At 61.4% G+C, this 51,991-nt stretch carries 41 protein-coding genes; 26 read left to right on the forward strand and 15 right to left on the reverse strand.

Annotation, left to right across the window (positions count from 1 at the left end; translation table 11 throughout):
• On the forward strand, window positions 1-3,638 hold a 3,638-nt coding region (locus tag KUV41_RS11840), incomplete at its 5' end, for an Ig-like domain-containing protein (protein WP_222486301.1).
• Between the two features lie 247 nt (window positions 3,639-3,885).
• Here the strand turns inward: KUV41_RS11840 and cobO are convergent.
• Together cobO and KUV41_RS11850 are read right to left on the reverse strand one after the other, a co-directional pair.
• On the reverse strand, window positions 3,886-4,491 hold the full coding sequence (cobO, locus tag KUV41_RS11845) for a cob(I)yrinic acid a,c-diamide adenosyltransferase (protein WP_222486303.1): 606 nt from the start codon (window positions 4,489-4,491) through the stop codon (window positions 3,886-3,888).
• A gap of 104 nt (window positions 4,492-4,595) precedes the next feature.
• Window positions 4,596-6,080, reverse strand: coding sequence for a RimK family protein (locus KUV41_RS11850; protein ID WP_308126724.1), 1,485 nt, complete (start codon window positions 6,078-6,080; stop codon window positions 4,596-4,598).
• Window positions 6,081-6,324: 244 nt separating this feature from the next.
• Between KUV41_RS11850 and KUV41_RS11855 the strand changes: the two genes are divergently transcribed.
• The 4 genes from KUV41_RS11855 (at window position 6,325) to pepN (ending at window position 10,857) form a co-directional block, all read left to right on the forward strand.
• Complete coding sequence (locus KUV41_RS11855; protein ID WP_222486305.1) at window positions 6,325-7,008, forward strand: GNAT family N-acetyltransferase; 684 nt, start codon at window positions 6,325-6,327, stop codon at window positions 7,006-7,008.
• Window positions 7,009-7,031: 23 nt separating this feature from the next.
• Window positions 7,032-7,517, forward strand: coding sequence for a YajQ family cyclic di-GMP-binding protein (locus KUV41_RS11860; RefSeq protein ID WP_206944859.1), 486 nt, complete (start codon window positions 7,032-7,034; stop codon window positions 7,515-7,517).
• Window positions 7,518-7,757: 240 nt separating this feature from the next.
• The gene (locus tag KUV41_RS11865) at window positions 7,758-8,138 is read left to right on the forward strand and encodes a YbaN family protein (RefSeq protein WP_224852175.1); all 381 of its coding nucleotides are present in this window, start codon (window positions 7,758-7,760) and stop codon (window positions 8,136-8,138) included.
• Window positions 8,139-8,223: 85 nt separating this feature from the next.
• The gene (gene pepN / locus KUV41_RS11870; protein WP_222486307.1) at window positions 8,224-10,857 is read left to right on the forward strand and encodes an aminopeptidase N; all 2,634 of its coding nucleotides are present in this window, start codon (window positions 8,224-8,226) and stop codon (window positions 10,855-10,857) included.
• Between the two features lie 82 nt (window positions 10,858-10,939).
• Here pepN and KUV41_RS11875 read toward each other — a convergent pair whose 3' ends face one another.
• Complete coding sequence (locus KUV41_RS11875) at window positions 10,940-11,227, reverse strand: hypothetical protein (RefSeq protein ID WP_224852176.1); 288 nt, start codon at window positions 11,225-11,227, stop codon at window positions 10,940-10,942.
• 136 nt (window positions 11,228-11,363) lie between these two features.
• Window positions 11,364-12,986 (reverse strand): cation:proton antiporter family protein, encoded by a 1,623-nt coding sequence (locus tag KUV41_RS11880; RefSeq protein WP_222164331.1) that lies wholly within the window; start codon window positions 12,984-12,986, stop codon window positions 11,364-11,366.
• Between the two features lie 243 nt (window positions 12,987-13,229).
• On the opposite strand from KUV41_RS11880, the gene yegS reads away from it, so the two are divergent.
• On the forward strand, window positions 13,230-14,159 hold the full coding sequence (gene yegS / locus KUV41_RS11885; RefSeq protein WP_206944855.1) for a lipid kinase YegS: 930 nt from the start codon (window positions 13,230-13,232) through the stop codon (window positions 14,157-14,159).
• A gap of 226 nt (window positions 14,160-14,385) precedes the next feature.
• Window positions 14,386-15,195 (forward strand): hypothetical protein, encoded by an 810-nt coding sequence (locus KUV41_RS11890; RefSeq protein WP_222486309.1) that lies wholly within the window; start codon window positions 14,386-14,388, stop codon window positions 15,193-15,195.
• 172 nt (window positions 15,196-15,367) lie between these two features.
• Here the strand turns inward: KUV41_RS11890 and KUV41_RS11895 are convergent, their stop codons facing one another.
• Entirely contained in the window at window positions 15,368-15,574 is a 207-nt protein-coding gene (locus KUV41_RS11895; protein ID WP_206944852.1) for a cold-shock protein, read from the reverse strand.
• Window positions 15,575-15,942: 368 nt separating this feature from the next.
• Between KUV41_RS11895 and KUV41_RS11900 the strand changes: the two genes are divergently transcribed.
• Together KUV41_RS11900 and KUV41_RS11905 are read left to right on the forward strand one after the other, a co-directional pair.
• Window positions 15,943-16,365: an NINE protein gene (locus tag KUV41_RS11900; protein WP_224852177.1), complete on the forward strand. Its 423-nt coding sequence runs from the start codon at window positions 15,943-15,945 to the stop codon at window positions 16,363-16,365.
• Window positions 16,362-17,021 (forward strand): LysE family translocator, encoded by a 660-nt coding sequence (locus KUV41_RS11905; protein ID WP_409995802.1) that lies wholly within the window; start codon window positions 16,362-16,364, stop codon window positions 17,019-17,021. The genes KUV41_RS11900 and KUV41_RS11905 overlap by 4 nt, the downstream gene beginning before the upstream one ends.
• A gap of 173 nt (window positions 17,022-17,194) precedes the next feature.
• Here the strand turns inward: KUV41_RS11905 and KUV41_RS11910 are convergent, their stop codons facing one another.
• A complete protein-coding gene (locus KUV41_RS11910; protein ID WP_222486313.1) occupies window positions 17,195-19,138 on the reverse strand; it encodes a transglycosylase SLT domain-containing protein in 1,944 nt (647 codons plus the stop codon).
• A gap of 68 nt (window positions 19,139-19,206) precedes the next feature.
• On the opposite strand from KUV41_RS11910, the gene KUV41_RS11915 reads away from it, so the two are divergent.
• The 5 genes from KUV41_RS11915 (at window position 19,207) to pflA (ending at window position 26,604) form a co-directional block, all read left to right on the forward strand.
• The gene (locus KUV41_RS11915) at window positions 19,207-19,743 is read left to right on the forward strand and encodes a YkvA family protein (RefSeq protein WP_315900582.1); all 537 of its coding nucleotides are present in this window, start codon (window positions 19,207-19,209) and stop codon (window positions 19,741-19,743) included.
• 212 nt (window positions 19,744-19,955) lie between these two features.
• Entirely contained in the window at window positions 19,956-20,954 is a 999-nt protein-coding gene (locus KUV41_RS19530) for a PaaI family thioesterase (RefSeq protein WP_261396025.1), read from the forward strand.
• A gap of 231 nt (window positions 20,955-21,185) precedes the next feature.
• Complete coding sequence (gene htpG / locus KUV41_RS11930; protein ID WP_222164335.1) at window positions 21,186-23,090, forward strand: molecular chaperone HtpG; 1,905 nt, start codon at window positions 21,186-21,188, stop codon at window positions 23,088-23,090.
• Window positions 23,091-23,488: 398 nt separating this feature from the next.
• Window positions 23,489-25,765, forward strand: coding sequence for a formate C-acetyltransferase (pflB, locus tag KUV41_RS11935; RefSeq protein ID WP_222486315.1), 2,277 nt, complete (start codon window positions 23,489-23,491; stop codon window positions 25,763-25,765).
• Window positions 25,766-25,860: 95 nt separating this feature from the next.
• Entirely contained in the window at window positions 25,861-26,604 is a 744-nt protein-coding gene (pflA, locus tag KUV41_RS11940) for a pyruvate formate-lyase-activating protein (protein WP_222486317.1), read from the forward strand.
• 133 nt (window positions 26,605-26,737) lie between these two features.
• Here pflA and sstT read toward each other — a convergent pair whose 3' ends face one another.
• From sstT to trpB, 3 genes are all read right to left on the reverse strand, one after another.
• Window positions 26,738-27,967 (reverse strand): serine/threonine transporter SstT, encoded by a 1,230-nt coding sequence (sstT, locus tag KUV41_RS11945; RefSeq protein WP_222486345.1) that lies wholly within the window; start codon window positions 27,965-27,967, stop codon window positions 26,738-26,740.
• A 298-nt stretch (window positions 27,968-28,265) separates the two neighbouring features.
• Window positions 28,266-29,111: a tryptophan synthase subunit alpha gene (gene trpA, locus KUV41_RS11950; RefSeq protein WP_261396026.1), complete on the reverse strand. Its 846-nt coding sequence runs from the start codon at window positions 29,109-29,111 to the stop codon at window positions 28,266-28,268.
• Window positions 29,112-29,138: 27 nt separating this feature from the next.
• The gene (trpB, locus tag KUV41_RS11955; protein WP_222486319.1) at window positions 29,139-30,386 is read right to left on the reverse strand and encodes a tryptophan synthase subunit beta; all 1,248 of its coding nucleotides are present in this window, start codon (window positions 30,384-30,386) and stop codon (window positions 29,139-29,141) included.
• Window positions 30,387-30,530: 144 nt separating this feature from the next.
• Between trpB and KUV41_RS11960 the strand changes: the two genes are divergently transcribed.
• The 5 genes from KUV41_RS11960 to KUV41_RS11980 all read left to right on the forward strand — a co-directional run bounded on the left by KUV41_RS11960 (window position 30,531) and on the right by KUV41_RS11980 (window position 37,541).
• Complete coding sequence (locus tag KUV41_RS11960; protein ID WP_261396027.1) at window positions 30,531-31,478, forward strand: LysR family transcriptional regulator; 948 nt, start codon at window positions 30,531-30,533, stop codon at window positions 31,476-31,478.
• Window positions 31,479-31,690: 212 nt separating this feature from the next.
• The gene (locus KUV41_RS11965; protein WP_222486321.1) at window positions 31,691-32,188 is read left to right on the forward strand and encodes a hypothetical protein; all 498 of its coding nucleotides are present in this window, start codon (window positions 31,691-31,693) and stop codon (window positions 32,186-32,188) included.
• A gap of 24 nt (window positions 32,189-32,212) precedes the next feature.
• Window positions 32,213-34,567, forward strand: a complete 2,355-nt coding sequence (locus KUV41_RS11970; protein WP_222486323.1) for an ATP-binding protein — start codon at window positions 32,213-32,215, stop codon at window positions 34,565-34,567.
• A gap of 199 nt (window positions 34,568-34,766) precedes the next feature.
• On the forward strand, window positions 34,767-35,297 hold the full coding sequence (locus KUV41_RS11975) for a molybdopterin-dependent oxidoreductase (protein ID WP_261396028.1): 531 nt from the start codon (window positions 34,767-34,769) through the stop codon (window positions 35,295-35,297).
• A 6-nt stretch (window positions 35,298-35,303) separates the two neighbouring features.
• Window positions 35,304-37,541 (forward strand): ATP-binding protein, encoded by a 2,238-nt coding sequence (locus KUV41_RS11980; RefSeq protein ID WP_222486325.1) that lies wholly within the window; start codon window positions 35,304-35,306, stop codon window positions 37,539-37,541.
• 120 nt (window positions 37,542-37,661) lie between these two features.
• Here KUV41_RS11980 and KUV41_RS11985 read toward each other — a convergent pair whose 3' ends face one another.
• Both KUV41_RS11985 and KUV41_RS11990 read right to left on the reverse strand, forming a co-directional pair.
• On the reverse strand, window positions 37,662-38,930 hold the full coding sequence (locus KUV41_RS11985) for a threonine ammonia-lyase (protein ID WP_222486327.1): 1,269 nt from the start codon (window positions 38,928-38,930) through the stop codon (window positions 37,662-37,664).
• Between the two features lie 279 nt (window positions 38,931-39,209).
• The gene (locus KUV41_RS11990) at window positions 39,210-39,896 is read right to left on the reverse strand and encodes a gamma-glutamylcyclotransferase (RefSeq protein WP_224908941.1); all 687 of its coding nucleotides are present in this window, start codon (window positions 39,894-39,896) and stop codon (window positions 39,210-39,212) included.
• 268 nt (window positions 39,897-40,164) lie between these two features.
• Between KUV41_RS11990 and KUV41_RS11995 the strand changes: the two genes are divergently transcribed.
• Window positions 40,165-40,605 carry a YtoQ family protein gene (locus KUV41_RS11995; RefSeq protein WP_222486329.1) on the forward strand — a complete coding sequence of 147 codons (441 nt, stop codon included), beginning with the start codon at window positions 40,165-40,167 and terminating at the stop codon, window positions 40,603-40,605.
• Between the two features lie 146 nt (window positions 40,606-40,751).
• Here KUV41_RS11995 and trxA read toward each other — a convergent pair whose 3' ends face one another.
• Complete coding sequence (gene trxA, locus KUV41_RS12000) at window positions 40,752-41,075, reverse strand: thioredoxin (RefSeq protein ID WP_206944838.1); 324 nt, start codon at window positions 41,073-41,075, stop codon at window positions 40,752-40,754.
• A 365-nt stretch (window positions 41,076-41,440) separates the two neighbouring features.
• Here trxA and cysB point away from each other — a divergent pair, with 365 nt between their 5' ends.
• Window positions 41,441-42,412, forward strand: a complete 972-nt coding sequence (cysB, locus tag KUV41_RS12005) for an HTH-type transcriptional regulator CysB (RefSeq protein WP_206944837.1) — start codon at window positions 41,441-41,443, stop codon at window positions 42,410-42,412.
• 91 nt (window positions 42,413-42,503) lie between these two features.
• Here the strand turns inward: cysB and KUV41_RS12010 are convergent, their stop codons facing one another.
• Both KUV41_RS12010 and pabB read right to left on the reverse strand, forming a co-directional pair.
• Window positions 42,504-43,247 carry a phosphoadenylyl-sulfate reductase gene (locus tag KUV41_RS12010; protein WP_206944836.1) on the reverse strand — a complete coding sequence of 248 codons (744 nt, stop codon included), beginning with the start codon at window positions 43,245-43,247 and terminating at the stop codon, window positions 42,504-42,506.
• Between the two features lie 134 nt (window positions 43,248-43,381).
• Window positions 43,382-44,752 carry an aminodeoxychorismate synthase component I gene (pabB, locus tag KUV41_RS12015; RefSeq protein ID WP_222486331.1) on the reverse strand — a complete coding sequence of 457 codons (1,371 nt, stop codon included), beginning with the start codon at window positions 44,750-44,752 and terminating at the stop codon, window positions 43,382-43,384.
• A 220-nt stretch (window positions 44,753-44,972) separates the two neighbouring features.
• Here pabB and KUV41_RS12020 point away from each other — a divergent pair, with 220 nt between their 5' ends.
• The 5 genes from KUV41_RS12020 to prpF all read left to right on the forward strand — a co-directional run bounded on the left by KUV41_RS12020 (window position 44,973) and on the right by prpF (window position 51,775).
• Window positions 44,973-45,710, forward strand: a complete 738-nt coding sequence (locus KUV41_RS12020; RefSeq protein WP_222486333.1) for a GntR family transcriptional regulator — start codon at window positions 44,973-44,975, stop codon at window positions 45,708-45,710.
• Window positions 45,711-45,748: 38 nt separating this feature from the next.
• Entirely contained in the window at window positions 45,749-46,642 is an 894-nt protein-coding gene (prpB, locus tag KUV41_RS12025) for a methylisocitrate lyase (protein WP_206944833.1), read from the forward strand.
• Window positions 46,643-46,745: 103 nt separating this feature from the next.
• Entirely contained in the window at window positions 46,746-47,873 is a 1,128-nt protein-coding gene (gene prpC, locus KUV41_RS12030) for a 2-methylcitrate synthase (RefSeq protein ID WP_222486335.1), read from the forward strand.
• Between the two features lie 111 nt (window positions 47,874-47,984).
• On the forward strand, window positions 47,985-50,576 hold the full coding sequence (gene acnD, locus KUV41_RS12035) for a Fe/S-dependent 2-methylisocitrate dehydratase AcnD (RefSeq protein ID WP_222486337.1): 2,592 nt from the start codon (window positions 47,985-47,987) through the stop codon (window positions 50,574-50,576).
• A 2-nt stretch (window positions 50,577-50,578) separates the two neighbouring features.
• Window positions 50,579-51,775, forward strand: coding sequence for a 2-methylaconitate cis-trans isomerase PrpF (prpF, locus tag KUV41_RS12040; protein WP_222486339.1), 1,197 nt, complete (start codon window positions 50,579-50,581; stop codon window positions 51,773-51,775).
• Window positions 51,776-51,802: 27 nt separating this feature from the next.
• On the opposite strand, the gene KUV41_RS12045 is transcribed toward prpF, so the two are convergent.
• Window positions 51,803-51,991 (reverse strand): hypothetical protein (locus KUV41_RS12045; protein ID WP_222486341.1); only part of this gene is annotated, 189 nt, incomplete at its 5' end.

Raw genomic sequence — 51,991 nt, forward strand, 5'->3', positions numbered from 1 at the left:
TGGAGACCACCAGCGGTACCATCGCCATCGATACCGGCTCCGACAGCGTGGGCTCGGTGGTGATCAGCGGCGTGGACGTGACCAACGGCGGCACCGTGCAGGGCACCTACGGCACCCTGTTCGTCAGCGTGGTGAATGGGGACTACAGCTACAGCTACACCCTGGACGACAACACCACCGACCATAGCAGCCAGGGCACCGGCAGCGACGGTATCCAGGACGTGTTCAGCCTGGTGGTGACCGACTCCGACGGCGACGTCAGCGATCCGGCCAATCTGACCATCGACATCAAGGATGACGTGCCCGAGGCCACCGACGACGCGGCCGAGACCGACGAGAACGTGGCGATCACCGTCAACGTGCTGGACGGCAGTGCGGGCGGGGCCGATGTGGCCGGCGCCGATGGTCCGGTGACCCTGACCAACGCCGCGCTGCAGGACCCGAGCCAGGGCAGCGTGACCTTCAATGGTGACGGCAGCGTGACCTTTACCCCGGCGACGGGTTTTGAAGGCGACGTGCTGATCGACTACACCATCACCGATGCGGATGGGGATACCGCTAACGCGACCCTGACCATCACCGTGGACGCTACCCCGGTGGTGGAGGTGAACCCCGAGTCGCCCAATGCGTCTGGCAATAACGAGGTGGACGAAGCCGGTCTGGACGACGGCGGCAGCCAGGCTGCCACCGACCTGGAGACCACCAGCGGCACCATCGCCATCGATACCGGCTCCGACAGCGTGGGCTCGGTGGTGATCAGCGGCGTGGACGTGACCAATGGCGGCACCGTGCAGGGGACTTACGGCACCCTGGTCGTCAGCGTGGTGAATGGGGGCTACAGCTACACCTACACCCTGGACGACAACACCACCGACCATAGCAGCCAGGGCACCGACAGCGACGGTATCCAGGACGTGTTTAGCCTGGTGGTGACCGACTCCGACGGCGACGTCAGCGATCCCGCGGCCCTGACCATCGATATCAAGGATGACGTGCCACAACAGTTCTCGCCGGCGGAGCACGCGCTGGAGGACGGAAGCGGCATCCTGGACTTCGGACCCAATGCAGGGGCAGACGGGGTCAAGGAGATGGTGTTCGACGCCAGTCTGGACGGCCAGCCGGCGACGGATAGCGCAGGCAACGCTCTGAGAGTCGACGGCAAGCCGCTGACCTATCGACTCAGTGCCGATGGCACCACACTTTATGCCGAGTCTGCGAATGGGGCTGAAGATGGCTTTAGCGTGACCCTGGCGCAGACCGGAGACGGCTATACCATCGATGTGGTCGGTGACGTCAGTAATGGCGTCGATGTCGCTGCCGAACTCGAGGACGGCGAGAGCGTGACAGGTGGCTATCTCGCACTGAATCACCTGGATAATGCCAGTGATAACGACCTGCTGGTGTCCAGCAGCAGCGGAGCCGTGGTCGTCGACGATGGCAAGATCGCCGTCGCCACGGGTGCCAGCGTGCGCTTCGATGCCCTGAAGGACCTTGACGCGGGAACTGGCGGCCCGAGCTGGACCGACCATCAAGGCATGGTCAGCTTCTCCCAGCGGGTGCAGGTGGCAGGCGGCGAAGGTGCCACCACGGCACTGGTCATTGCGGCATTGCTCTACTCGCCCGATGGCAGCGCCGGCAGTGGCGATCCCAGCACCGGATCCAGCGGCTATCTTGCCGTGACGCCCGCCGACATCAAGGTCTTCAACGCCATTGGGGTGGATGTGACCAGCCAGGTCAGCGTGACCGCTGACGGCAACGGCCTGCGCGTAACCGGGTTGAAGGACGGCTGGCAGGTGACGCTGGAAACCGCGAGCGACCGGCCCTTTGAAGCGGTGGAAATCACCGCGGCGGATAGCGGCAGCACCAGCAACGATGACCTGCTGCTTGAGGATGCGTCCTATCGTCTGGGCGGCCCTAGCGACGACTTCGATGTCCAGCTTGGACTGATTGGTCGCGATGGTGATGACGACGAGCTATCCGCTAGCCTGACCTTGCACGGAGATGCCAAGGACAAGCTGCTGGTGGGCGGCAACGGAGAGCAGACCCTGACGGGCGGTGGTGGTGACGACGTGATCATCGGCGATGCAGGTGGCACGCTCGATGAGCCCGCTGGCAACTACAACATCACCCTGATCGTCGACAGCTCTGGCAGTATGGGCAACAGCTCTGGGGTCAACGGCAAGTCGCGCATGCAGCTGGCCAAGGAGGCCCTGCAGAACCTGGTGACCCAGCTCAGCGGCCACGAGGGCACCATCAACCTTCAGATTGTCGACTTCGATAGCGCGGTGGGCAACGGCGACACCATCACCTTCACCAATTTCAGCGCGGCAGACCTGCCAGCAGCGATCGCCTTTATCAATGCCATGATCGCGTCTGGGGGAACCAACTATGAGGATGGCTTCGATGCGGCACGGGACTGGTTTGCCAGTCAAGGCAACGGTTTCACCAATATCGGCTTCTTCCTGACCGATGGTGTGCCGACCTACTACCGCGAACCCAATGGAGATCGCGGCGGCAACGGCAGCACCTTTGATCAGACGGTGATGAACGAGTCGGTCAATGCGTTTGGCGAGCTGGCCTCAGTGGCCCAGGTGGCCGCCATTGGGATCGGCGAGGGCATCAATTCCAATGTGCTGCGCTTCTTTGATAACACCAATACGGTGGGTACGGCGTCTACCAACCTAAGCGGCGGTGCGAATGATGCCTTTGATGCGCCGGTGGGGCAGCCCCAGGTCGTCTTGAGCGGTGGCGATCTTGATGCGGCGCTGCAGGAAGCCGCCGCCAGCCTGCTGCCGGTCGGTGCCGATACCCTCAGTGGTGGCGGTGGGGACGACATTCTGGTCGCCGACACCTTGAACAGTGATCATCTCGAATGGGTCAACGCGGCCACCGGCGAAACCTTCACCGCGGGCGACCACGACGGCCTGGGTTATGCAGGCCTGTACGCCTACCTGACCTGGACACAGGAGAACCCAGGCGGCAGCGGTGTGGCGGATCGCATTGCCGATGCGACTGGGTCGGCCCCCAGCGATGAGGAGATTCGTGCCTACATTCGTGCCGAGATCGACAACCTTGGGGATGGTCGCGACGACGGTGCGGCCAACACCCTGGACGGTGGAGAAGGTGATGATCTGCTGATCGGAGGTGCGGGAGCCGATACGCTGATTGGCGGTGTCGGCAACGATACGCTGATCGGTGGCAAGGGCAACGACACCTTGCAGGGCGGTGACGGTGATGACGTGTTGGCTGGCGGCAAGGGCAACGACATCATTGATCTGGGAAGCGGCGCCGATATCCTGGCCTGGAGCCAGGGGGATGCCGGCACCAACGGCGCCCCGGCCGTCGACACCGTCACTGGTTTCACCGTGGGTGGCTACGGGGTGGACCCAGAAGCGGATCGTCTGGAAGTGGCGGACCTGCTGGATGGTGCCACTGACGCCAGCGTCAACGACTATCTCTTTGCTCAGGAAGATGGCAACGGGAATACGGTGCTGCACGTCAAGAGCAGTGGAGGCATTGCCGCTAATGGCAACGATGCCGATCAGACCATCGTGCTCAATGGCGTCACTATGGGAGGGCAGGACTCCGCCACCTTCCTGCAGCAGATGATCGCCAACGACCAGCTGCAGGTAGAGTGATGCGAGCCGAGGGAGGCGTGGCGACAAGACGTCGCCGAGCCGTCAGTCCTCGTCGTTGCAGCGGCGCTTGGTTTCAGCGACGCATAGGTTTCAGCGGCGCATAGGTTTCAGCGGCACGTCGTTTTAGAGGTAGGTAGTAGCTTGAGACAACCGGCCCGGGAGTATGCTCCCGGGCCGGTTATTCTTGCTGCGTGACAGGGAATGCGGTCGGTCTGTCGGCAACAGGGCTACACGATCGGCAGCAGGATCAGAAGTCGATCCCGCGGCGTGCCTTGAGCCCTGCCGCAAAGCCGTGCTTGACTTCCTGCATCTCGGTGACGGTATCGGCCATGGCCACCAGCTCCCGATGGGCGTTGCGCCCGGTGATGATCACGGTCTGTTCTGGCGGGCGGTTGGCAATCGCGGTGCGCACCGTGTCGATATCCAGGTAGCCAAACTTGAGCATATAGGTGATCTCGTCGAGCACGACCAGATAGACCTCAGGGTCCGCCAGCATGCGACTGGCCTGTTGCCATACCTCCTGACAGGCCTGGCTGTCCGACTCGCGGTTCTGGGTGTCCCAGGTAAAGCCGGTCGCCATGATAGCCACTTCGAGATTGGCATCCTGCTCAAGCCGTTCGCGTTCGCCACACTCCCAAAGACCCTTGATGAACTGGACGACGCCCACCCGATAGCCGTAGCCCAGCGCGCGAGTCACCGTACCCCAGGCAGCCGTCGTCTTGCCTTTGCCATTGCCCGTGAAAACCAGCATCAGTCCGCGCTCTTCCTCTGCCGCGGCGACCTTGGCATCGACGTGGCTCTTGAGCTTTTCCATGGCCTTCTTGTGGCGCTCGTTGCGTTGCTGATCGCTCATGCTGGCTCCGATTTTCTGGTCGTGAATGCGCAGGGTAGCCGAGTCGCTCGCTGGCGTCAGCCCGAAGGCCGTCACGCTGGGCCATCACGGCGCCATCGTGACGGTCACGGATCCTGCTTGCCAGCTTCCATACGCCGGGCAAACACGTCCAGCAGGCGATCGTAGAGGGCGTCCCCCAGCACGTTGTCCTCGATACCCGCATCAATATTGGGATTGTCGTTGACCTCGATGACCAGAACTCGCTCGCCGACTTGCTTGAGGTCAACGCCGTAGAGGCCGTTGCCGATCAGTCGGCATGCCTTGAGGGCAGTGCGCAGTACCGCCGCAGGCACATCACTGATCGGATGGCTGGTGAAGCCGCCGCTGCGAGTCCGCGGGCCGGAATGGTCGTAGATCTGCCAATGTCCACGGGCCATGTAGTAGCGACTGGCAAACAGTGGCTGACCATCGAGCACGCCGATGCGCCAGTCGTAGTCGGTGGGAAGCCATTCCTGCAGCAGCAACAGGTCCGAGCTTTCGAACAGAATGCTGGCCTCCCGGGCCAGGGCCTCCGCCGACGCCACCTTCACCACGCCCTTGGAGAACGCGCCATCGGGAACCTTCAGCACCCTTGGAAAACTGAGCTCGCGAGCCTGTTCGATCAGCCGCTCAGCACTGGAGCGGCGCAGCAGAAGCCCTTCGGGCGCTGGCACATTGCGAGTGCGCAGCAGCTCATGCAGGTAGACCTTGTTGGTGCAACGCAGAATATCCTGAGGTGCGTCGATCACCACCAGCCCTTCATGTTCTGCACGCCGGGCCATGCGCCAGGTCGGGTGGTCAAGCGACGTGGTTTCGCGCAGGAACAGCCCGTCGAATTCCGCCAGGCGTGCGCTGTCGCGATGGGTGATCAGCGACACATTGATTCCCTGGCGGCGCCCGGCGCGAATGAAACGCTTGAGCGCACCCTTGTTGCTGGGTGGCAGTCGCTCTTCCGGGTTGACCAGCATGGCCAGGTCAAAACGATAGCGACGCCTGGCCCGTGGGGTGCGCCAGACCTTCAGTGAGTGACGATTCAGGGCGCGGGCAAAGGTGTCCTGCTCGTGCTCCTTGAGTCGCGATAGCGCCAGGGGGCGAAGGCGTGCCAGCCGGTAGCTGTGGCCCTGACGTGTCAGGCGCGCTTCCAGCAGCGGGCAGGGCAGGCGCTCGAAAAGTCGCCTGGCGATCTTTGCCAGCGGGGCGGCATCACACTCGCCAAAAAAGATGGTGACGTCGATCGTGTCGCCAAGCTGCTGGCTGGCTGCCACCTTGCCCAGATCCTCCAGCAGCGGCGCCAGGCCTTCAAGCTGCATGTCGGTGGTAGACTTGCGACGCAGCGTGTTGAGGGTATCCACCGTGGGGATCACCCTCGCTCCACGCGCCTGAGCAAGCAACGAGACATAGTAGCCAGTCCCCAGGTAGCCGAGATCCGCGCACAGGTTGATGACCTGTTCGCTGCCGGACGTTGCCGCCGATGCGAGATAGGTCTCGGCATCGATCACATCGTCGCTGGGGTGATAGGGCTGCCAGTCGCGCTGGCGGTCAACCACGATACGCAGTGCGCACATCGTCATGGGTCCTCGGGCAGGGGGGAAGGGGCGGGGCTCGATCGTTCTGGCAGCCGGCGAGGGAGCAGGAGGAGTGTCTGGTCGAGTGGCGCAAGAATGCACCTGAGCCAGCCGCAAAGCAATATGCTATCTGGGTGAAAAAAATTCATTCATTGACGGCTGACAGCGGGCCTCGGGAGCGACAGAATCGAGCGATATACTCCGTCGTCGCCGACACGGAATTCGTGGCCTTGCATGGAAGTCTTTCTCGATGTCTGTTGTCCTGCGCCCGGCGGTCCCAGCCGATCTCGATGCTCTCGAGTCGCTGGAACGTCGTGGCTTCAGCGGTGATCGTTTCAATCGTCGTCAGCTCAGGTACCTGCTGACCCGCGCCAGGGCAATCACCCTGCTTGCTGTCCCGGCGGAGGCCGGCGACGCTGATGGGGCGGTTCCGCCCGAGGGGAGGTTGCTCGGATACGGCACCCTGTTGCTGCGAAAGGGCAGTCAGACAGCGCGGCTTTACTCGCTTTGCGTGGCACCAGAGGCCCGCGGTGATGGCGTAGGTCGGGCGTTGCTGCTGGCCTTGCAGCAGCAGGCTCGGGCGTCAGGCTGCTCGCGCATGAACCTTGAGGTGCGTGCCGATAACCGCGTGGCTCTCGGGTTGTATCGACGTGCCGGGTTCCGCCTGGATGCCTGGCTGGACGAGTACTACGAGGATGGCTGCGCCGCCTGGAAAATGATCCTGACGCTGGGCGAACCGACAGACGCCCCCACTCAGGCGGGGGGAGCAGAAGGGGGACAGGTGGTGAGACAAAGGACGCCTCGAGCCTCGGCGACGGACTCGGCGAGCGTCTCTTCACAAGAGCAGACGCAGGATCCGACGGACCCTCAGCACGACGCTGAAGAGGTTGGTCCGCGAGGTGCCTCGCAGGCACCGCTTCCAGTGGTAGACTAGCGCTTTTACCCCTTGGAGTGAGCATGCCCTCTTTCGATATTGTTTCCGAATTTGATCGCCACGAGGCACAGAACGCCGTGGATCAGGCCAACCGAGAGGTCCAGGGGCGATTCGATTTCCGTGGCGTCGACGCTGGGTTCGAGCTGTCCGACGAGACCGTTGCACTGCATGCCGAGGTGGACTTCCAGCTCCAGCAGATGCTCGACGTTCTGCGCAACAAGCTGATTGCTCGTAGCATCGATCCGCGCACCATGGACGTGCAGGATGCCGAGCTGTCCGGGGTGAAGGCTCGCCAGAACGTCTTGCTCAAGCAAGGCCTGGAGCAGAAGGAAGCCAAGGATATCGTCAAGCGGATCAAGGACTCCAAGCTCAAGGTGCAGGCGCAGATTCAGGGCGACAAGGTACGCGTCACTGGCAAGAAACGGGATGACCTGCAGAGCGTCATGGCGCTGCTGCGTGGTGATGATGGGCCTGATCTCGCCCTGCAGTTCGATAACTTCCGAGATTGAGCGCAACGCCATGGCGAGCAGGGGCGACGGCCTGAGGTCGGCATCCAGGGCATCGGTAGCCTGTCGGGTGTCGATAGCCGCTAAGGTGCCGAGAGGCTCTAAGGTGTCGATAGCCTCGTGCAATTGGCCCCTGCTCGACCGTTGCGGTTCAATGGGAGTCTCAGCGATCAACGGCCGTGTGTGCAGGGTGGTCAACCGCTTTTTCCACCGCACCCTCTGCCGCACCATCGGAGCTTACCCTTGATAACCACCACACGCCGTGTGGCGTGGCAAATGCTTGCCTGGATCAGCTTCGCCCTTGGCGTCATCGGGGCCTTCGTCCCCCTTATGCCCAGCACCTGCTTCTTGCTGGTGGCGGTGTGGGCGGCATCCAAGGGGTCGCCACGCTTCGCCCGTTGGATACGGGAACACCCGCGCTTCGGCCCCGCGGTGGTGGCGTGGGAAGAATCGGGTGCGATCCCTCGTCATGCCAAGTGGATGGCCCTGGTGATGCTGTCGCTGTCGGTGATCGTGCTGCTGTTCACGGTATCCCTCTGGTGGTTGAAGCTGGGCCTGGTGACGATGCTGGCCGGTATCGCCATCTGGATCTTCACGCGACCCGAGCCCGCGTCCTCGTCCTGAACCGCTCAATGCGCTGCCGGCGCTTTGAGCCTGGCCCCTCCATGCCCGTACAATGGCGACGACTTTTCTGATTGGAGCATCCCCGATGTCCGACCCCCAGCCGATTCATCTCAGCGACTATCTTCCCCCGGCTTACCGTGTCACGCGCACCGAGTTGTCCTTTGATCTGGCGCCTGGCGCGACCCGCGTCAAGGCCAGGCTGCATCTTGAGCGCCATCCTGAGCGCGAGGCCGGCGAAGCGCTGTGGCTGGATGGGGAGCAGCTGTCACTGGTGTCCATCGCTATCGATGGGCGGCCGCTGTCCAATGACGAGTACGAGCTGAGCGACAAGGGGCTGTCCATCGCCAAGGTGCCTGCCTCCTTCGTGCTGGAGACTGACGTCGAGATTGCTCCTGAGGACAACACGGCACTGTCAGGCCTCTATCGCTCCGGGGGCATGTTCTGCACCCAGTGTGAGGCGGAGGGCTTTCGCCGGATCACCTTCTATCCCGATCGCCCAGATGTGATGGCCACCTTCTCCACCACCGTGGTGGGGGATATCACGCGTGAGCCGGTGCTGTTGTCCAACGGCAACCCCGTTGAGCGTGGCGAACTGCCGGATGGGCGTCATTTTGTCACCTGGGAAGACCCGCATCCCAAGCCTGCCTACCTGTTTGCCCTGGTCGCCGGCGACCTCAAGAAGGTGGAAGATCACTTCACCACCATGAGCGGGCGTGACGTCACCCTGCAGATCTGGGTGGAAGAAGAAAACCTCGACAAGACCGAGCACGCCATGGCGTCGTTGAAGCGCTCTATGGCGTGGGACGAGCAGGCCTACGGTCGCGAATATGACCTGGACCTGTTCATGATTGTCGCGGTCAATGATTTCAACATGGGCGCCATGGAGAACAAGGGCCTTAACATCTTCAACTCCGCGGCGGTGCTGACCCATCCGAAGACCGCTACCGACGCCGCTTTCCAGCGCGTCGAGGGTATCGTGGCCCACGAGTACTTCCATAACTGGTCGGGCAACAGGGTGACCTGCCGCGACTGGTTTCAGCTGTCGCTGAAAGAGGGCTTTACCGTCTTCCGTGACCAGTGTTTCTCGGCTGACGCGAACTCTGCGCCGGTCAAGCGTATCGAAGAAGTGTCCTTCTTTCGTACCGCTCAGTTTGCGGAAGATGCGGGTCCCACCGCTCACCCGGTGCGTCCTGAGTCCTATATCGAGATCGGCAACTTCTATACCCTGACCATCTACGAGAAAGGGGCAGAGATTGTGCGGATGCTGTCCAACCTGGTCGGGCCGGAGACCTTCCGCGAGGGATCAGACCTGTACTTCTCCCGGTTTGATGGTCAGGCAGTGACGATCGAAGACTTTGTCGACTGCATGGCGGAAGTGTCCGGTCTGGATCTGGGGCAGTTTATGCGCTGGTACTCCCAGGCGGGCACTCCGGAAATCGATGCCTTTGGCGAGTACGATTACGCCAACTCCCGCTATCGCTTGATCCTGCGTCAGCGTACCCCGTCAACCCCGGGGCAGCCCGACAAGCAGGCGCTGCATATTCCGGTGCGCCTGGGTCTTGTCGGTACCAAGAGCGGCAGAGACCTGAGCATGACGCTTGACGGCGAAACCCTGGGCCGTGACGCCGTCATCCATCTGCGTGAAGACGAACAGGAGTTCATCTTCACCGACATCGAGGAAGCGCCGGTGCCCTCCCTGCTGCGTGGGTTCTCAGCGCCGGTGAAGCTGTCGTTCCCTTACTCGCGGGAGGACCTGGCGTTCCTGATGGCTCATGACAGCGATGGCTTTAATCGCTGGGACGCTGGCCAGCGTCTGACCCTGCTGGCCCTTGACGATCTGATTGCGGCTCATCGCAATGGCGTCGAGAAGGTCATGGACGGGCGCTTGGTCGACGCCTTCCGCGCGCTGATCGAAGAAGGCAACGATGACAAGGCGGTATTGGCGGAGATGCTGCAGCTGCCGAGCGAGGCCTACATTGCGGAGCAGCAGCCGCTGGTGGATGTGGATGCCATCCATGCCGCTCGGATGTTCGTGCAGCAGTCATTGGCTCGGGAGCTTCGCGACGAGCTGATGGCGCTCTACCACGCCAACCAGAGTGATGCTCCCTATGCCCCGACGCCAGAGCAGATCGGGCAGCGGGCGCTCAAGAACGTGGCGTTGTCCTACCTGATGAGCATCGAGGACGAGGCCGCGATCGAGCTTGCCCAGGCACAGTTCGATGCCGACCACAACATGACCGACGTGCGCCACGCACTGACCCTGCTGGTGCACAGCAGTCGTTCGGACATTGCCGACCCGGCCCTCAAGGCCTTTGGCCGTAAGTGGTCCCATGATCCGCTGGTGATGGATCAGTGGTTCAGCCTGCAGGTGACCCGCCCCCAGGCAGACGCTCTGGATCGGGTGCGTTACCTGATGGAGCATCCGGCCTTTTCGCTCAAGAACCCGAACAAGGTGCGAGCGTTGATCGGCGCCTTTGCCGGGCAGAACCGGGTCAACTTCCATCGGCTGGACGGGGAAGGATACCGTCTGCTGGCGGAAGTGGTGATCGAGTTGAATCGCCTGAATCCGGAAATCGCGGCACGCATCATCACGCCGCTGACGCGCTGGCAGCGCTTCGACGAGGCGCGCCAGGAGCTGATGCGCGCTGAACTCGAGCGGATTCGTCAGGAAACATTGTCGCCCAATGTCTACGAGATCGTGGAGAAGGCGCTGGCCTGACCCCGGACTCGGAAAGATGCCGAGAAAGACGCCGCCCTGTGGGCGGCGTCTTGCGTTGGCGACATCTAAACCGTGTCAGCGGTTACGGCAGCAGCATGCCCAGGGTCAACAGGCCAAGCAGGGCCCACAGCAACGCCGCGACAGCTGAGCGTGCGAGAATCGCCCGCAGGGCTCGCCACAGGAAGAACAGACCCAGCACCAGCAAGGCCAGACTGAAGAACGAGGGAGCGATACCGAGGGAGCGAGACAAGCCATCGATGAAGCCTGCTGCCGCATCATCAAGGCCGGTAAAAAAGCCTCCCAGGGTATCGACGACCACCCGTATCAGGGTGCCCAGTGCTTCGCCCAGCCAGGTAAAGAGATCTTCCACCGCCATGCATCCTTGTCATCGATCGTGTACCGCTCCGCAACGCCGGTCGAGGAGGTAAGAGACACGAGTATCCTTGCCATGGGGAGGCGGGGCAACTACCGCCGCAGTGCACCCGCTCCACGCCACCTCGGCTCGGCTAGCCCAGCTGCTGGGTACGCGAGATGATACCGGCTTCCTCGGCGGCACTGTCCGCCAGGGCACGGCCCGCCTCGTCGTAGACATGGTAGACCGCATGGGCGCCAAGCTCGCGGATGGTATCGATCTCTTCCAGGTATTCCACCACCGCAGTGATCTTGCCGGGAAAGTGGCGGCTTCTCAGCTGCTTCAGGGCGAACAGGTTACCCGCATGATGGGGCATGGCCAGCACGACCAGCTCGACCTGCGAAGACATCAGCATCTTGTCCCAGAAATCGGAGTCTACCGCGTCGCCTTCGACGATATTGAAGCCCTTTTCGGCCAGGGTCTTCACGCTTTTCGGGTTGGAGTCCACCCCGAGTACCTTCAGCCCGTATTCCTTTGTCAGACGCCGGTACACGCTGCGACCGATGCGACCCATCCCCAACACCACCGCCTCGGCATCTCCGACTTCGATGGGCCTGTCACTGGGTGACAGCGCCGATTCATCGACCTTGGGCAGGCGCGGTTCGAGCCATTGGTAGAGGCGTTCGCTGAAGGCATTGAGGATGGCTGAAGCGACGAAGCTCAGTGCTACCGCCAGGGACACCACCACCAGCCATTCTGGCGCAAGCCAGCCACTGGACACTGCGATGGCGCCCACGATCAAGCCAAACTCCGAATAGTTGCTGAGGCTCAGCGTCGCCAGTACGGATGTGCGGTGGCGCATGCCAAAGCGCATCAGTATGAGTTGATAGAGCAGACTCTTGAGCGGCAGCAGTACCACCAGCAGCATCGCCAGCCCCAGCAGAGACCAGCTAGGCAGGGCGGTAAGACCGATGCTCAGGAAGAACCCGACCAGCAGCAGTTCCTTGATGTTGAACATGGACCGCGACAACGTCTGAGCGGCGGGGTGGGGCGCCAGCAGCATGCCGATGATCAGCGCGCCCAGATCGCCCTTGACGCCTACCGCCTCGAACAGGCCGTAACCCAGTACCAGCGCCATGACGACGCCGCACAGCATCTGCATCTCGCCGTGACCCATACGATCCAGCAATTTACGCAGCAGCGGCGCAAGGGGAATCAGAGCGAACAGTCCAAGCGCCCAGGGACTGGGCAACTTGCCGGTAGACGCAGTGAGAAAAATCACCGCAAACAGGTCCTGCATGATCAGGATGCCGATGGCCAGGCGGCCGTAAGCCGCCTGGGTTTCACTGCGTTTCTCCAGCACCTTGACGACGAACACCGTACTGGAGAATGACATGGCGAAGGCCAGCACCAGCAGTGTCGTCAGATCCAGGCCCGCCAGCAACCCGTTGGGAGATGCCAGCCAGCCCAGGGTGACAATGCCCTTCAGGAGCCCCAAGATGACAACAAAAAGTACCACTGAGGCCAGCATATGCAGGCTGGCGCCGCCCCAGACGTCTGGGCGCAGCAGGGTCCTGACGTTGAGTTTCAGCCCGATGGTGAACAGCATCAAGGTTACCCCTAGGTGCGCCACCAGCGTGAGCACAGGCGTTTCATCGTAGCCGAGCACGTTGAGAAGAAAGCCGCCGGCGAGAAAACCGACCAAGGGTGGTAGTCTGAGGGCCATGGCGGCCAGGCCGGACAAGAAGGCGGTCAGCACAAAAATAGGTTCAATCATGCAGGCACTCGGTCAGAAGGGGCTGATAGTGATGACAATTGTAAGGGATGCGTTGTCAGCATGGTGGCGGATATGTGCGTGTTGATGCCACATTGATGCATGTCCCCCTCTGCGAGCTAAAATGCGACTGCGGTGCCAAGTCAAGATAAACGGTGGCAGAGGCGTTGCCCTGTCCACGTGGAGAGCAAACCGCACCAGGATGTGCGATTTACATGAACCCCTTGTGAAGAAGGAACTGTCAGGATGACCCAGCCGCCGGGCACCAATCGGCTGATCCTTAATGGACAATCATCGCAGCTGCCGGAGGTCCGCAGTGCGGTGTTTGCGTGCCGGCGCGGGGGGCTCGATGTGGATGTTCGCGTCACTTGGGAGAAAGGAGACGGCGAGCGTCAGGCCACCCAGGCTGGTCGCGATGGCGTCAAGCGAGTGATCGCAGGGGGCGGCGATGGCACCGTACATGAAGTCGTCAATGGTCTGATGCAGCTGCCCCGCAAGGACCGTCCGGAGTTGGCCATCATGCCCTTAGGTAGCGCCAACGATCTGGCCAAGTCATTGGGCTTGCCTTTGGGTCAGGCCGCGTCACTGGATGCGGCATGCCGCTTGCCCAGCCGCTGGATCGATATACCGCGTCTCAACGACCGTTACTTTATCAACATGGCCACCGGCGGGTTCGGCGCGGAAATTACCACGTCCACCCCCCGGCCGCTGAAAAGGCTGATGGGTGGCGGCGCCTACTCGGTGTTTGGTGCCTTCAAGGCCTGGCGCTATCAGCTCTATCAGGGGCACCTGGCCTGGGACGGAGGCGAGAGTCGTGCGGGCATCTTTCTGCTGGGAATTGGCAATGGCATCCAGGCTGGTGGAGGCCAGCAGCTGACCCCGGCAGCGCGGCTGGACGACGGACTGTTCGATGTGCTGCTGGTGCGGGACTTTCGCTCTCTGCGACAGCTTAAGGCCATGATGAGCGAGCTACGTGCGCGGCCCTACCACGGTCAGTATGTCGATGCCTTTCGCAGTGCCTGGCTGCGCTTCGAGGCGGATGGGGAGGCACGTTTGCCTCTGACGCTGGACGGCGAGGCCTGCTACCAGCAGGCCTTTGAAGCCCAGGTCATGCCATTGGCGCTGCGGCTGACCATGCCGGACAGCTGTCGCATGGCATCACCACGTGGCGAGTAGCCTTGGTGTAGTTAGTCTTGATGTAGCTGGTATTGATGTAGAGAGCCCTGATGTGACCAGCATTCAGTGAGCCGTCCCGCGGCGAGGGGCGGCGGTTGGTCGGTCAGCGTTGCACCTCATCAGCGCCTTTGCTGCAATATTTGTGAACGTTTGCGGTCCAAGGTGACATCGATGGATGTTGCCCGCAGTCGTATCAACAGGAGCCCCATGACATGGAGAGAAGACAATGGCAGTGACCCCGCGAGTGGCGGTGGCCGTGGTGGCCCTCAGCATCCCGCTGTGGTTGAGCGGGTGTGAGGGTGAAGACCCAGAGGCCACGACTCAGACCAGCAGTGCGGAAACTGTGGCTGGTGAGGACTCCTCGTCAGCGCCTGAGGCGGCAACAGATGAAGCGCCAGGCGACACGCTGGCGTCTCAAGGGGACAGTGCCGTGGATACGGCGTCTGAGGGTGATGCATCGCAACGCCCTGAATCGGCAGAAGACGATGCGTCCAGCAATGCTGCTGCAGGCTCCGATATGCCTGAGGGTGCCAGCGTGGAGCTGGGCAGCAGCGCAACCGATACCCTGCAGTCCGAGCAGGCCGTGCCTGGTGAGGCCAGCCGTTCCGACGTTGACGCGATCCTCGAGGAAACCGAGCGCCGGTTTGAAGAGGCCAGCCGCAAAATCGATGAAGCGTATCAGCAAGCGGAGGCGTCGGCCCCGGACAGCTCCGGTGCGCAAGCGGCAAGCGTCGATGCTTCGGCGCCTGAGCCGACCAGTGCCGTCGATGACAGCGGCGATGGGGCGGCCAGCGCTTCACCGCTGGCAGATGGTGATGGGCAAGGCGGCGCCAGCAGTGCGCCTGGCAATGACTCCAGCGAGGTCGATGCCATCCTGCAAGAGACCGAGCGGCGTTTCGAAGAGGCCAGCCGCAAGATCGATGAGACGTTTGAAGAGGCCGAACGACAGGTGCCGGAGACGACCCCTGTCGAGACCAGCGGGAGCGGCCCCACCTACAAGGTGGACGTCAACGCTGAAGGCGAGATCGAGCAGTAGCCGCCCGTACCTTAGTCTCTGGGCTCATACGCTCATAAGAAAGGCCCACCTCGCGGTGGGCCTTTCCGTTACGACGCCGGGTCCAATCCATCATGCTGACAGGTTGTTCCGATGTCGCGGTACTGCATCGCGGGAACAGTATTCCCGCGTCAAGATGTGACTTGCACGAAGCTTAGTCAGCGATCTTGATGTTGGAGGCCTGAAGGCCTTTCTTGCCCTGGGTCACTTCGAAGGAGACCTTCTGGCCGTCCTGCAGGGACTTGAAGCCTTCAGCCTGAATCTCGGAGAAGTGGGCGAACAGGTCGTCACCGCCGTCGTCCGGAGAGATGAAGCCGTAGCCCTTAGTGTCGTTGAACCACTTGACAGTGCCAGTTGCCATTGTCGATTTCCTTAACTCGCTAAATGATGGTGCTGGTGCAGCCACAGGGGAGCTTTTCTCCCATCATGTGGTCTGAACCCTAGTGCGTGGGCATGACAAGAAAGAAGGGCGCATTGCGTGTTTCGACAATAGATTGTTCGAACTACCACTGACGACGTTTCCACTTGCTGTCCTACGCTGCGACTCAATCAGCACATTCTCGACGTGTTTGAGAGACACCGCTGGAACGGTTTCTTCAGACAAGCGAGAATGGCCTACCTCGACCCGCCAAGTTACTGTAGATCGAAAGGTCTGCAGCGTCCAGCGGCACGCGTGTTATGGCGTGTCGACGGACCTGACGACAGGGATTCAACGTAAAAGGAATCTGCATGACTGCTCCTGCGATGTACAACGACGACACCCATTCCAAGGTAGTGGGCTACCTGCTGTGGTTGTTCGGTTTTCTCGGTGCGCACCGGTTCTATTACGGCAAGCCGGTGACGGGAACCATCTGGTTCTTGACGCTTGGCCTATTCTTCATTGGGTGGATCATTGATCTGTTCTTGATTCCGAGCATGGATCGGGAGGCGGATCTGCGCTTTCGCGGTGGACCGACCAACTACACGGTGGCCTGGGTGCTGCTGACCTTCCTTGGCGTGTTTGGTCTTCACCGCTTCTACATGGGCAAATGGGTGACCGGAATCATCTATCTGCTGACCGGCGGCCTGTTTCTGGTTGGCATTCTGTATGACTTCTGGACCCTGAACGACCAGATTTCTCTCAAGCACGCCGAGAACCCCGGAGCGCAATGACCATGGCGGAGTGGATGGACGGGCAATTGCTGGCGTTTGTCGTGGCGATCACGCTGCTGAGCGTGACGCCCGGCATCGATACGCTGTTGGTGATTCGAAATACGGCGCGGGGCGGCCTGCGTGATGGTGTGGTTACCAGCATGGGGATCTGCTCTGGTCTGTTTGTCCACGCCACGGTTTCGGCCCTGGGTGTGTCACTGATTCTGCTGCAGTCGGCGTGGGCCTTCTCTGCGCTGAAGCTGGTGGGCGCTGCCTATCTGGCGTGGCTCGGAGTGGCTAGCTTGCGTCAAGCCTGGAAGGGCGGCGGCCTGGAAGTGGCGGCGGTCAGCGGCACCTCGCGGCAAGCGGTTCCGATGTGGCGCCCCCTGCGGGAAGGGCTTCTGTCCAATGTGTTGAACCCCAAGACCGTCGTGTTCTACATGGCCTTTCTGCCGCAGTTCATCGCGCCCACGGATCCCGCCTTGCTCAAGTCGCTGTGGCTGGCGGGCATCCACTTCATCATCGCGAACGTCTGGCAGATTTTGGTCGCGGTGCTGGTGGGAAGCGCCAGCCACTGGCTGGCACGGCCCGCGTTCTCCCGGGTGCTCAATGGCTTGACCGGGGGCGTGCTGGTGGCGTTTGGTATCAAGTTGGCGCTGACCAGGGCGCCGGCGTAAGGCCGGGCCGAATAGGCGGCCGCCCGGTCGATTCCTGCGCTGAAGGCGTTCGGCTTGCGCTAGCGCAAGGTGGCAGCGTAGAGAGACATGGCAAACAAACAGGGTAACGAAAAGCCCCGGTCCAATTGGACCGGGGCTTTTCTGTGGGGAGGTAACGGTACGCCTATGCTGGTTCAGCGCCTGACCATGCCAGCATCGTAGCGTGCCGTCTTCTCTGCGGGCGTCAGCACCTGCACGCCCTGGGTCGACCCCTTGGCAAGGCTCTCGAACACCACGCGGTATTCGAGCACGGCGCGCACATAGCGACGCGTTTCCTTGAACGGGATCTCTTCGACGAACAGATCAAACTCGCCAGGCGACCGCGCCAGCCAGTTGTCGACCCGGTGGGGCCCCGCGTTGTAGGCAGCCGCCGCCGCAATGCGGTTGCCCGAGTAGCGAGCGATCATATCCCGGATATAGGTGCTGCCGAGGCGAATATTGGTGGCGGGATCCAGCACCCCATAGGGCCCAGGGTCGCCGATCCCCACCTGCCGTCCGACCAGTGCGGCGGTACCCGGCATCAGCTGCATCAGACCACGGGCGCCTGCCGGCGACAGCGCCTCGGGGTTGTAGGCACTCTCGCGTCGGGCAATGCCCATCAATAGGTAGGGATCCACCGCATTGGCCTGGCCCCAGCGCTGGAAGTCAGCGCGATAGGCTTCCGGAAAACGCCAGGGCAGGGCGTCCAGCATCTTGCCGACGATGGTAGTCTGCACCAGGCGCACGTGCCAGCCCCTGGAGGCGGCATAGTCAGCCAGGCGCCGCGCATCGGCGGGGCTGGCCTTGCGCACCGCGTGGTACCACTCCAGGTTCGCCAGTCCCTCCTGCCCGACGCGCAGCAGGGCTTCCGTGCGGCGCACCGTGGGCCAGTTCGCGACCTGAGAGCGTTCCGCATCGCTGGAGTGATGGCTTTCCATATTGAGGTTGTAGGGCTGCCCCAGGCGGTCTGCTGCGACGAAACCGAAGAAGTCTCGCTGCCCGGCTGCGCGAGTAAAGGCTGCCTGTGCGGCGGTCTGCTGGCCGCGCAGAGTCAGCGCACGTCCAAGCCAGTATTGCCAGCGGGCCTTGCCTTGCACCTCCGCGGGCATGGCGGCGACCGTGCGTTCCAGCGCCCCCCAGTCGCGGTCGCGGATGGCCAGGCGCGCCCTGAGTTCAAAGACTTCGGCATCCTGCTGCGCCGGCAAGGCGCCATCGATCCAGCCAAGCAGTTCGCGCTGGTCACGCCGTAGGGCGTGATACATGATCTCGCGCTCGAGGGACTGGCGCGCTTGCGCGGACAGGTTCACCCGTGTCGATACCTGTTGCCAGCCGTTGAGCGCAGAGGCCGCCGACGTTTCCGCACCAGCGATGACGGCGGCACGCACAAAGTCCTCTGTGCCGGCGCAGTTCGGCCCGACACAGCTGCCTACGCTGGCCAGACGGGAGGGGCTGATCTCCACGCTTTGTTGTGCAGCTACTGCACTGCTCCAGGCCGGCCCGAGCTGGCGGCCGAGATAGCTGACCAACCCGTCTTCGCCGTTTTCCCAAGCCAGCATCATGCGCTGGAAGATCTCCAGGTCGCCGATGTCGCCCCTGGCCCGTAGCGTCGAGAATAGCGTGTCGCAGGCATCTGGCTGGGAGCTGCCGACGTTCCACAGCTCGCGTCCCCCTTGTGCGGCCTGGGAGGGATTCTGGCCGAGTTGAGCGGTGTAGTAGTAACACTGCTCTGCCGTGGTCGCCGGAACGCCGTTGGCCACGGCGAGCAGGTCGCCGTAGCGACCGGCACGGCCATAGCGCAGGATGGCCTGTTCGCGCATCCAGTCACCGAGGGGAGCGTCGGCATTGGCGGAGATGTAGCCCAGCACCTCCTGGGGGGAGGCGTTGGGCAGACGGTCGCGCAGGCGATAGTACGCCACGTAGCCCTCGAGTTCGTGACCACGTATGGCAGCGTCGTTGATCTGCTGGAAGTTACCGCTGCGAGCAGCTTCCAGGGCACTGCGCATGGCGCCATCGCTGGCCTGGGCAGAGGCCAGCGACGGTGTACAAAGGGCCGTCGCGGCCAGCAGTGGCGCTAGGCGGCGAAACAGGGCGAATGGCATTGAGACCCTCCTGGTCCTGAGGTGATGACACGATTGCCTGGGCGCGCCTGAGTGCGCCTGGAGGCTCCATGGTGACCGAACATGGGAAGCTTGAACAGTCATGTTATCTGACGCTGAAGCTTGACCCAGAACAGGTCCGCCTCCATGTTGACAGTGTCGAGGCCGAAGCCCAGGACATCGTCCACAAAGGCCGGCTGCTGTCACCGCTGCAGGCGTTTGACGAGACCTGCATCCAGGAGGTTGTTGAGATGTCCCTGTTTGACCGTGTCCCTGTGATAGGACGTCTTTCCCAGCGTTCGAGAGCCTTCAAGCACATCTTGAGGGCCTTGAAGCTGTTCATTCCGATGCTCCAGGATGTGCTCGGCGGACGTTATCGCCCAGTGCCTTGGTCCGCCTTTGGCTGGATGGCGGCGGCCTTGGCCTACCTGGTGTCTCCGTTGGATCTTGTTCCGGACGTGCTGCTGCTGTTTGGTCTCGTCGATGACGTGGTCATTGTCGGGTGGTTGCTGACCAAGGTGGACGCGAGTCTGGCAGATTACCGGGCCTGGCGTGGCGACGTCGAAGAGGACGCGCAGCGGGAAGAGCGGGATATCAGTGATCTGTAGTCTGCCCGGTTGACCCGTCGGCAGCGCTGAGCGGTGGTGGAATGCCCTGCCGCCGCCAGGCCCACTGTTCTTGGGTAAGTCTTCATAGATACGTCTTCATGGATACGTCGTCATGGGTAGCTAGACCCATCGTTCATAGGTAAAAAGGCGAATGGTGGACCTGAAGGGTTCTGACTAGGCTGTCAGTCAAACGTTTGACTATGGCGCTCGTCATGTCCGCACAAGAAGATGCTTTCGCTTCACCTTCCTTTTCGCTGTGGCGCCAGGCTCTTCAGCGATTTATCGATGTCATTCCGCACACCCACATGCTGGAGATGCAGGTCACCTCGGTGGACGAGGAGGGCGTTACGCTGTATCTGCCCTGGCATCCGCTGTTGTCGGGAGATCGCCAACGAGGACTGGTGCACACGGGGGTCCTCAGCATGCTGCTTGACACCGCCTGTGGCGCGTCCGTGCTGACCGCGTTGCCCCAGCCCGAGGTATGCCCGACCCTGGACCTGCATATCAGCCACCGCCGCCCCGGTATCGAGGAATGGCCGCTGTGGGTCAAGGCCAGAGCCGATGCGGTATCGTCCAGTGTCGTGTTCACCGAGGCTCAGGCATGGCAGCAGGATGGACAGCCACTGGCCCGAGCGAGCGGGCATTTCGCCAGGTTAGGACCCCGCAACACGCCTCCTGGATTTGCCGATGCCATGTTTGCCGGTCTCGCGGAGTCGGATGAATCGCCGGCTGTACCACCGACCCCGGTGATGGCGGCCCGTGGCAGCAGCGATGCCCTGGATCCACTGCTGTTAGAGGCGGGCATCAACGATGATAACCTCGCCCCCTGGATAGCGCAGATACCTTACGCAGGGCAGCTCGGGGTGTCGGCCTGTCGCGACGATGAGGGGCTCTGTTTTGCGCTGGAGGCGCGGTCTTCCAATATCGGTAACCCCATGCTGCCTGCGCTTCACGGTGGTGTCGTGGCGGCATTCATGGAAACGGCTGCGGCCCTGCATACGCTCAGCCAGTCCCGCCAGCCACGCCTCCCTCGGTTGGTCAATGTGACCGTGGACTACCTGGCACCCGCTGCGGTGAAACCGACCCGTGCCCGCTGTCGCCTGGTACGCGAGGGGCGTCGTATGGTCAATGTGGACACATGGGCGTGGCAGGATGACGAAGCGACCCCGATCGCCCGCGCGCGCATGAGCTATGTGTTAGATCCCGCCTAGCGTGTGCTGAATCCTGAAGCGTATGTGCCGGAACCAGCGCCAAGGGGTGCGCTGCGGGCTTGAAAAGACAGCGTCTAGCCCCATATCGATGATCAATTGAAGATCGTACGGCGTTGAGCGAGCGCCGACAGGGGATGCCCTGACGCCTCGCTACCCGCGTCGCACACTCTGGAACGCCAGTGTCCCGGCACTGGTCCGGAAAACGCTATGTCGAAAGGGGTTCGACCTACCATGACCACCGCTACTCACGAAGAAACTCTGGGCTTTCAGACCGAGGTCAAGCAGCTTCTCAACTTGATGATCCACTCGCTGTATTCCAACCGCGAGATCTTTCTTCGGGAGCTGATTTCCAACGCAGCGGATGCCTGCGACAAGCTCCGTTACGCCGCTCTGGACAACGACGCCCTGTATGAAGGCGACAGCGAACTGCGTGTCGAGATCGAGCACGACAGTGACGCCAAGACGGTGACGATTCGTGACAACGGTATCGGCATGAATCGCGACGATGTGATCGCCAACCTCGGCACGATCGCCAAGAGCGGCACCGCGGAGTTCCTGAATCAGCTATCTGGCGAGCAGCAGAAGGACGCCAAGCTGATCGGTCAGTTCGGTGTCGGGTTCTACTCGGGCTTTATCGTCGCCGACGAGATCACGGTGCGCACGCGCAAGGCGGGAGACGCAGCGGATGCGGGCGTCGAGTGGCGTTCGAAGGGCGAAGGTGAGTTTGTGGTGGCCGAGCTTGAGCGCGAGAAGCACGGTACCGAGATCATCCTGCACCTGAAGGATGATGCCAGCGAGTTCGCCGATGACTATCGCCTGCAAAGTCTGGTGCGCAAGTACTCCGACCACATCGAAGTGCCGGTGAAAATGCCGCGCACGGAAAAGGCGACCGACGACGAAGGCAATGAGGTCGACGGTAGTGAAGTCACCACCTGGGAGACCATCAACGAGGCGACAGCGCTGTGGGTTCGTCCCAAGGGCGAGGTGTCGGATGATGAGTACAAGGCCTTCTACAAGCATGTGGCTCATGACTTCTCCGACCCGCTGGCCTGGAGCCATAACAAGGTCGAAGGCAACCTGGAGTACACCAGCCTGCTGTACGTGCCGGGCCGTGCTCCCTTCGACCTGTACGAGCGTGATGGCGCCCGTGGGGTGAAACTGTATGTGCAGCGTGTGTTCATCATGGACGACGCTGAGCAGTTCCTGCCGCTCTACCTGCGCTTCATCAAGGGCGTGCTGGATACCCGCGACCTGTCGCTGAACGTGTCCCGCGAACTGCTGCAGCAGGATCCCAAGGTCGACAAGATCAAGTCCGCGCTGACCAAGCGTGCGCTGGACATGCTGAAGAAGCTGTCGAAGGACAAGGAGGCCTATCAGAGCTTCTGGAACACCTTTGGCGCCGTGTTGAAGGAAGGCCCGGCGGAAGACTTCGCCAACCGCGACAAGATCAGTGGCCTGCTGCGCTTCTCCAGTACTCACACCGACAGCGCCACCCAGGACCAGTCACTGGCCGACTATGTCGAGCGGATGAAAGAGGGACAGGACAAGATCTATTACATCGTCGCCGACGGCTTCAATGCGACCAAGAATAGCCCCCATCTTGAGATCTTCCGCAAGAAGGGTATCGAGGTACTGCTGCTGCACGACCGGATCGATGAGTGGCTGATGAGCCACCTTACCGAGTTCGATGGCAAGAAGCTGGTCGATGTGGCCAAGGGCGACCTCGATCTTGGTGATGTCGAGAACGAGGAAGAGAAGAAGGCCCAGGAGGAGACCGCCAAGGCCAAGGAAGACCTGGTCAAGCGGGTGAAAGAGGCACTGGGAGACGAGGTTCAGGAGGTCAAGGTCACCCATCGCCTGACGGATTCTCCTGCCTGTGTGGTCCTGCCTGAGCACGAGATGGGCTTCCAGATGCGCCGCATCATGGAAGCAGCGGGCCAGAGCCTGCCGGAGGTCAAGCCGATCCTCGAACTCAACCCGGAGCATGCGCTCGTCGCGCGTCTCGAAGCGGCCGGCGACGAGGGTTTTGCCGATCTCGCCAGGATTCTGCTTGATCAGGCGATTATCGCCGAGGGCGGCCATCTCGATGATCCCGCTGCCTACGTCAAGCGTCTGAATGCCTTGCTCAGCGCCTGACAACAGGCCGGCAGATTGATCGGCGTACCTCTGGGTACATAGCGCCATCGTTGCGCCAGGGCGGCGCCACCTTCGGGTGGCGTCGCCTTTTTATGGCGCGCTCTGCTCGCTGACACATCCGCTTGTTTATCCTCCCTGATGCGCTAAATCACCAGTTGCGCCGCGACCTTATTGGACGCTGATACGGGTCAAGTCCGGGCTGTCCATCTACTGCTAAAGTCGAATGGTCCCGCTGGGGCAGAGGCTGTCTCGCCCAGCAAGAGCGCTGCATCCACGTCACCATCGAAGTGACGACCGCGCTGCCACCGATCTTCAAGCTTTGCTGCCCCCTCCGATGGATAGAGGGGCGCAGTGAATCTGCACTAGTTTCGTATTTCCTTTTGTTAAGGGGCAAGTCGATGAAAGAGCAATTCGCACAGGCGTGGGAAGGGTTTGCGGGCACCGCGTGGAAAGAGGGGGTCAACGTACGCGACTTCCTGCTGGCCAACGTGACGCCCTATGAAGGCGACGAGCATTTTCTGGTGGCAGAGCCCGCCACGAGCACCCGCGCACTGTGGGACCGGGTCATGGAGGGCATCAAGCAGGAGAATGCCACCCACGCGCCGCTGGACTTCGACACCTCGCTGGTGTCCTCCATCACCGCCCATGACGCCGGCTACATCGATGCGTCTCTCGAGACCATTGTCGGTCTGCAGATCGAGGCACCCTTGAAGCGGGCCATCATGCCCAATGGTGGGATCAAGATGGTGGAAGGGTCCTGTCAGGCCTACGGCCGCGAGCTGGATCCGCAGGTGAAGAAGATCTTCACCGAGTTTCGCAAGACCCATAACCAGGGCGTGTTCGATGTCTACACTCCGGACATCCTCAAGTGTCGCAAGTCCGGCGTGCTGACAGGACTCCCTGATGCCTACGGACGCGGCCGCATCATCGGTGACTATCGCCGGGTCGCGCTTTACGGTGTCGACTTCCTGATGGCCGACAAACAGGCCCAGTTTGCTTCTCTGCAGTCACGCTTTGAACAGGGCGATGATCTGGAGGCGGTCATTCAGCTGCGCGAAGAGGTCGCCGAGCAGTATCGTGCGCTGGACCAGCTGAAAGAGATGGCGGCCAAGTACGGCTTCGATATCTCGGTGCCGGCCACCACGGCTCAGGAAGCCATTCAGTGGACCTACTTCGGCTACCTGGCTGCGGTGAAGTCCCAGAATGGCGCGGCCATGTCGCTGGGGCGTACCTCCAGCTTCCTCGACATCTACCTGGAGCGCGATCTGAGCCAGGGAGTGATCGATGAAGTGGGGGCCCAGGAGCTGGTCGACCACTTCATCATGAAGCTGCGCATGGTGCGCTTCCTGCGCACGCCTGAGTACGACGAACTGTTTTCCGGCGACCCCATCTGGGCGACCGAGTGCCTGGGGGGCATGGCCCAGGACGGACGCACGCTGGTCACCCGTACCAGCTTCCGTTTCCTCAACAGTCTGTACACCATGGGGCCAAGTCCTGAGCCCAACCTGACCGTGCTGTGGTCAGAGCAGCTGCCAGAGGGGTTCAAGCGCTACTGCGCCAAGGTGTCTATCGACACCTCGTCGATCCAGTACGAGAACGACGATCTGATGCGCCAGGACTTTGCCTCCGATGACTACGCGATAGCCTGCTGCGTGTCCCCCATGGTGATCGGCAAGCAGATGCAGTTCTTCGGCGCTCGTGCCAACCTGGCCAAGACGCTGCTGTACACGATCAACGGTGGCGTCGATGAGAAGCTCAAGATTCAGGTGGGGCCAAAGAGCGAGCCGATCCGTGATGATGTGCTGGACTTCGATGACGTCTGGCAGCGCATGGATGGTCTGATGGACTGGCTGGCACGGCAATACGTCACCGCGCTGAATGCCATCCACTACATGCACGACAAGTACAGTTACGAAGCGGCCCTGATGGCGCTGCATGATCTTGACGTCAAGCGCACCATGGCCTGCGGTATCGCCGGGCTATCGGTGGCGGCGGATTCACTGTCCGCGATCAAGTATGCCACCGTGCGCCCAGTGCGCGACGAAGACGGTGTGGCGGTGGATTTCGAGATCGACGGTGACTACCCGTGTTTTGGCAACAACGATGCACGGGTTGATGATATCGCCTGTCAGCTGGTGGAAGTCTTCATGAACAAGATTCGCCAGCTCAAGACCTACCGTGGCGCCGAGCCTACCCAGTCTGTGCTGACCATCACCTCCAATGTGGTCTACGGCAAGAAAACCGGTACTACGCCGGACGGGCGTCGCGCCGGCGAGCCTTTTGCGCCGGGAGCAAACCCGATGCATGGACGTGACACCAAGGGGGCAGTGGCATCGCTGACGTCGGTGGGCAAGCTGCCCTATGCCCATGCCAAGGATGGTATCTCGTACACCTTCTCGATCGTGCCCAAGGCGCTGGGCAAGGACGAAGGCACGCAGCGTGGCAATCTGGCCGGCTTGATGGACGGCTATTTCCACCACAGCGATCGCCAGGAAGGTGGCCAGCACCTGAACGTCAACGTGCTCAACCGCGAGATGCTGGAAGACGCCGTGGTCCATCCCGACAAGTACCCGCAGCTGACGATTCGGGTGTCCGGCTACGCGGTGCGCTTCAACTCGCTCACCGCAGAACAGCAGCGGGACGTGATCAGCCGTACCTTCACCGAGACGCTCTAGGGCGTACTGCCCAAGACTCGCCCTGAGGCCGCGACAGCGGCCTCCCTCTGGCTCCGGGAATTTTCCCCGGAGCCCTTTTCTTGCGAGGCCACGCCATGTCCCGTATCGGCCGTCTTCATCATCTCGAGAGTTGCGGTGCCGTCGATGGCCCCGGTATCCGCTTTCTGGTCTTTCTTCAGGGTTGCGTGATGCGCTGTCAGTACTGCCAAAACCGGGATAGCTGGGATCTGAAAGGAGGACGCGAGGTCAGCGTGGAAGAGGTCATGGCGGAAGCGCGAACCTATCTACCGTTCATGCGCGCCTCCGGAGGGGGCATCACCTGCAGCGGGGGGGAGGCGCTGCTGCAGCCAGCCTTCGTGCGGGATCTGTTCGTGGCCGCCAAGGCAGAGGGGATGCACACCTGTCTCGATACCAACGGCTACGCCTGCCATTACGACGATGTGCTCGATGCACTGCTTGATGCCACCGACCTGGTGTTATTGGACATCAAGCATGTCGAGGAAGGGGCCCATCGCGTGCTGACGGGGATTTCCCCCCGTCGACCCTTCGCCTTCGCACACCATCTGGCGGCGATCGGCAAGCCGACCTGGATTCGACAGGTGATTGTGCCGGGCCATACCGATAGCGACGAGATGATGCACCGACTCGGCCAGTTTATTCAGACCCTGGATAACGTCGAGCGGGTCGAGCTGCTGCCTTACCATGGTCTGGGCGAGTACAAGTGGGAGGAGCTGGGACAGCACTATCCGCTGGCCGGACTTGAACCTCCGAGTCGCGAGACCATGGAGCGCCTGGTGGCGATTGCCGCTCGCTATCATCCGCAGGTGGTGGCGGGCTGAGTGACGGCGTCATGTGTTTAAACAAGCCTGTCCAGCAAGCCCGCTAAGCAACGCCCATTCAGCAAGCCTACCAAGCAAAGCCCCCGTCACCGCAGGGTGACGGGGGCTTGGTTCGTGCAGCCGCAGGACGGGGTCAGTCGACGGCTGTGCTGCGCTCGGCTCTGCGGCTGGCGGCGGCGGTGAACAGCACATCGGTGGACGAGTTAAGCGCGGTCTCCGTGGAATCCTGCACCACGCTGATGACAAAGCCGATCGCGACGACCTGCATGGCCACATCGGCGGATATGCCGAACAGGCTGGCCGCCATGGGAATCAGCAGTAGCGAGCCACCTGCGACACCCGAGACTCCGCAAGCGGCAAGCGCCGAGACGATGCACAGCAGCAGTGCGGTGGCAAAATCGACGCTGATGCCGAGGGTGTGGGCGGCCGCCAGTGTGATCACCGTGATCGTGATGGCCGCACCGGACATGTTGATGGTGGCACCCAAGGGGATCGAGATGGAATAGGTGTCCTCGTCCAGCTCCAGGCGCTTGCACAACTCCATGTTGACCGGAATGTTGGCGGCGCTTGAGCGTGTGAAGAAGGCGGTGATGGCACTACCGCGAAGGCAGCTGAATACCAGAGGGTAGGGGTTCTTGCGGGTGGTCAGGAAGACGATCAAGGGGTTCGTGACCAGCGCCACGAATACCATGCAGCCGACGATGACGGACAACAGGCGGCCATATTCCATCAGTGCGCCGATGCCGGCTTCGGCCAGGGTGCCGGCGACCAGGCCAAAGATGCCGAGCGGTGCCAGGCGGATCACCCAGCGGACGAGGGTAGAGACCGCGTCGGACAGGTCATTGATCATTCCCTTGGTGGCGGACTGAGCGTTTCTCAGCACCAGGCCGAGGCTGATGGCCCAGACCAGAATAGCCACGAAGTTGGCTTCCATCAGCGCGGCAACCGGGTTGGCGACGGCACTGAGCAACAGGTTGCGTAGGATTTCGATCACGCCGCCGGGAGGGTTGCCGCTGGCCTGGGCGGTATCCAGCGTCAATTCTGTGGGAAACAGGAAGCTTGCGGTGACGGCCACCAGAGCGGCCACCAGGGTGCCGGCAAGATACAGCATGAGCACGCTGTGGATCTGGGTCTGACGACCTCGCTGGTGGTTGGCGATGGCGGCCATCACCAGCACAAACACCAGCACAGGCGCAACGGCCTTCAGGGCAGAGATAAAGACCTGCCCGAGCAGCGAGACCGATGCCGCAAGGTCTGGGGACAGGGTGGCGACAACAATACCCAGCAAGATGCCGATCACAATCTGGGGTATCAGCCCCAACCGGTTCAGTGCCTTGAAGGGGACGCTCAGGGTGTTGGACATGACTCTGATCTCGAAGCGTGGTGTGTGCATCGACCGTCTCGCGCAGACGGATGGGGTGGCTTGTGGCCGGAAGGGGCGGGATTCTACCATCGCTGACCCGTATTACGGGTTCGACTTAAGCATGAGAATGGCAGAAAGAATATCGCGGGAGCAGACGTCAGGCAGAGGACTGGACGTCGATATCGCGGGTTTCTGGCAGGAATCGCCGTGATTGTTGCTCTGGACCCATCATGGTAGAGGGCATAAAGACTCGACCACTCCGCGGGAGTGGTCGAGTGATACATGACAAGTGCCCGTGTTAGCGGGAGGGAGCGTGACCTGCCTGGGCCAGCGCGTTGGCAAGCTCGCGCGTCAGCTCCAGCACCGCCTGGGTGCCTGCCTGGGGTGTCTCTCCGCTGGCCTGGGCATCTATCAGAGCGGAGCCGACCACCACGCCATCGGCAAAGGCGCCAATCTCCTTGGCCTGGGCGGCGGTGCGAATGCCAAACCCGACGGCGACGGGAATGTCGCTGTGAGTACGGAGGCGATCCAGCTCCTGCTTGACCCGCTCCGCACTAGGCGCTGCACCACCCGTCACGCCATTGCTGGAGACGTAGTAGAGAAAGCCTGACGTGTTGGCGAGCACGCTGGGTAAACGTTCGGCGTCGGTCGTCGGGGTGGCCAGACGAATAAAGTTCAGACCAGCCTTGGCGGCGGGCAGGCACAGCTCGTCATCGTGCTCCGGCGGCAGGTCCACCACGATAAGGCCATCGACCCCGGCGGCCTTGGCCTGATCGAGGAAGCGCTCAACGCCGCGAGCGTAGATGGGGTTGTAGTAGCCCATCAGTACCACCGGCGTGAGAGTGTCGACTCGGCGGAGTTCGCGCACCATCTCCAGGGTGCGGTCCATGGTCTGACCGCCCTCCAGCGCACGCCGAGTAGCGTGCTGAATGGCGGGGCCATCTGCCATGGGGTCGGTGAACGGCATGCCAAGTTCGATCACATCGGCCCCGGCCTCGCCCAGGCCCTTGAGGGTCGCGAGGCTGGTAGCGTAGTCGGGATCACCGGCGGCGATATAGGTCACCAGGGCGGCGCGGCCTTGCTGGCGGGTAGCGGCAAAGCGCTGAGCCAGGCGTCCTTGTGAAGTGGCTGGGGATGTCATCATGTCTCTCCTGAGGATAAGGGGCGCAGGTCAGACCGGGCCATTGGCGGTGTCGAGCCCTAATTCTTCAGCCAAGCATTGCGTCGCGGTGGTCATGTCCTTGTCGCCGCGACCGCTGAGGTTCACCACCATCAGATGATCCTGGGGGAGGCCGGGCGCACGTTTGATCACTTCTGCCAGGGCATGGGACGACTCCAGCGCAGGAATGATGCCTTCCTTACGGCACAGCAAGGTGAACGCGTCCAGCGCCTCGCGGTCACTGGCGGCCACGTACTCGGCACGCTCAATGGCATGCAGCCATGCATGCTCGGGACCAATGCCGGGGTAGTCGAGGCCGGCGGAAATCGAGTGTGCATCGCTGATCTGTCCCTCCGCATCCTGCAGCAGGAAGGTGCGATTGCCATGCAGCACGCCTGAACGTCCGCCTTTCAGGCTGGCGGCGTGACGAGGAGTGTCGAGCCCCTCGCCAGCAGCCTCTACGCCAATCAATGCCACGTCCGGATCATCCAGGAAGGGATGAAACAGTCCCATGGCGTTGGAGCCGCCGCCGATGCAGGCCACCAGGGAGTCGGGCAAGCGTTGTTCCTTGTCGAACAGCTGCTCGCGAACCTCCTGGCCGATGACCGACTGAAAGTCACGCACCATGGCAGGATAGGGATGAGGGCCGGCCACCGTGCCGATGATATAGAAGGTGGTATCGACGTGGGTGACCCAGTCTCGCAGGGCCTCGTTCATGGCATCCTTCAGGGTCCCATCGCCGGCGGTCACGGGAATCACCTTGGCGCCAAGCAGCTGCATGCGCTGTACATTGGGTTGCTGGCGGTGGATGTCGGTGCTGCCCATGTAGATGATGCACTCCATGCCGAAGCGTGCCGCCACGGTGGCGGTCGCTACACCGTGCATGCCTGCCCCGGTTTCGGCGATGATGCGACGCTTGCCCATGCGGCGTGCCAGTAGAATCTGGCCAAGGGCGTTGTTGATCTTGTGGGCACCGGTATGCATCAAGTCCTCGCGCTTGAGGTAGATGCGTGCGCCACCCAGATGCTCGGTCAGACGTTCGGCAAAGTACAACGGACTCTTGCGGCCCACGTAGTCTTCAGAAAGCCGTGCCAGCTCGTCGGCGAACAGCGGGTCCTGACGAGCTGCGTCATATTCCCGCTGCAGGTCAAGAATCAACGGCATCAGTGTCTCGGCAACAAAGCGTCCCCCGAAGTCACCAAAGAACCCTCTTGAGTCGGGCCCCTGGCGGAGGCTCTGTGTCGTGTCGTGTTGGCTCATCGGAAGCTCCAAAGCTGTCGCGGCGCGACCAGCGCCATGGGTGTCGAGGCCAAGAATAACCGCTGACGGGCACCTGAAAAATCGATATCGTTGCACTAATCTGTGAGAAAAAGTCACATATTTGGCCGTGGGCGGAGGGGCATCATGACAGATCAGGCACGCCGGGGAGCGCCCGTCACCTTGGCAGGGGACAGGCTGCCGTCAATGCGAGCGCTGAGGGCTCTGGAGGCGGTAGCGGAACTGGGCAGCGTGTCCCGGGCCGCGACCGCGTTGCACCTTACCCACGGGGCCGTGAGCCGTCAGATCAAGGGGCTTGAGCAGCAGCTGGGTGTGCACCTGCTGGAAAGAGAGGGCAGAGGAGTGCGCCTGACCGACGCAGGTCAGGAGCTGGCCGATGCCATCGGCTTTCATCTAGGAGCGCTAGCCAGAGTGTGCAGTGACGTGTCGCAGCGGGGACAGGGGCGCCCCTTTGTGCTGAACTGTCCCGGCTCATTTCTGGCGCGCTGGTTTATCCCGCGCCTGGCGGCGCTGAAGACGGCGCTTCCGACGTTGGAACTGCACCTGAGTGCTAGTGAAGAAGGGGAGGGTGTACCGCCAGGAGCGGACGGTGTGCTGCGGTTCCAGCGCCTGCCCGACAGCCCCGACGAGCGTGCGCTTATTCGAGTGCTGGGGAAGGAGCGTATCGGCCCCGTCCACAGCCCGCACTATCAGATTGCGTCCACTCAAGGGGCGGGCCGGCGGCAGCCGCAGGAGCTCCTGGGGCACCCTTTGCTGCATACTCGCTCGCGGCCGTCAGCCTGGAGTGACTGGTGTTCTCAGCAAGGGATGAGCGTTGAAGGCCTCTCCATGGGACAAGGCTTCGAGCATCTTACCTACATGCTCGAGGCGACACTGGTGGGGCTGGGCGTTGGCATCTCCCCGGACTATCTGGTGGAAGACGACGTGCGTGCTGGGCGTTTGCTTGCGCCCTGGGGGTTCGTGACCACGGAAGCCTGTCTGACCCTGCATTTGGCCTCCGGGGCGCACGGCCCGCGTCATCCTCATGCCAATGATCTGGCGGACTGGTTGGCGGCTGAACTTGGCCGATCATAAGGCGCCGCTGGTGCCATGGCAGAGGGCAAGGGGGGGCATGTCGTCGGGCCATAGCGCACTGGTGGGAGGCATGGGAGACCTTGAGTTTCATCACGTGACGAATTGTGTCCTATGATTTACTATTTTAACATTCGGTACGGCTGAATCAGCATACAAGCGAAGACGATAAGCCGGAAACGCCTCCGAGTATCAAACTCGGCAAAGGGGGAAATGTGCGATATCGCTGGCATCTTGCGGTTCTTGGGCTGACCCTGGTGTCTTCCCTGGCGATGGCGCTTGAGCCGCCTGCTGGCAAACCCTTGCTGAAGGTATCCGGCGATATTGGTATCACCAACGTGGGTGATCAGGCATGGTTTGATCGCGATATGCTGCTTGCGCTGGATCAAGGGCAAATCAGCACCCACCTTCCCTGGTACGACGGAGCATCGGTCTACGACGGTCCACTGCTGATGGCCTTGTTGCAGGCAGTAGACGCTCGCGGCATGGAACTGCGGGTCGCGGCACTGAATGATTTTGCGGCGACTATTCCCGTGGAAGACGCGAGGGATTTCGGCATTATTTTGGCGATGTCTCGCGATGGCAATGCGCTCGAGGTCCGCCATCAAGGCCCTCTGTTCGTCATCTATCCCTTTGATGAGCGGCCCCATCTCTATAACGCGGTATACCTGACGCGCTCGGTCTGGCAAGTGGAGTCCATCGATGTGCGTTGACGTCTGGCGGCCAAGGGCCGAGTCATGCTGAGCTTGCCCTATCGCTCGCGGGTAGCCGCGGCGGCCACCGTGATGTTCTTCGTGGCCGCGTTGGTCGCGGGCGGTTTGACCTTTGATCGCCAGCAGGAACTTCAGCACCGAATCCTGGATACCGTCACCTGGAATCTCTATCAATTCGACCGCATGGTGCGAGAGATGCGCATCCTGGTGGCCGAAGCGCCGGCTGATGCCATAGATGAGCTGGCGCTGGATTTCGAGATTCTGCAAGGGCGTAATGACCTGTTACGACAAGGGCAAACCCGCGCCTTCCTGCGTCAGACCCAGGCCTCCCAAGCGCTTTATCTGCAGAGTGAACAGCTGATTGACGAGCTGGCTGTGCGGGTGGGTGATCTCGTGGCCGGGGCGCCGCTGGATAAAGCGGCAAGAGCGTCACTGCGTCAGACGCTGACGCAGCTGCAGTCTTCAAGTCTCGACATGTTGCTGCAGCATAAGGCTAGTGTGGCTGAGATCCGCACCCGTGACACGCAGTCGTTACTGCGCCTCTATGGCGTGGTGCTGGCCTGTATCGTGTTGATCATGGGGGCTGGCACCGTACTGGTTCTGGCTCTGATGCGTGAAGGACGTGCGCATACGCTCAAGGCCGAGCTGCTCCAGGCGCAGTCTCGCGCATTGAAGGATGCGGTGGAGAGAGCCGAGAGCGCAAGCCGCGCCAAGACCGACTTCATGGCGATCATGAGTCACGAGATGCGCACGCCGTTGAGCGGCGTCATGGGTATGGCTGACCTGCTGCGGGACGAAACTCTGAGTGAACAGGGCAAGCGCCATATCGAGGGCCTCGAGGCCAGTGCGACCGGGCTGAAAAGCGTCATTAACGATGTGCTTGATTTCACTCGTCTGGAAAGCGGGCGCATCGATGTGGAGCAGGAACCCTTTGCCCTGCGGGGAATGCTCGAGCAGGCGACGCTTGGGTATCGTTCACGCCATCAGAGCGACGTACAGTTCTTGATGCGACTGGCCCCTGACCTGCCGGATTGGGTACTTGGCGATCTGCATCGGCTGCGCCAGGTCCTGCAGAACCTGCTCAACAATGCGTTCAAGTTCACGCGCCAGGGCTTCGTGATGCTGCGCGTCAGCCGCGCTCAGGATGAGAGAATTTCGTTTGTGGTCTATGACACGGGATGCGGTATCTCGAAGCAGGATGTGGATCGCGTCTTCGAGCCCTTCGAGCAGTCTGACTCGGTCATGGCCCGACGCCACGATGGTGCCGGCCTGGGGCTTCCCATCGCCCGTAATCTGGTCCGCGCCATGGGCGGAGACCTCAAACTGGACAGCCAGTTGGGCAGTGGCTCCCGCTTCTGGTTCGAGCTGCCATTACCTGCCTGCGACGAAGCGGCGCTGGAGGAGACCTCTGATAGCGCTGCGCTAGAGGCGTTGGCACCGCATCATGTCCTGGTGGTGGATGACAATCCGCTGAATAGCGAGCTGGTGGCCAGTATGCTGGCCCGGCTGGGGCAGTCCTGCGAGCGGGTCGCCAATGGCGAGGAAGCCCTGCAAGTCTTGGCAAAACGCGAGTTTGATCTGGTCTTGATGGACTTGCAGATGCCGGTAATGGACGGATGGGAGACGACCCGGCGGTGGCGTGACAAGGAACGCTCTGGGCGTGGTGTTGATGGCGATGAGGATTACCGCCTGCCGATCATTGCGGTGACGGCCAATGTGCTACCTGAGCATCGCAGGGCGAGCCTGGAGGCGGGCATGGACGACTTGATCGGCAAACCCTTCACGCGCCACGACCTTGCCTGCGTGCTGGAGCGCTATCCTTCACGGGTCTACCCCTCCCTGGACGGCAAGGGCGTTGTCCAACAGGGTGTTGTTCACAAGCCCGCTGATGGCTCTTTCAATAACCCCGCTGATGGCTCTCTCCACAGCCCCGCTGGTGGCTCTTTCCCAAAAGCCGCTGATGGCTCTTTCCACAAACCCGCTGAGGGCTCTTTCCACAAACCCGCTGAGGGCTCTGTCGACCGCCCAGCAGTGATCGCCTCCACCACCCTTCAGGAGTTGCGTTCGATGGTCTCCGCGGATGCTTTGGAGCGCATGGTGCGTGGCTATCTCGCGCGCTTTCCGGCCCGCATCGCGCGTATGTCTCAAGCCCGTGAGGAAGGTGACCTGACGGTGCTGGTGTCCGAGGCCAGCGAGTTACAGCATGCATCCCGTACCCTGGGGTGTCTCGCCGTGGCCGAGGTTGCGCAGCGACTTCTGGACTGCGTTGGGGAGCAGCGGCTGGAGGCGGTCGCGTCCTTGATCCGCGAGCTAGAAGAGATGGGCACCCAGACAGGCCTGGCCTGGCGACACGCTGGAGTGTTCGACAGCTTGCGCTAAACCCGTTTTGCCGCGTGCTTGACTGACTGACCCCAAGGGTTCTGCTCTCACCGTTGTTGCACCGTTGTTGCTCCGTCCGTGGCCGGTTGTGCTGCGCTCAGGGTTGACCCAGAGTTTCCCTTGAGGCAGCACTGGCAGTAGCATATCGCTGATACGGCAAAGTTTCGTAGGGAAACCCGGTGTTCAGCGGAGACATACTATGCAGCGGCAGCAGGGATGGTGCAGCAAAGCAGTACTGACATGGCGACTCATACCTCTGGTGATGTTGCTGCTGGCGACAGTCCCTGCGCTGGCTCTGGAGTCTCCACAGGAACGTGTGATTCTTACGCTGTCGGGTCAGCTTACGTCTCCCAATGTCGGCGAAGAAGCCCATTTCGATGCTCGCATGCTGGAGTCCTTGCCCCAGCATGAAGTGATCACCGGTAATCCTTGGATAGACGGTCAGTCGCGGTTCTCTGGTCCTCTGCTGCGCGATGTGCTCGCTGCTGCTGGTGCCGAAGGCAGTGAGCTGCGTGTGATCGCGATCAAGGACTACGAGTCGTTGATTCCGGCAGAAGATGTCGAACAGCATGACGTGATTCTGGCCATGCGCCGAGACGGCGAGCCCATGCGGATTCGCGACAAGGGCCCGTTGTTTGTTGTGTACCCCTTCGATGATGAGCCTGAGCTCAAGACCAATATCTATTTCAGCCGTTCCGTCTGGCAAGTCGCTCGAATCGAGGTGCGCTGATTGGTCATGCCACAGCTTCTGCGCATCAAGGCGCCCGCCGTTGCCGCCATTGTCTTCATCGTTGCCGTGGTGATCACGGGCGGCTTGATCTATGACCGCAGTAACGCGCTTCACCATCGCGATATCGATACGGTCACCTGGACGCTCTACCAATATGATCGTGCGCTGAGGGATCTGCGGCTGGCGCTGTGGCAGCGGGGCGACACCGAGGTGGAGGAGACCCTGCTTGAGTTCGAGCTGCTCTACGGACGCTTCGTGTTCCTGCTCGAAGGTCAGGCGGCGAATTTTCTGGCTGATCATGCGGCGGCAGGCGACCTGATCAGCGAGATAGAGGGCATCATGCAGTCCTTGGACGATCGCTTTGTCGCGATCGCCGACGGCCAGGTCACCTACGACGAGCCCTTGAGGCGCACCCTGAACAACCGCCTGGCCGAAGCTCAGGAGCTGAGTCGCCGGCTGATGCTGCAGCATGGCAGAGTGTCCGCCGAAGAACGTAGCAGCGACATGCAGGTGCTTGGGCAGCTGTACGTGGCGATGCTGGTCGCTGTTCTGCTATCCCTGTTGGCCGGTGGTGTACTGATCTGGGCACTGGTCAAGGAGGCTCGCCAGCATCGGCAGAAGACGCAGTTGCTGGAAGCCCAGTCTGAAGCGTTGCGCGAAGCCTACCATCGCATGGAGGTGGCAAACCGTGCTAAGTCCGACTTCATGGCAATCATGAGTCATGAGATCCGCACGCCCCTCAACGGAGTGCTGGGCATGGCGGACTTGCTGCACGATGAAGCACTCAGTGAGCAGGGGCGTCGGCAAATCGAAGGGTTGCGGGACAGTGCTGCTGGGCTGCGATCGGTCATTAACGATGTGCTGGACTATACCCGCATCGAGGCAGGTCATCTGGCCGTCGAGCGCCAGCCCTTCCACCTGCCCAGAATGCTCGACCAGTTGGCCACGGGATATCAAACCCAGAGCAGTAGCGGTGTCCAGTTTCTTATGCGGGCGGCCCCGAAGCTTCCGGCCTGGGTGGATGGTGATGTGCACCGGCTTCGCCAGGTGTTGATGAACTTGCTCAACAATGCCTTCAAGTTCACCGAGAGTGGCTTCGTCATGCTGAGGGTCGCTGACAAGGGCGATGACGTGCTGACCTTCATGGTCTATGACACCGGCTGCGGGATCGCCGAGGAAGATCAGCAACGTATCTTCGAGCCCTTTGCGCAGACCGACTCCGCATTGTCACGGCGCCACGAAGGGGCGGGGTTGGGCTTGGCCATCTGCTCTCAGCTGGTGGCGGCCATGGGCGGAGAGCTCAAGGTGGAAAGCCAGCCTGGGTCAGGCAGCCGTTTCTGGTTCGATCTCAGCCTGCCGGTGGTAGAGGGTGTGGAAGAGGTGGCTGGCTCTACCTCCCCGCAGGCCCTGTCCTGTCGTCATATCCTGGTGGTTGAGGACAATGCTCTGAATCGGGAGCTGGTGGCAGCAATGTTGACGCGGCTGGGCCAGACCTGCGAGCTGGTGGGCAATGGTCAGCAGGCGTTGGAAGTGCTGATGCAGCGTGATTTTGACCTGGTGCTGATGGACATGCAGATGCCGGTGATGGATGGGTTGGAGACGACCCGTCGCTGGCGCGCCCACGAGCAGTCGCAGGCTGAGCAGGGGCGTCGGGTCCGGCGGCTGCCGGTCATTGCGGTCACCGCCAACGTGATGCCCGAGCACCATCGTGCCTGCCTGGATGCGGGGATGGATGATGTCATCGGAAAGCCATTCTCCCGAAGAGAGCTGGCCGAGATGTTGCGTCAGTACGGTCAGCCAGACAGCGCTGACGCCGATGCTGCTGAAGCGGCAGGCGGTGAGGCTCTTACGCCGACGGTCGTGGCCCCGATGCTGGAAACCCAGATCAGCGTGGACGAGACCTTGCTGTCGGGCGATGCCGTAGAGGAGCTGCGTCAGGTGCTCTCACCGCAGGCCCTAAGTCGCATGATCGCCAGCTATCTGCAGCGCTTTCCAGGCCGGCTGGGAGAGATGCGTGACGCACTGGCGCAGCGTGACCACGGGCAGCTGGCGCAGCTGGCCCACGATATCAAGGGGATCTCTGCCTCGCTGGGATGTCAGGCGGTCGAGGCTCAGGCTGCCCGTGTCGAACAGCTGGCGCAGGCGGGGCAGGTCACCGAACTGGCTGTCCAGCTCGACGTGCTGGCCCAGCTGGGGCCCGCGACAGGCAATGCACTGCGCACCGCGGGGCTGTTGCGAGAGTGATGCTGGCAGAGAAATGTTAGGGGGGCCCCAGTGGCGATTCACCTGGCGATTTACCTAGCGATTCACGTCGTGATGCCACTGGGGCCATGCGCCTGACTCAGCACTCGCAGTGCTCTGTGCTCAGCGCTGGGAGGTATCCTTTGGCTCGCCAGCGCTGGCGTAGCGTTCATCGGGGTGGACTTCGTTGGCGGGCATCACCGGGTCGTAGCCTTCGCGGCGAAGCGCTGCCAGGACGTCGCGGGTGTGCTCACTGCCGAGGGTTTCCAGGGTGGCCTCCACTTCTGTCGCTCGCAGGGAAAGGTCGGTAAAGGTGCGCTGGTGGGTGATGCTGATGACATTGGCGCGCTGCTCAGCCAGCAGCTGCGTGAGCTCCGACAAGGAACCCGGGACATCCGATATGCCGACCCGCACGCGCACGATCCTGCCGGACCTGACCAGTCCTCGTTGAATCACAGACGATAGCGCCTGCATGTCGATATTGCCGCCGCACAGTACCAGTCCTACCTTGCGACCACGGAAACGCTCGGGTTGGCTCAGCACCGCGGCAAGTCCTGCGGCACCAGCGCCCTCTGCCACCGTCTTCTCGATTTCCAGCAGCATCAGGATGGCGCGCTCGATATCCGCTTCATCGACCAGCAGGATGTCACCGACGTGCTGTCGGATCAGCTCCCGCGTGATCTGGCCGGGCTGCTTCACCGCAATGCCTTCTGCAATGGTGGCACGCCCGCAGTGAATCGGCTCGCCGGCCAGGGCCTGCTGCATGGCAGGGAATCGTGCGGTCTGCACGCCAAGAAGATCGATGGAGGGGTTAAGTCCCTTGGCCGCGACGGCGTTGCCTGCCATAAGCCCACCACCGCCGATGGGAATGACCAGCGCCTCGAGCGACGGCTCGTCCTCCAGCATTTCGAGTGCGATAGTGCCCTGGCCTGCCATCACCTTCTCATCGTCGTAGGGATGGACGAAGACGTAGTCATGTTCGGCGGCCAGGCGCGCCGCGTAGGCACCTGCCTCGTCAACGCCATCTCCCTGCAGATGGACCTCGGCCCCCAGAGCACGGGTATTGCTGACCTTCAGGTTTGGGGTGTGGCGCGGCATGACAATGACGGCGTGGATGCCCAGTCGTGAAGCGTGATAAGCCACGGCCTGGGCATGATTGCCGGCTGACATGGCGATGACGCCACGTTTGCGCTCCGCTTCGGTCAGGGCGAGCAGGTGGTTGAGCGCACCGCGTTCCTTGAAGGCAGCGGTGAACTGGTGATTCTCGAACTTGATATACAGCTCGCAACCGGTCAGGCGCGACAGGGTGGCAGAGTGCAGCAACGGGGTGCGCACGATGTGGCTACCAATGGCGTCAGCGGCGTGTCTGACGTCTTCAAGAGTGACGCTCATCTGGGATCTCCAGCGAGTAAAGGGCAGAAGCGGCCTGTCAGCTGACAGGGGCTCGGGCTGCCGTAAAGCGCAGTGTCGATCAGATCACCGCGAGCGGTCCATGCGGTCAAGGCACGGTGTACTGCCAACGATCATCGAAAGAAGCCATGTAAGACAGGTCATCGAAGACAGGTCTGCGGCATCCGATCAGCGATAACAGGTCGAGACCTACGCTTCGAGAGCAGTTTTTCGAGAACGGTTTTCGGAGAACAGTGTGCGGAGAACAGGGCAGGGCGGCGCTCACTCAAGACAAGACGACTGAGGGGCCGCCTGGCGCATTCGCTGGCGTAACCGCTGTGCCAGTTGGAAGACGTGGGCATCGTCGCCGCCAAGACCGTTCAGCGCATCCGCGAGGTTCAGCAGATAATCGCTGTTGGGGCCACTGGGTCCGTGGGATCGGGCGATCTGCTGAACGATGTGATCGACCGGTGCATCACCAAGGTATGCCGGGTTGTCACTACTGGCGATATACACCAAGCCCGTTGCTGTCTGAGGTGTGGCCGAGACCTGGTGCTGGTTCCGAGGCTGATTGCCATTCGTCCCATGGTCGATGAAGTGCAGGGTGACACTGGCTCGCAGATAGCCATTCTTCTCGCGCAAATCCAGTGGGCTGAGCGCTTCGGGGCCGATCAGGTAGGCCATGCCCAGGCATGATGCGCCTTCCTCACGCACCAGGGTGGCGACCCTCCCGGGCGCGTCTGGTGTCCCCCGATGATCGTGGGATCCTTGCCAGAAGCGTCGGCTGTAGCCATGAATGAGGGCGGGACGACGCTTGCGATAAGCGATGTCGGCCTTCCAGATGAGCGAACCGTAGCCAAACAGCCAGAAGGTGTCCTGGCTGGCGAAGTGGCCCTGACGACGATTGATCTCGCGCGTATCTGCCGAGGACATCGGTGCTGCGTTGTCAGTGGGGTCCGTGTCTTGCATCTAGGTTCCTTGTCGCCGTCTCTCATCGGTGCTGGCCATGAAGAAGGCAGTGTCAGCGGTCGGCACGTGGTTGTGTGGTTCAGACCACCAGGTATCATGGCTGAGCCAGAGGGCGCTCCATGTCCCGTCATCACCACCCGAATAAAATTAACAGCTGGCCGGCTCAGAGAGAAGAGGGGCCGCGCCGTGCTCGCGAGGCCTGCCTCGGATGAGGCGGTGAGTGTGCTTCTTGAAACAGCCGGTCTCACCCTACAAAGGAAACGATGCAATGAGCTTTACCGTCTACCTGTCTGGAGAGATACATACCGATTGGCGTGAAGAGATCAAGCTGGGCGCCCAGGAGGCGGGGCTCGACGTCGTCTTCACCCAGCCGGTGACCGACCATGATGCCAGTGATGCAGCTGGTGATATGCTCGGCGTGCCTGGGAATGGCTTTTGGCGGGACCATCAGTCATCGCGGGTCAATGCGATTCGCACCAGAACCCTGATCGGCGAGAGCGACCTGGTCATCGTGCGCTTTGGTGACAAGTACAAGCAATGGAATGCGGCCTTCGACGCGGGGTACTGTGCGGCGCTTGGCAAACCCTATGTCACCCTGCACGCAGAAGAGATCGTGCACCCTCTCAAGGAGGTCGACGCTGACGCTCAGGCTTGGGCGACCACCACTGGTCAGGTGGTGGAGATCCTGCGCTACGTGCTGCGCAAGTAAGCGCGCGAGTGGCCTGGCAGCATGCCGGGATGAAGGCCTAAAAGCATCGAACCCGACGCCTGTTCACAGGCGTCGGGTTCGATGTGTCAGCACTGACTCGTCCTATGTAGGCGGTGCCGTGCCGAGCGCTCGTCAGGTCATGCTGCTCAGGCGTTCTGTTCGATGAACTGGGTCAGCTGAGACTTCGACTGAGCGCCCACCAAGGAAGCAACCTTGGCGCCTGACTTGAACAGCATGACGGTGGGCACACCGCGCACGCCCTGCTCGGCGGCGATCTCAGGGGCGTCGTCCACATTGATGCTGACCACCTTGAGGGCGCCGTCACGCTCTTCGGCGACTTCATCGACCACCGGTGCCATCACCTTGCACGGACCGCACCAGGGAGCCCAGAACTTCAGCAATACCGGGGAATCGGCCTGCAGAACTTCCTGCTCGAAGTTGGCATTGGTGACATCGACATTGTTAGCCATGTGTTTCTCCATATATGTTGCGCTTCATCGAGCGGAATGGGGGACATGTCCGCCATGTCCGGTGGCACGATGGTAGCGGTCGGCCAATACGCTGGCAAATATTGGGTCGATAGTTTCTTAGTCAGCTTACGAACCGCTGCAATCGATCTCATTATGCTATAAAGTAATCACCGCAAGGTTCTTTATGGCGCTTTGGTATGTGCCGGACGGCGGTGGCCCCTCTTACGAACGAGCCCGTTGCCTTGGCAACTATTGTACGTAAAAGGCATTTACGCCATGCCGAACATGGGTGATACCTCCATTGAGCGCCTTGCCGCATCTCTCTTGCACCAATCCGACGACTTCGGACGAGGTAAGCTCCGGCCATGAAATTACAGCAGCTGCGCTACATCTGGGAGGTTTCCCGCCACAACCTCAATGTATCGGCGACCGCCCAGAGTCTGTTCACCTCCCAGCCAGGGATCTCGAAGCAGATCCGCCTGCTCGAGGACGAGCTGGGGGTGGAGATTTTCGCGCGCAGTGGCAAGCACCTTACCCGAGTCACCCCGGCCGGCGAAGCGATCATCGAGCTGGCCGGTCAGGTGCTGCGGTTGACGGCCAATATCAAGGATGTGGCTCAGGAACATTCGGATGAGCGACGTGGAAGCCTGGCCATTGCCACTACGCACACCCAAGCCAGGTATTGTCTGCCCCCCGTGATTCAGTCGTTCACCCAGCGATATCCTGACGTGGCCTTGCACATGCAGCAGGGGACGCCCAAGCAGATCGCTCAGATGGTGAGTGAAGGGCAGTCGGACTTTGCCATCGCCACCGAATCTCTTGAACTCTTCAATGATCTGGTGCTGTTGCCCTGCTACCGCTGGAATCGCTGTGTGCTGGTGCCGCGCGATCATCCGTTGGCGGGGGTAGAGCGACTGGGCCTGGATGAGCTGGCCGAACACCCCCTGGTGACCTACGTTTTTGGCTTTACCGGTCGGTCTCAGCTCGACGATGCCTTCAGGGCTCGGGGCCTGTCGCCCAATGTGGTGCTGACGGCCGCTGATGCCGATGTGATCAAGACCTATGTGCGACTTGGCCTCGGCGTGGGCATCGTGGCGCACATGGCGGTGGATGAAGAGCTGGATCATGATCTGGTGGCGCTAGATGCCAGCCATCTGTTTGACAGTTCCACCACCAAGATCGGCATTCGTCGAGGAACCTTCATGCGTGGCTACATGTACGACTTCCTGAAACAGTTTGCCGACCACCTTGATCGAGATCTGGTGGATGCGGCGCTGGCGGCAGGGCCCCGGCATGAGCACACCCTGTTCGAGGGTATCGAGCTGCCAGTACGCTGAGGTAAGCAGCAGAAGCGTAGCCGCAAGACACCAAAAAGCGCCCCGAAGGGCGCTTTTTTTGGTTCAGCTCGACGCTCGTGCCGGTGGATGCTTAATCCTTGGCGGCCACCGGGGGCAGGTTGAGGACGTGCAGACCGCACTCCTTGCCGCCCTGGTCTTCCCACCACCAGCGTCCTTCACGTTCGTGCTGACCGGGAAGGATGGGCCTGGTGCAGGGCGCGCAACCAATGCTGACGTAGCCCTGCTCATGCAGACGGTTGTAAGGCACATCGAAGGAGCGGATGTAGTTCCAGACGTCTTCACTGGACCAGTGGGTCAATGGATTGATCTTGTACAGCGGTGATGACTCACTGCCGAAGGTGGTGTCGCGTTCAGCGATCTGCAGCTGGGAGCGGGTGCCTGGGCTTTGGTCGCGACGCTGCCCGGTGACCCAGACGGGGAGTCCGGCCAGGCGTTCACGCAATGGCGCTACCTTGCGAATGCCGCAGCACTGCTGGTGGCCATCCTGATAGAAGCTGAACAGGCCCTTCTCGCGAACCAGGTCCTGAACTGCCTGCTGATCAGGAAAGCGGATGTCTATCTCGATGGCGTAGTGCTCGCGCACCCGCTCGATAAACTCGTAGGTTTCCGCATGCAGCCGTCCGGTATCCAGGCAGAAGACGTGCACCTTATCCTTGGGCGCCACCTTGAGGGCCAGGTCGATCAGCACCACGTCTTCGGCACCGGAGAAGGAGACTGTCAGCTGGCCGAAGGCCTCATAGGCGGCTTTCAGGATGTTCTTGGGCGTCGCCTGGTCATGTTCCAGGACGAAGGCATTGGGGTCAAAGGGCGTCACGGCGACCTCCAGTGTGTGTTTTGCCGCTACCCTACCAAAAGGCGCTAGTCCGGCCCCAATATCGATTGGTTCGGTTCTTATATAGCGTTTATCGATTAGCGATAAGGGTTCTTATTCCCATTGGTTTGGGCGGGTCAGTCCTGATGGCTGCTATCGCCCAGGGCTGACATCAGGTGTCGAATCTTGTCCCGGGTCTCAGTGTACTCAGCGTCTGCCTCGGAATCGGCCACTAGGCCACCGCCTCCCCAGATATGCAGGTGCTTGTCATCGGCCACCACCGTGCGAATCGCGATGGACGTGTCCATATGGCCACGAACATCGACATAGCCGAGGCTGCCGCAGTAGGCACTGCGTCTGTCTGGCTCCAGTTCGTCGATGATCTGCATGGCGCGAATCTTGGGCGCCCCGGTGATGGATCCCCCAGGGAACGCTGCCTCCATCAGGGTCAGCGGTGGCGTGTGTGGCGGCAGCTTTCCACTCACGATGCTGACCAGGTGATGCACGTTGGCGTAGCTTTCCAGACCGCACAGTTGGGGAACGTTCACACTGCCGGTTTCGCAGACTCGCCCCAGGTCATTGCGTAGCAGGTCCACGATCATGACGTTCTCGGCTTGGTCCTTGACGCTTTGCCGTAGTTCGTCAGCGAGGGCCAAGTCTTCGGCCGGCGACTGCCCACGAGGACGAGTGCCCTTGATGGGTCGTGCTTCCACGGTACCTTCCCGGCATTCGATAAAGCGCTCTGGAGACACCGACAGGAGACCTTGTTCAGCGTGACGGCCTTGCCACGACATGAATCCGGAAAAGGGCGTTGGGGTCGCCGCTCGAAGGCGCCGGTAGGCTCCCCATAGATCGCCCTGGTAGCGTGCCGAGTAGCGCTGGGCAAGATTGATCTGGTAGCAGTCTCCTGCCCGAATGTAGTGCTGAACACGCTCAAAGCGGTCGCGGTAGGACGCTTCGTCGAGGTTGGAGGTGAAGCGGGATGTCAGTGTGAAGTGACTGTCTTCGGCAGGCTCGAGCAGCCAGGCGAGGACCTGCTGACGTCGCGCCGCGTCGGCAACGAGATAGCTGCGTTGTTGCTCGTGGTCCTGAATCAGGGCCCAGTCGTAAAGGCCCAGTCGTGCCAGGGGAAGTCGGGTGCTTGCGCGTGCCGGGCCTTTGACTCCGGCGATAAGGCGACCCAGGTCATAGCTCCAATAGCCGATCAAGCCTCCGAGAAAGGGCAGCTCGGAGACCAGGTCTGTCTTCGGCAATCGGTCCAGCAGGCGTTGCTGAGCGGCGAAGGGAGAGCCCGTCACAAGGTTGCCTTCCGCATCCCACGCCTTGCCCAGCGGATCGATCTCCAGTTGATCGAGCGGATCACTGGTCAAGATATCGAACCTCCCGCCGGGAGCCTTGGGCCTGCCGCTGTCCAGCAGCACAGCACCAGGTCTCGCGCGGAGTGACTCGAAATAGCCGAGTGGCGTGGGCTGATAGGGCATTGGCGTGATGTCTAGCTGGGCGTTCATGCGGGGCCTCGGGTAGTGCAGGCTGCGTATTCTACGGCCAACGCAAACACTTGTCGTTGTTGCCACGGGCGTTGCCTCAACGCTGCATTTGTCATCGTGCTGACACCTTGGGTTGTATTGTCTACAACCAATGGCTAAGGTTGTGGTCCTTACCGGGCATTGACCCAGTCTTTGGCCTGTCTTACATTCCTGTTATCCATTTATTGTCGACAATCAAGCCATGACCAGCGCTGAACACGAGATAGTGGTACCCCCCGAAGTCAGGACCCTGGCAGAGCGTGTTTTCCACCAGCTGCAGGACGCCATCGTCCGTGGTGAGCTGGCGCCTGGCAGCAAGATCACCGAGCCGGGCCTGTCGAAGACCTATGGCATATCCCGTGGTCCACTGCGAGAAGCCATGCGCCGCCTTGAAGCGCACCGCTTGATCGAGCGCGTGCCCCACGTCGGGGCGCGGGTGGTCAAGCTGTCGATGAAGGAGCTGATGGAGCTTTTCGATGTACGCGAGGCGCTCGAGAGCATGGCGGCGAGAATCGCGGCCGAGCATATGACGGCCAGCGAGATAGCCGGGCTGAGAGAGGTTCTGGCCGTGCACGAGAAGCAGGCGGACCTAGCCAGTGGTGAAGCCTATTACCAGCGCGAGGGCGATCTGGATTTTCACTACCGCATCGTGCTCGGTAGTCACAATCGGATGCTCATGGCGTTGCTGTGCGATGACCTCTACTACCTGGTGCGCATGTATCGCACTCAGTTCAGTGCCAGCGGTGCCAGACCGCAGAAGGCGTTTGTCGAACACCACCGTATCGTCGACGCCATTGAGGCAGGGGACGCCGAGCTTGCCGAGCTGCTGATGCGACGTCATGTCAGCGCTTCCCGCGAGAACGTCATGGCCCGCTATGCCGCCTCTCTCGAAGGCCGTGATGAGCCCGATGTGGTCATCGGTGCTGACCTCGGTAGCTGATGGCCTATTTTTCGACCCCACCATGATTGGAGACTTGCATGACATCCCCTAGCTCAATGACGCCGGGCGCTCGCTTCCGCGCAGCCCTTGCCGCCCACACGCCGTTACCCATCGTCGGCACCATCAATGCCTACACCGCGATGCTGGCCGAACGTGCAGGCCACCAGGCGATTTACCTGTCTGGCGGAGGGGTTGCCAATGCGTCCTTCGGTCTGCCTGATCTGGGCATGACCACCATGAATGATGTGGTGGAAGATGCCCACCGTATCTGCGGTGCCAGTGACCTGCCACTGCTGGTGGATATCGATACTGGCTGGGGTGGGGCCTTCAACATCGCGCGCACGGTCAAGGAAATGCAGCGTGCAGGCGTGGCTGCCGTGCACCTGGAAGACCAGGTGGCGCAGAAGCGCTGTGGCCACCGTCCCAACAAGGCCATCGTCTCCCAGCAGGAGATGGTGGATCGCGTCAAGGCGGCGGCGGACGCCCGCATCGATCCGGATTTCTACCTGATCGCGCGTACCGATGCCTTTCAGAAAGAGGGGCTGGATGCTGCCATCGAGCGCGCCAATGCGTGCATCGAGGCAGGCGCTGACGCCATCTTCGCTGAAGCCGTGCATACCCTGGATGACTACCGCGCGTTTTGTGCTCGGGTTGATGCACCGATTCTCGCCAATATCACAGAGTTCGGAGCGACCCCGCTGTTCAGTCAGCAGGAGTTGGCCGAAGTGGGCTGTCGTCTGGTCCTGTATCCGCTTTCAGCCTTCCGGGCGATGAACGCAGCAGCGCTTCAGGTATATCAGAGTATTCAAAGCAACGGTCACCAGCGCGATGTGGTGGACATGATGCAGACCCGTGAAGAGCTCTACGATGTGCTGGGCTACCACGAGTTCGAACGCAAGCTGGATGCGCTGTTCGCCGAGGGCAAGGACTGACATCCCATCGGCTCGCCAGATGATGCGGTGACGCGCTTTCGCGCTCAATCACGCTTGATCATTTTTTATAACAACGTCCAACGATGACATAAGGAGCTACGCCATGGCTGACAAACCGATCGGAGGCGCAGGGTTGCGCGGTCAAAGTGCTGGTGCCACGGCATTGTGCACGGTGGGACAGAGTGGGTCGGGGCTGACCTATCGCGGCTACGATATCAAGGAGCTCGCAGACAAGGCCCGCTTCGAGGAGGTCGCCTACCTGCTGTTGAAGGGAAAGCTGCCCAACCAGCGTGAACTTGACGACTACATTGCCAAGCTCAAGAGCTTGCGGGGTCTGCCCGATGCCTTAAAGACCGTACTGGAGCAGATCCCGGCGGATGCCCACCCCATGGACGTCATGCGTACCGGCGCATCCATGCTCGGCAATCTCGAGACGGAAGCCGATTTCGACCAGCAGCAGGATGTCGCCGACCGTCTGCTGGCGGCGCTGCCATCCATCATCTGCTACTGGTACCGCTTCAGCCATGATGGAGTGCGTATCGAGACCGAGACAGACGATGCGTCTATCGGCGGTCACTTCCTGCACTTGCTGCGCGATGCGCCCGCGTCAGAGCTGCATGCCAGAGTAATGAACGTCTCGCTGATCCTTTACGCAGAGCACGAGTTCAACGCCTCCACCTTTACTGCGCGGGTCTGTGCCTCGACCTTGTCCGACATGCACTCCTGCGTGACCGGGGCGATTGGTTCGTTGCGCGGTCCCTTGCATGGCGGTGCCAACGAGGCAGCCATGGCGATGATCGAGAACTGGCGGAGCCCGGAAGAGGCCGAGCAGGAAATCCTCGGCATGCTGGAGCGCAAGGAAAAGATCATGGGGTTCGGCCACGCCATCTACCGCGAGTCCGATCCCCGCAATGCCATCATCAAGGAGTGGTCCAAGAAGCTCTCGGAGGACGTGGGTGACAGCTTCCTGTATCCGGTGTCGGAGCGGGTTGAAGCGGTCATGTGGCGTGAGAAGAAGCTGTTCTGCAACGCCGATTTTTTCCATGCCAGCGCCTACCACTTCATGGACATTCCGACCAAGCTGTTTACACCGATCTTCGTGTGCTCGCGGGTGACAGGCTGGTGCGCTCACGTGTTTGAACAGCGTGACAATAACCGCATCATTCGTCCCAGCGCCGACTACACCGGGCCTGCACACTCTGACTGGGTGCCGATCGAGCAGCGCGATTGACGCAACACTCGCATATCGGCCAGCAGCGGCAGGCACTCTGCCTGCCGCTTCTTCTAACAACATGTGTCATCGAGCCGCATTCGATGGTGCAAGCGACCGTGAACTCCTGCCATGAATACCGATTTCCGAAAGCCGCTCCCCGGCACTGAGCTGGACTACTTTGACACCCGGGAAGCGGTGAATGCCATCGCCGACGGCGCCTATGAGCGTTTGCCTTACACCTCCCGAGTGCTGGCGGAAAACCTGGTCAGGCGCTGTCCGCCGGAGGATCTCAGGGCATCTCTGTCACAGCTCATCGAACGCAAGCGAGATCTGGACTTCCCTTGGTTCCCGGCGCGTGTCGTGTGTCATGACATCCTGGGTCAGACTGCCCTGGTAGACCTGGCAGGGTTGCGCGACGCCATCGCCGAAAAGGGCGGTGACCCGGCGAAGGTCAACCCTGTGGTGCCGACCCAACTGATCGTCGATCACTCGCTGGCGGTGGAGCATCCGGGGTTCGAGGAGGGTGCCTTCGAAAAGAACCGCGCTGTCGAGGATCGGCGCAACGAGGACCGCTTCCACTTTATCAACTGGACCCGTGAAGCCTTCGAGAACGTCGACGTCATTCCCCCGGGCAACGGCATCATGCACCAGATCAATCTGGAGAAGATGTCGCCGGTGATTCAGGCGCGGGAGGGCGTTGCCTTCCCGGATACGTTGGTCGGCACCGACAGTCATACGCCCCATGTAGACGCACTGGGCGTCATTGCCGTCGGCGTGGGCGGCCTGGAGGCCGAGAGCGTGATGCTGGGTCGAGCCTCTTACATGCGTCTACCGGATATCGTCGGGGTAGAGCTTAGCGGCAAGCCACAGCCGGGTATCACGGCGACAGACATTGTGCTGGCCCTGACCGAATACCTGCGGTCGGAGCGGGTGGTATCCAGCTATCTGGAATTTTTCGGTGAAGGCGCCGCGCACCTGACCTTGGGTGACCGGGCTACGATCTCCAACATGACACCGGAATATGGTGCCACCGCGGCCATGTTCTACATCGATGACCAGACGCTGGACTATCTGAGGTTGACCGGACGGGAGCCTGAACAGGTCGCCCTGGTCGAAACCTATGCCAAGGAAGCGGGGCTGTGGGCGGACAGTCTGGTCGATGCCCAGTACGAACGCGTGCTGCACTTTGACCTGTCCACGGTCGAGCGCACTCTGGCCGGTCCGTCGAGTCCCCATAACCGGGTGTCCACCCGTGAGCTGGAAGCGCGGGGGATTGTGGCGCCCTATGAAGAGACGCCTGGCCAAATGCCGGATGGGGCGGTCATCATTGCCGCCATCACGAGCTGTACCAACACCTCGAACCCACGCAACGTGATCGCGGCGGGTCTGCTCGCCAAGCGCGCCAATGAGCTGGGCCTGACGCGTAAGCCATGGGTCAAGACATCGCTGGCGCCTGGATCCAAGGCCGTACAGCTCTATCTGGAAGAATCCAGCCTGCTGAGTGAGCTGGAGCAGCTTGGTTTCGGCATCGTCGGCTTTGCCTGTACCACCTGCAACGGCATGAGCGGTGCACTGGATCCCGAGATTCAGCGAGAAGTGGTCGAGCGTGACCTGTACGCAACGGCCGTGCTGTCAGGCAATCGTAACTTCGATGGCAGGATACATCCCTATGCCAAGCAGGCATTCCTTGCCTCGCCGCCTCTTGTGGTCGCCTACGCCATCGCGGGCAGTGTGCGCTTTGATATTGAAAAAGGCGTGCTGGGTCATGACTCCGAGGGCAAACCCATCACCTTGAAGGAGCTATGGCCAGCGGATGAAGAGATCGACGCGATCATTGCCGAGAGCGTCAAGCCGGAACACTTCCGCGATGTCTACATTCCGATGTTCGACACCACGTTTGACAGGTCCAAGGAGATCAGCCCGCTGTATGACTGGCGTGAGATGAGCACCTACATTCGCCGTCCTCCTTATTGGGAAGGCGCGCTGGCAGCCGAGCGGTCCCTGACGGGGCTGAGGGCGCTTGCAGTATTGGGTGACAACATCACGACCGATCACCTGTCGCCGTCAAACGCCATCCTGCCCACCAGTGCCGCGGGCGAATACCTCGCCAAGATGGGCTTGCCGGAAGAAGACTTCAACTCCTATGCGACCCATCGAGGAGACCATCTCACCGCCCAGCGCGCGACCTTTGCCAACCCCAAGCTGGTGAACGAAATGGCGGTGGTCGACGGTGAGGTCAAGCAGGGATCGCTGACTCGGCTCGAGCCTGAAGGCGAGGTGATGCGGATGTGGGAAGCGATTGAGACCTACATGTCGAGAAAGCAGCCGCTGATCGTGATTGCTGGCGCCGACTATGGGCAGGGGTCCTCTCGAGACTGGGCAGCCAAAGGGGTGAGGCTGGCCGGCGTTGAGGTGATCGTGGCAGAAGGGTTCGAGCGTATTCACCGCACCAACTTGATCGGCATGGGAGTGCTCCCCCTGGAGTTCCTGCCGGGAACGACGCGCAAGACACTGGGAATCGATGGCAGCGAGACCTTTGATGTCAGCGGTGATATCCAGCCCGGTGCCCGCTTGACGCTCAAGATTACGCGAGGGAATGGAGAGGTCGAGGACGTTGCTGTCACCTGTCGTATCGATACCTTCGAAGAGCTGTCGATCTACAGTGCTGGCGGTGTCTTGCAGCGGTTTGCTCAGGATTTTCTTGAGTCGGAGGTAGCGTGACCATGGCGAACCTGCCGCAGCTTCGTATTCCCGCTGTTTACATGCGTGGTGGTACCAGCAAAGGAACGTTTTTCCGCCAGGACGACCTTCCTGAATCTGCACGTCGCCCTGGGCCAAGCCGAGACGCTTTGTTGATGCGTGTGGTTGGTAGCCCGGATCCCTACGGCAAGCACACTGATGGCATGGGGGGCGCCACCTCAAGCACCAGCAAGGTTGTCATCGTCAGTACCAGCGAATCACCAGATCATGACGTCGACTACCTGTTCGGCCAGGTGTCCATCGACAAGCCGTTCGTCGACTGGAGCGGCAATTGTGGCAACCTTTCGTCAGCCGTCGGCCCCTTCGCCATCGAGAGTGGAATGATTGCGCCCGAGCGCATTCCCCATGATGGTGAGGTCGAGGTGCGAATCTGGCAGGCCAATATTGGCAAGACGATCGTCTCTCGTGTGCCGGTGCGCAACGGCCGGGTACAGGAAACCGGCGAGTTCGTGCTGGACGGCGTCGCCTTTCCCGCCGCTGAGATTCACCTCGCCTTCAAGGATCCCGCCGATGGGGAGGGCAGCATGTTTCCCACGGGGCACGTCGTCGACGAGCTCAGCGTGCCTGACGATATCGTGGCCGGAGGGAGGATCGACGCTACCCTGATCAACGCAGGCATCCCGACGATCTTTGTCGATGCCGCGGATCTCGGTTACCGGGGAGACGAGCTCCAGGAAGACATCAATGAGGATCCTGCTGCGCTAGCCCGGCTTGAAGCGTTGCGTGCCCATGGTGCGCTCAAGATGGGGCTTATCAACCGGCTAGAGGACGCGGCGAATCGGCAGCACACGCCTAAGCTTGCGTTCGTTGCCCCTCCCAGGAGCTACGCGGCGTCCAGCGGTAAGTCGATAGAGGCCGGCGATATCGACCTTCTGGTCAGGGCGATGTCGATGGGTAAGCTGCACCACGCCATGATGGGAACCGCTGCCGTCGCTATTGGTGTGGCTGCCGCCGTGCCTGGCACCTTGGTCAACCGCGCTGCCGGAGGCGGCAAGGAGCGAGCCTCGGTTGTCTTTGGTCATCCCTCTGGCACGCTGCGGGTAGGGGCAGGCGTCAGGCAGCAGGAGAATGAGTGGGTCGCCGAGGAGGCCACCATGAGTCGTAGCGCACGCATCCTGATGGAAGGTCTGGTGCGCGTGCCTCAGGACGGCATCGAGTAGGTTGTAGCGGCTAGTTTTCGCCAGCGTTCAGCCATCGTGAAGAAGGCTCGGACAGCGCCTGACATTTTTTAAAAAAATCCCTTGCCAAGCCGGTAGTAGATCCGTAAAGTACGCATCCGCTGCCGGCGACGAGCAAACGTCACAGGCGGTGAAGAGTGGTAAAAGTAGTTGATTTGAAAAGGCTTTCTGAAGCTTCTCGAAAAAATCACTGCTTGA

The sequence above is a fragment of the Halomonas sp. DP8Y7-1 genome, from assembly GCF_019801685.1.
GTDB classification, from domain to species: domain Bacteria; phylum Pseudomonadota; class Gammaproteobacteria; order Pseudomonadales; family Halomonadaceae; genus Halomonas; species Halomonas litopenaei_A.

Bases quoted from the DNA above. Each gene is read 5' to 3' on its own strand.
- trpA (WP_261396026.1), bottom strand. From the start codon at position 29,111: ATGATGACATCCCCAGCCACTTCACAAGGACGCCTGGCTCAGCGCTTT.
- KUV41_RS11900 (WP_224852177.1), top strand. From the start codon at position 15,943: ATGACTGCTCCTGCGATGTACAACGACGACACCCATTCCAAGGTAGTG.
- acnD (WP_222486337.1), top strand. From the start codon at position 47,985: ATGAATACCGATTTCCGAAAGCCGCTCCCCGGCACTGAGCTGGACTAC.
- pabB (WP_222486331.1), bottom strand. From the start codon at position 44,752: ATGAACGCCCAGCTAGACATCACGCCAATGCCCTATCAGCCCACGCCA.
- cobO (WP_222486303.1), bottom strand. From the start codon at position 4,491: ATGAGCGATCAGCAACGCAACGAGCGCCACAAGAAGGCCATGGAAAAG.
- pepN (WP_222486307.1), top strand. From the start codon at position 8,224: ATGTCCGACCCCCAGCCGATTCATCTCAGCGACTATCTTCCCCCGGCT.
- KUV41_RS11895 (WP_206944852.1), bottom strand. From the start codon at position 15,574: ATGGCAACTGGCACTGTCAAGTGGTTCAACGACACTAAGGGCTACGGC.
- KUV41_RS11975 (WP_261396028.1), top strand. From the start codon at position 34,767: ATGCAGCGGCAGCAGGGATGGTGCAGCAAAGCAGTACTGACATGGCGA.
- yegS (WP_206944855.1), top strand. From the start codon at position 13,230: ATGACCCAGCCGCCGGGCACCAATCGGCTGATCCTTAATGGACAATCA.
- KUV41_RS19530 (WP_261396025.1), top strand. From the start codon at position 19,956: ATGTCCGCACAAGAAGATGCTTTCGCTTCACCTTCCTTTTCGCTGTGG.
- KUV41_RS11910 (WP_222486313.1), bottom strand. From the start codon at position 19,138: ATGCCATTCGCCCTGTTTCGCCGCCTAGCGCCACTGCTGGCCGCGACG.
- KUV41_RS11850 (WP_308126724.1), bottom strand. From the start codon at position 6,080: ATGACGATGTGCGCACTGCGTATCGTGGTTGACCGCCAGCGCGACTGG.
- prpF (WP_222486339.1), top strand. From the start codon at position 50,579: ATGGCGAACCTGCCGCAGCTTCGTATTCCCGCTGTTTACATGCGTGGT.
- trpB (WP_222486319.1), bottom strand. From the start codon at position 30,386: ATGAGCCAACACGACACGACACAGAGCCTCCGCCAGGGGCCCGACTCA.
- KUV41_RS11860 (WP_206944859.1), top strand. From the start codon at position 7,032: ATGCCCTCTTTCGATATTGTTTCCGAATTTGATCGCCACGAGGCACAG.
- cysB (WP_206944837.1), top strand. From the start codon at position 41,441: ATGAAATTACAGCAGCTGCGCTACATCTGGGAGGTTTCCCGCCACAAC.
- prpC (WP_222486335.1), top strand. From the start codon at position 46,746: ATGGCTGACAAACCGATCGGAGGCGCAGGGTTGCGCGGTCAAAGTGCT.
- KUV41_RS11915 (WP_315900582.1), top strand. From the start codon at position 19,207: ATGGTGACCGAACATGGGAAGCTTGAACAGTCATGTTATCTGACGCTG.
- KUV41_RS11880 (WP_222164331.1), bottom strand. From the start codon at position 12,986: ATGATTGAACCTATTTTTGTGCTGACCGCCTTCTTGTCCGGCCTGGCC.
- KUV41_RS11905 (WP_409995802.1), top strand. From the start codon at position 16,362: ATGACCATGGCGGAGTGGATGGACGGGCAATTGCTGGCGTTTGTCGTG.
- sstT (WP_222486345.1), bottom strand. From the start codon at position 27,967: ATGTCCAACACCCTGAGCGTCCCCTTCAAGGCACTGAACCGGTTGGGG.
- pflB (WP_222486315.1), top strand. From the start codon at position 23,489: ATGAAAGAGCAATTCGCACAGGCGTGGGAAGGGTTTGCGGGCACCGCG.
- KUV41_RS11970 (WP_222486323.1), top strand. From the start codon at position 32,213: ATGCTGAGCTTGCCCTATCGCTCGCGGGTAGCCGCGGCGGCCACCGTG.
- htpG (WP_222164335.1), top strand. From the start codon at position 21,186: ATGACCACCGCTACTCACGAAGAAACTCTGGGCTTTCAGACCGAGGTC.
- KUV41_RS11980 (WP_222486325.1), top strand. From the start codon at position 35,304: ATGCCACAGCTTCTGCGCATCAAGGCGCCCGCCGTTGCCGCCATTGTC.
- KUV41_RS11990 (WP_224908941.1), bottom strand. From the start codon at position 39,896: ATGCAAGACACGGACCCCACTGACAACGCAGCACCGATGTCCTCGGCA.
- trxA (WP_206944838.1), bottom strand. From the start codon at position 41,075: ATGGCTAACAATGTCGATGTCACCAATGCCAACTTCGAGCAGGAAGTT.
- pflA (WP_222486317.1), top strand. From the start codon at position 25,861: ATGTCCCGTATCGGCCGTCTTCATCATCTCGAGAGTTGCGGTGCCGTC.
- KUV41_RS11995 (WP_222486329.1), top strand. From the start codon at position 40,165: ATGAGCTTTACCGTCTACCTGTCTGGAGAGATACATACCGATTGGCGT.
- KUV41_RS11960 (WP_261396027.1), top strand. From the start codon at position 30,531: ATGACAGATCAGGCACGCCGGGGAGCGCCCGTCACCTTGGCAGGGGAC.
- prpB (WP_206944833.1), top strand. From the start codon at position 45,749: ATGACATCCCCTAGCTCAATGACGCCGGGCGCTCGCTTCCGCGCAGCC.
- KUV41_RS11890 (WP_222486309.1), top strand. From the start codon at position 14,386: ATGGCAGTGACCCCGCGAGTGGCGGTGGCCGTGGTGGCCCTCAGCATC.
- KUV41_RS11985 (WP_222486327.1), bottom strand. From the start codon at position 38,930: ATGAGCGTCACTCTTGAAGACGTCAGACACGCCGCTGACGCCATTGGT.
- KUV41_RS11855 (WP_222486305.1), top strand. From the start codon at position 6,325: ATGTCTGTTGTCCTGCGCCCGGCGGTCCCAGCCGATCTCGATGCTCTC.
- KUV41_RS12020 (WP_222486333.1), top strand. From the start codon at position 44,973: ATGACCAGCGCTGAACACGAGATAGTGGTACCCCCCGAAGTCAGGACC.